Source organism: Pararhizobium sp. LjRoot255, from assembly GCF_964252905.1.
GTDB lineage: Bacteria > Pseudomonadota > Alphaproteobacteria > Rhizobiales > Rhizobiaceae > Pararhizobium.
The window spans coordinates 910,026-966,313 of record NZ_CAXUPQ020000002.1; the positions used below are offsets into that span (position 1 = coordinate 910,026).

A 56,288-nucleotide genomic window follows, 5' to 3' on the forward strand; every position below is an offset into this window, starting at 1 on the left:
GCGCCAGCCGGGCAGCCTCTTCGGCCACCGCGCATTCCACGACAGCCCGCGCCCTCAGCAATTCAAATGGCCCTTCGAAATCCTCCGGCGGCAGGTCAGCCGACGGCACCTTGCGTGCCGTTACATAGATGCCCGAGCCCATGCGGATATCGACAAAGCCCTCCACTTCCAAGACGATAAGCGCTTCCCGGACAGTCGGGCGGGATACGCCGAGCATCTGGGCCAGCTCGCGCTCGGCTGGAAGGCGAGAGCCGGGCGGCAGTTCGCCTCGTTCGATCAGGCTTCGCATCTGGTCCGCTACCTGGCGATAGAGGCGGCGCGATTCCACGGCAGAGAACATCATCTTCCTCGACAGTCCCGACGATGCTGACGCAAGAGGTCAGTTGGCCAGGTGGTCATACCAATATTCAGTACACTACTCGCCATTGAAAATAAGTCAACCGTCTGGCAGTTCGGAGGCGGTCTACCTCGTGCGCCCACAGAGTAATGGGCAGACCCCAGAGCCTTTGGTTTCTCTCGGCCAGGGCAAGTGAAAATCGCTCAGCCGTCCGGGATGGTGAGTTGGGATAATCGCAGTCCGAGCGCTGCGAAGCGCGTTGCAAATCCCAGGATCAGGAAATCAGGCACAACCTCTGCAAGCCCTGCCGCCGTCGCCACGGCCACTGGGAGGGTAGGGGATATCACTGCCGAGGATATGAAGTTTGAACGCCTGCTCGAACAGAAATCTTTGGCTGAAATGTTCGGACCGCTGTCTGTCAGTCCTTGCGCTTACGGCAGTAGAGTTCCAGTCTGTGGCGCACGAGGTCGTAGCCGAGTTCCGCGGCGATCTCCGCTTGCAATTGCTCGATCTTGTCGGAGCGGAATTCGATGACCGCACCCGTATCGATATCGATCAGGTGGTCGTGATGGGGCGCATCCGCGGTTTCGAAGCGGGCAGTGGCGCTCTCGAAGGCATGGCGATGCACGACCCCCTGCTGTTCGAGCGCGGAAAGCGTTCTGTAGACCGTCGAGAGCGAGACGGTAGCATCGATTTCTTTCGCACGGCGGTGCAATTCGCTTGCATCCGGGTGATCTTCGGCGGTGGCGAGAATCTTCAGGATTGCCGCGCGCTGACGTGTCACGCGCACACCACCGTCCCGCAGAACGCCTTCCAGTTCCTCGACACGATTCTTGTTCTGTTTCATGGATTCAACCCTAGCCAAGGGCGACGGCTTTGAAAATAGCTAGTTGCAAATGCTTCGCATGTGCATTGACTTATGCAAAGCATTCGCCTAGTTCTGTCGCCGACAACATCAGGGAGTATGGGATGATCGATCAGACGAGACGCGCGATTCTGGCAGCAGCAACGGCACTGGCAGCTTTCGCGGTCGTTCCTGCTGCCTGGGCGCAGGAGAAATTCAAGGCCGTCACCACCTTCACGGTGATTGCAGACATGGCAAAGAACGTTGCGGGTGACGCTGCAATCGTCGAATCGATCACCAAACCGGGTGCCGAGATCCACAACTATCAGCCGACACCGCGCGACATCCTGAAGGCGCATGATGCCAAGCTGGTCCTGTGGAACGGCCTCAACCTGGAACTCTGGTTTGAAAAGTTCTTCCAAAACTTTGACGATATGCCTGGTGCCGTCGTGTCCGAAGGTGTCGAGCCCATGGGCATTGCCGAAGGACCCTATAGCGGTAAGCCGAACCCCCATGCCTGGATGTCGCCCGCTGCCGCGCTGATTTATGTTGACAATATCCGCGACGCCTTTGTGAAGCATGACCCGGCCAATGCCGAGACCTACAAAGCCAACGCCGAGGCCTACAAGAGGAGGATCGAAGCGACGATCGAGCCTATCCGTGCCGAGATCGGCAAGATCCCCGAGGAAAAGCGCTGGCTGGTATCGAGCGAGGGTGCCTTCAGCTATCTTACGCGCGACTTCGGCCTGAAGGAACTTTATCTTTGGCCGATCAACGCCGACCAGCAGGGCACGCCGCAACAGGTGCGCAAGGTGATCGACGCCGTTCGCGCCAACAATATCCCTGTCGTCTTCTCTGAAAGCACGATCTCTCCCGATCCGGCCCAGCAGGTCGCGCGCGAGACGGGGGCAAAATATGGCGGCGTACTCTATGTCGACTCGCTCAGCGAGGCGGACGGTCCGGTCCCGACCTATATCGATCTTTTGCGCGTCACATCCGAAACCATCGCGAAAGGCCTTTCGCAATGAACCTTCAGGTCAAGGCTCGGCCCAGCAAAGCGCCGGCGTCAGGTGACGCGGGCGGGGGTATCCGTGCCGCCGGCGTCACTGTCACTTATCGCAACGGCCACCGGGCGCTGCACGATGCGTCGTTCGAAATCCCGACGGGGACCATCACGGCGCTGGTCGGCGTCAATGGCAGTGGCAAGTCGACCCTGTTCAAGGCGATCATGGGTTTTGCCCGGCTGGCACGCGGAGAGATTTCCATCCTCGGCCTTTCGGGGCCGGAAGCACTGAAGAAAAACCTCGTCGCCTATGTACCGCAGGCCGAAGAGGTCGACTGGAACTTCCCGGTTCTTGTCGAGGACGTGGTGATGATGGGCCGTTACGGCCACATGAACATGCTGCGTATCCCCAAGAAGGGCGATCATGAGGCTGTCGAAGCCGCGCTTGCCCGTGTCGGCATGAGTGATTTCCGCACCCGGCAGATCGGCGAGCTTTCGGGTGGCCAGAAGAAGCGCGTCTTCCTTGCCCGTGCGCTTGCGCAGGACGGCCGCGTCATCCTGCTCGACGAACCCTTCACCGGCGTCGACGTCAAGACCGAGGACGCGATCATCCGCCTCCTGCTCGGGCTACGCGACGAAGGCCGGGTCATGCTGGTCTCCACCCACAACCTCGGCAGCGTGCCGGAATTCTGCGATCGCACCGTGCTTCTGAAAAACACCGTGCTCGCTTACGGCCTGACCGACACCACCTTCACGCGCGAGAATCTCGAACTCGCCTTCGGTGGCGTCCTTCGCCATTTCGTGCTCGGTGGCGAAAACCTGCACGACGACGCCGATCCGCGCCAGCTTTCCGTCATCAGCGACGACGAGCGGCCGCTGGTCATGTACGGTGCAAAGGGCCACATGGTATCGCAGCCGGCCAAGCCTGAGACCGATCCTGAGGCGGACGGCAAATGATCGCTTCGCTTTGGGAGCCCTTCACCTACGGCTATATGGTGAACGCCATGTGGGTGAGCGCTCTGGTCGGCGCCGTCTGCGCCTTCCTGTCGTCATACCTGATGCTGAAAGGCTGGTCGCTGATCGGCGACGCGCTCTCGCACGCGATCGTTCCGGGCGTCGCTGGCGCCTATATGCTCGGCCTTCCCTTTTCGCTCGGCGCTTTCTTTTCCGGCACGCTCGCTGCCGGCGCGATGCTCTTCCTCAACCAGCGCACCCGACTGAAAGAGGACGCCATCATCGGATTGATCTTTACCTCCTTCTTCGGCCTTGGTCTCTTCATGGTGTCGTTGTCGCCGACTTCGGTGAACATCCAGACCATAGTGCTCGGCAATATCCTCGCCATCACGCCCGCCGACACGCTGCAACTGGCCATCATCGGCATTGTCTCGCTCGTCGTGCTCACGGCCAAATGGAAGGATCTGATGGTCACCTTCTTCGACGAGACCCATGCGCGCTCCATCGGGATCCGAACGTCTTTTCTGAAGGTGCTTTTCTTCACCCTGCTTTCGGCCTGTACCGTCGCAGCTCTCCAGACCGTCGGTGCCTTTCTCGTCATCGCCATGGTCGTCACCCCGGGCGCGACCGCCTATCTGCTTACCGACCGGTTTCCCCGGCTGATCACGATTAGCGTGGCGATCGGTGCGCTGACAAGCTTCTTCGGCGCCTATTTCAGCTATTTCCTTGACGGCGCCACCGGCGGCATCATCATCGTGCTGCAAACACTGATCTTCCTCTTAGCCTTCTTGCTTGCCCCAAAGCACGGCCTGCTTGCCGCCCGCAGGCGCAGTGCCGAAGCGCTGGAGGTCGCCCAATGATCTCGCTCGACATGCTGCTTGCCGTCTTCGAATTCGAGTTCATGCGCAACGCGCTTCTGATCTCCGTGCTGGTGGCGATCCCGACGGCGATGCTCTCCTGCTTTCTCGTGCTGAAGGGCTGGTCGCTGATGGGCGACGCGATCTCGCATGCGGTCTTTCCTGGTATCGTCATCTCCTACATCGTCGGCCTGCCGCTTGCCGTTGGCGCCTTTGCCGCCGGCATGTCCTGCGCGCTCCTGACGGGCTACCTCAAGGAAAACAGCCGCATCAAGCAGGATACGGTGATGGGCGTGGTCTTCTCCGGCATGTTCGGCTTCGGACTGGTGCTCTACACCAAGATCCAGAGCGACGTGCACCTCGATCACATCCTCTTCGGCGACATGCTTGGTATCGGCTGGCCGGATATCATTGAGACCGGCCTGATTGCGTTCCTGGCGGCCGGCATCCTTGCGGTCAAATGGCGCGATTTCCTGCTGCATGCGTTCGATCCCGCCCATGCAAAGGCCGTCGGCCTGCGTGTCAACTGGCTGCACTACGGGCTGCTTGCCATCCTGTCGCTCACGATCGTCGGGGCCTTGAAAGCCGTCGGACTGATTCTCGCCATCGCGATGCTGATCGCGCCCGGCGCCATTGCCTTCCTGATCACCCGCACCATGGGCGGCATGTTGATCGCCGCCGTCCTGGTTGCGGTGGTCGCCGCTTTCTCCGGTGTCTACGTCTCATTCTTCATCGACAGCGCGCCGGCTCCGACGATTGTGCTGCTTATGACTGCGATGTTCGTCGTCGCCTTCGCATGGTCGTCCTGGCGAACGGCACGGATGGAGGCACAGCGGACGATCGTCGAGTGAGCTCCACTCCGACAGCATGCGCAGACATCAGTAACCGACTTTGCGGGCCTGTTGCCCCTATTGCCCGCGCCCGATAGAAATGTGCGGTGCCTAGGCGGCACCACGCATTTTTGCGGTGGCCATGGCATGGCCCGCCGCGTCGAAGCGGTGAACGCGCCCTTCGATCGGCGCGATTTGCAGTCTTTGACCGGGTTGATGCCCCGAGACACCGTTTTCCCGAACGATCACCGGCTCGGACGATCCAACGTCGAGATAGACGTAGCTGTCGGAACCGAGGATTTCCGAATGAACCACCGTTCCAGCCCATAGTCCCTCGTGAGGCATGATGTCGATATGCTCGGCACGGATGCCGATCGTATGGGCACCATAGGGCCGCGAGAAATCACCGGAGAGGAAGTTCATTTTCGGCGACCCGATGAAGCCGGCGACGAAGAGCGAATTGGGGCTCTCGTAGAGTTCCAAAGGCGTGCCGATCTGCTCGACGAGCCCGTCTCTCAGGACGCAGATGCGATCCGCGAGCGTCATCGCCTCGACCTGATCGTGGGTGACGTAGATCATGGTGGTCTTGTGCATGCTGCGATGGAGCTTGGCGATCTCCAGGCGCGTTGCCACGCGCAACGCCGCATCGAGGTTCGACAGCGGCTCGTCGAACAGGAAGACCGTCGGATCGCGCACGATGGCCCGGCCGATCGCCACGCGCTGGCGTTGGCCGCCCGAAAGCTGCCGCGGCAAGCGCTCAAGATAAGGCGTGAGTTGCAGCATCTCGGCGGCTGCATGCACGCGCTGCTTGCATTGCGCCTTGTCTCGGCCGGCGAGCTGCATGCCGAAGGCCATGTTCTCGTAGACCGTCATATGCGGATAAAGCGCATAGGACTGGAACACCATGGCGATGCCGCGCTTGGGAGGCGTGAGTTGATTGACGACCTGTCCGTCGAACAAAAGGGTGCCCGAGGTGATTTCTTCCAGGCCTGAGATGAGCCGAAGCAAGGTGGACTTACCGCAGCCGGAAGGTCCGACGAATACCATGAACTCACCCGACCTGATGTCCATGCTGACGCCCTTGATGACCTCGTAGGCGCCAAAGGACTTGCGGATATCCCGCAGTTGAATCTCTGCCATTTTCTTCTCCTATCCTTTGACGCCGCCGGCGGTGAGGCCGGATATGATCCGCCGCTGAAAGATCAGCACGAGGATCACCAGGGGAACTGTGACGATCACGGACGCCGCCATGATGCTGCCCCAGGGAATTTCAAACTGACTGCCACCCGACAGCAGGGCGATGGCTACGGGGACCGTGCGCTGGGTATCCGATGACGTGAATGTCAGGGCAAATAGGAACTCGTTCCAGGCGGCGATAAAGGCAAGCAGCCCTGTCGTCACGAGTGCCGGCCACATCAGCGGCATGAACACCCGCGTGATAATCACCCAGGGAGAGGCGCCGTCGACGATGGCCGCTTCCTCGATCTCGATCGGCAGGTCCCGCATGAAGGTGGTCAGCACCCACACCGTGAAGGGCAGCGTGAAGATCATGTAGGAGAAGATCAGCGCAAATGGCGTATTGAAGATGCCGATCCAGCGGATCAGCTCGAACAGCCCGGCGAGCACCGCGATATGCGGAAACATCGAGACCGCCAGGATGGTAAGGAGCAGCAGGGATCGCCCACGAAACCGCACACGCGCCAGCGCAAAGGATGCCGTGACTGCGAGCAGCAGCGAAAGAGCCACCACCAGTCCGGCGATCATCAGCGAATTGCCGAGATTCCTCACGAAGCTGCCGCTGGACAGGACGCCGGTATAGTTTGCCAGGGAAAGGGATGTTGGCCAGTAGTCCACCTGGAACAAGGCCGTCCCGGATTTGAAGCTCGTCAGGATCGCGTAGTAGAAGGGGAACACTGCGATGACGATGATCGTGGCGACGAGGGCATAGAACGCCGTGCGCTTTGCAAGTGTGGCAACCATCAACGCTCTCCTCCGTCCAGGTTGACGCGGCCGAACCACATGTAGAGGACCGTGATCGTTGCGATGATCAGGAACAGCATGGTCGAAGCCGCCGCTCCATAGGCGAATTTGTCGAATTCGAAGAGGTTTTCGCGGGCAAGCACCGACATGGTCCGCGTCTGCGCGTTGTTGGGCGTCAGCACATAGATGAGATCGAAGATACGCAGCGAGTCGAGCATGCGGAAGATGACGGCGACCATCAGCGCCGGACGGATCAAGGGCAAGGTCAGGCGCCAGAAAACCCGCACCGGATGGATACCGTCGATTCGTGCAGCCTCATAGATATCGCCGGGAACCATCTGCAGGCCCGCGAGGATCAACAGCGCCATGAATGGCGTGGTCTTCCAGACATCGACAACCAGCACCGCGAACATTGCCGTGTCCGGACTGGCGGTCCAGGCGATCTTCTGGCTGATTAGGCCGAGGCCAAGGAAAATATCGTTCAAGATGCCAAATTGATCATTCAGCATCCAGGCCCACATCTTGGCCGAAACGATGGTGGGAATGGCCCAGGGGATGAGAATGGCGGCGCGGACAAGGCCGCGACCGGGAAACTCTGCATTCAGTACAAGCGCCACCATCAGCCCGAGCGCGGTTTCGATGCTGACCGAGATCAACGTGAACTTCAGGGTATTCCAGACAGAGCGCCACCAGGCCGGATCGGCGAGAAGACCGCTAAAGATGGTGCGGCCGCTCTTCAGTGTTACCCACGACAGGTAGTTCTTGAGGCCGACGAACTCCGCGCCGGACAAATTGGTCAGCGACGCGTCGGTGAAGCTGAAATAGACGGTTCTGACAAGTGGCCAGCCCGCGACGACGGCGAGCACGAACAGGGTCGGCGCCAGGAATACCCATGCCGAGCGGATGCGCTGCGCCTGCAGGTCGGAACCGATCCGGCTGCGTGCCACCTGCACGGCCGGGGACGTTTCAAGGGAAAGTTCGGTCATGATGATTGCCCACCGGTTGTCATCCGGCGAGGGCCGGAAGCATCGATCTTGCGAAGACGGCAGCCGCAAGCGGCTACCGTCCGTGGCTGAATGCGATTACCAGGTGTCGCCCTTGAGTTCGGTCAGCTCGACTTCGAGCAGTTCTAGGTTCTCGGCAGCCGAACCATTTCCGGAAAGTGTGTTGTGCACCGCGCCCCAGAATTTCGAAGAGACCTCGTTGTACTTGACCTTTGCCACCGCCGACGGACGCGGTACGGCATTCTGAAAAATCGGCTTCCAACTCGCCATGAACGGTTGGCTCGCGACTATGTCGGTGTCGTCATAAAGCGCCGAAAGGGTCGGCAGGTTGGAAAGCTCCACCGCGCGCTTCTTTTGCACTTCCTTCGAGGCAAGGAACTTCACCAGCTCGATTGCGACTTCCTGCTCATCGGAATATTTCGAGACGGCAAGATTCCAGCCGCCAAGTGCCGACGATGGCTGATCGCCGTCGGCTGCGACCGGAAGTGGCATGACGTCGAATTTGCCCTTGATCGCGCTGTCGTCTCCGTTGCCGAGCGCATAGGCATAGGGCCAGTTGCGCATGAAGGCCGCCTTGCCGGTTTGCCAGACGCCACGTGCTTCTTCCTCCTGGTAGGCGAGCACGCCTTCCGGCGCAATCGTGCCGATCCAGCCCTTTGCCCGGTCGATGGCGGCGGCTGCCTTTTCATTGTTGACCGAAATCGTTCCGTCCGGCTCGACGATCTGTCCGCCGCCCGACGATTTGATCCATTCGAGCGCATTGCAGGTCAGGCCCTCATAGGCATTGGCCTGAAACACGAAGCCCCAGAAGTCCGACTGCCCGGCGGCGCGTTCCTTTTCCTGGATTTCCTTTGCCGTCGCTTCCAACTCGTTCCACGTCTTGGGCGGCTGCTTGCCGTATTTTTCCAGAAGGTCCTTGCGGTAGAACATGGCGGGCGCGTCGGTGAACATCGGCAAGGCGACAAGCTTGCCGTTGACTGTCTGCGAGGCGATGATCGATGGGAAAAACTCGGCCGTCATATCCTTGGTGGCGTCTGTCAGATCGACAAACTGATCGGCAAGCTGAGGCGCCCAGATGACATCGGTCTGGTAGACATCGACATCCGTGTTTCCGGCTGCGAGCCACAAACGGTATTGCCCGAACTGCTCGCTGCTCGAGGCGGGCATCGTCACGAGATTGACCTTGTTACCCGTCTTTGTCTCGAACTCGACAAGTCGTTCGCGCAGGAATTCCGCATTCTTGCCGGTCGAGTTTGCCGCGATCGACAGGTCTGCGGCAGACGCATCGCCCATGATCGCACCCAGTATTGCAGCGGTCGCAAGAAGTTTCATTGTCATCGGCTCCTCCCAGGCCTCCAAGCGCCCGCTGAAACCGGGATCAGCAAATCGAAAGCGCTTTGGTAGAAGAAAAACTGTCAGAAACGGGAAAGCGAGTCAAGGTCACAACGAATGCCTGCGCCATTAATTCAAGTGTCGGCAATAAGACATGATTATATTCAATAAGATAGCTTGAACCTGGCGGTTTCCATCCGTTTCTCACGCGAGGGGCGAAGCGTTTGATTTGAATAACGATTTGAAAACGTTTTAATTTAATCGATGCTGGAGAACGCGATCTCCCCGCGAGATGGATTGCTGGTAGTGGGGTGGTCGAGCTATAGCTATTAATCAGCATGCGAAACCGCGTCGGACCATATGAAACTCAAAGACTTTGCCAAGCATCTCGACCTCTCGCCGACCACGGTAAGCCGAGCCCTGAGCGGTTATCCGGAAGTGCGCGAAAGCACCCGCAAGCGCGTTACCGACGCGGCGATACGCCTCGGCTACCGGCCGAACATCAACGCTGTTCGCCTCGTAACCGGACGTGTGGGTGCTATCGGCATATTGATGGAGAAGGGGCGGGAAGGTAATTTCGCTGAATTCCTCAGCGGAATGGGCGAGCGCCTTGGGGGCGAGGATATCGACATTCTCGTCAGCCCGATAGTCGAACACGACGCCAAAGATGAGATGCAACTCTTTAGCCGGCTCGTGGGAAGCCGGCGGGTCGACGCCATCATCGTCAATGCGCCGAGACCCCATGACGAGCGCATCGCCCTGCTCCAAAAACTCGGCATGCCGTTTCTGGTTCATGGCCGGTCCGAAACGGATGTACCCTATGCCTGGCTTGATATCGACAACGAAGGCGTGAGCAAGCGCGCCACCGCGCAGCTGCTCGATCTTGGGCACAGGCGGATCGCGATGATCAATGGCCGCCCGGGCGTCACGTTTTCCATGCATCGCGATAAGGGGTATCGTGACGCGCTTGTCGAGCGCGGCGTGCCGTTCGATCCGCGCCTGGTCGCCCACGGGAGTTTTACCGACGAGGTCGGCTTCCGGTTGGCGCGGTCCTTCCTGGAACAATCACCGCGCCCGACAGCTCTCGTCGCAGGCTCGATGATGACCGCGCTCGGCGTCTATCGGGCCGCCCGATCTCTCAACCTTGTCGTCGGCAAGGATATTTCGGTCATCGCCCACGACGACGTCTTCCCTTATCTGAACGCCGACAACATGGCTCCGTCGCTGTCGACGACGCGGTCATCCATGCGCGCTGCCGGTACGCGCTCGGCGGAACTGGTCCTGCAGCTCCTTGCAGGCAAGTCTCTGACGGAAATCCACGAACTTTGGCCCGTTGAATTGATCCTACGGGAGTCGACTGGTCCGGTCACTGCACCTTCCTAAGGCATGACGGCATGGCTGGCATCGGCTACCGAGGGACCCCGATTGACGCGGGTCAAGACACGATTGCCGGATCGTTGCATTGTTGTGGCCATCGAATGCGAGGCAATGATCAACAATGCCGCGTGTGCCGGATGTGCGAACTGTCCATGACAGCGTTCGGATCGCTTGGAGCGTCAGCGAGCAGCATTCTCAATGAGTGATGGCCATCACGAGCCAGTCGTCGTCGCTGAGTGCTGCCAACATCGCGCGCGCATCGTTTAATGCATTGCTTTCGTGGAGCAGGTTCCACGCTGCCAGTGCCGCTTCGTCGGCGTGCGAAGGCGGGCCGAGGGCAAGCCGGTTGAGTCGCGTGCTCAGCGTTCGCGCCGTCCGCCCGGGCGTCCAGCTGCCGGTGTGCCGGAACCCTCCCTGTTCCAGCTGAAGGGCAGAACCGGCATAGCCTTGCAGCATTGCCTCGATCGGCTGCCCGCGGATCAGGACGTCGATCTCATCGGCCGCCCAGCCGAACGCCGGCAGTTGGGTCGCTAGCTGATAGTGGTTCGTATCGCTGCTGGCGCTCAATGTCGGCAGGGGGACGAAGCCCTCGGCGAGCACCACCAAGGCGGCGAGCCCCGGGCTGATGAATTGCGGCTGCAGCCAGGACGGCGCGGCGCCGTCGGGGCCGAGATAAAAGGCGGCATGAATATCTTCGCGCTCCGCCAGTGCCGCATACCGGGCAAGCGCCATGTCCGAAAGCCTTTCCCGGTCACCGGTCTCCCATGCCGCCAACAGGTCTGCAATCTCTCGCTCGAAGGCTGGCGTGACGGCACAGCGAAAGGCGTGGTGAAGCACTGCCATGTCGAATTCTCCCGCGAAAAGCCGCCGGACATGAAGGCCCGGCGGTGAAAGCTATTGCGTCCGTGACTCTAGGGCCTTGTCGAAGAACCGTCTATTGGGCGCGGCAATTGGGCAGTATTCCGTTGATGACGGTAACGCCGGAGTTGACTGTGGTTGCGAGGCTCAGGAACCCGGCGGCAGCCACCCTGCTAGCCGGATTATTGGTGACCGCGTTGGTGATTTCAGGCCTTGCGATGCTCCAATGGCCGGGCGGATTGTTGTCGAACCCGATCATCCAGGGGAAAGGCCTCGGCTGATCGGCTGGGTTGGCGTTGACGGGAATGTTTGCGTTGCCGACAGCGGCCTGGGCCCCCGGTTGCGGATCGACAAGGTCACCGAGGTCGACCTTGACGAAGCATTGAGCCGCCGGCATTGCGGCGCGCGCCGCATCATCGTCTTGATAGTAGAAGAACGACAGGGTGGGCGGGTCGCCGCTGACGCCGAAGTTTGCCGCCGTCCAAACGACTGTTCCCGTCATGGCATCGGCCGTTACCCGGCGATAGACGGAATAGGCATGCGCGGGGCTTATCGCGCCGAGCGACACCAAGACGGTAAGCATCGCCGCAAGGACGCGGCAGCGTAGTTTGGTAATGTGCATAACGGCTTTCCTTTTCGCTATAGGGAGGGACGAACGTTCCCCGCGGCATGCGAGGAGCGCTGACCGGAGGCGCATGCCGCCGGACCTGGTATGGCGGCGGGCGAAATCGCGCCGTCCGCGTGTTCTCTGGAGTGGTTAGGGGCGTGCGCAGATCGCCCCGGCGTTTAGCCGAAAGGCGGGTCGCCGTACGGCGCTGCTGCCTGCTGCAGAATGTTCTCTGGTGTCAACTCGACGCGTTGCGAGGGCGAGTTTGTACTGAAGTCGACGACCTGGATGTTGGTCAGCGCTTCCACGTCGATCGTCTCGCCGGTGCTATAGCTGCCGAAAACAACCCAGCACCGATGGCGATGCGGAATGAATGCGCTCAAGATATTGGCATTGAAACCAACGGTGTAGATCGGCGATTTGCCGATTGCGATGCCAAGGTGAATCGGAAAATCGAAGTTGGCGCTGAGCTGGCGGATGGTCAGCGCGCCCCGCGAACCGCCAGTACGCAGGTTCTGGAATGTCGGCGCTCCGAAGCTGTCTGCGGTGAAGTCGATAAGGTTTTCCCGATCGGGGTCGGCGGCGACATACTGGTAGGCCGTAAAGGACGTCCGTCCCGCAAATACCCCGCGTTCGCCCCAGATGAAGCCGACTTCCGTGGACCATGAGAAGCGCACCTGGGTGCCCGGCGCCGCCGGTCGGGCGAGCCAGGCCAGGCTGGTCAACCCCGACGGCCGTGGCAGCTGAGGGGGGACCTGGTAGAGCGCGAAACTGCCATGCAGGTTTGAGTTGTTGACGCAGGTGAGTTTGTACTCCGGCATTGCCGTCTCCTGTGGTTTTGGGAGAAGGGGGACGGCGGCTGAACCAGCCGCCGTCCGATGACGTTAGGAAACAGTGATCAGGTTATTGAGGCCGAGTGCCGCGGTCCGCGAAGTCAGTGCTCCGCCATAGGTGGCCTCGACTGCTCCGGTCACATCCTCGATGTCGATGACATCACCTGTCTCGAAATTGCCGAACATCACCCAGTAATTGGGATGCGGGGTGAAGACTGCCGTCATGTTCGGAGCCGCCTGGACGGCGAAGGTGCCCGAGCCGGCCATGCCGATGCCGACAGAGGTTCGGCTTGGCACGACGTTGGACAGCTGCTGGATGGTCAGCGAGCCCAGGGCGCCGGTGACGCTCGGACTGGCGAAGGTCGTCGCACCGACGCTGTCCTGCGTGAGCTGGACCAGGTTCTGGCCGTTCGGATCGGCCGGGATTACCTGCGTAGCCGAGAAATTGATGCCTGGCTGAAGCAGTCCCGTCTCCGACCAGACGAAGCTATAGTCGAGGTTCCAGCTGAAGGTGACACGGCTTCCGGGGGCGGCTGGACGGGCAAACCACGCCAGCGAGAACACGTTTCCGGGAACCGTCATCGGCGGAGCCTTCTGGAACACGGCGAAGCTGCCGTGCAGCTGGGAGTTGTTGAGGCATGTCAGAGAGTAGGTCGTCATTTGCTTTGCCTTTCGTTTGGGGATCGTGCCCGGAATTGCAGGGTGGTGGCCGGCACCGCCTCCGGGGCTGAAGCGGTGCCGGCTCGCCCTCGCCGCCCGGTGGGAGGAATAGGAGCGGCGAGGGGAATGCCCGGCCTGGGAAGGCGGATGCCGGGCAAGCGCGTTGGGCGGTCAGCCGCCCTCGACGATCTGGTTCTCCAGACCGACCTTGATCTGCGCGATAGCCGTGGGACTGGCGTTCGTCGCGGTATCCTGTTCGAAAGTGATGGTCGCTGTCTTGCTGACGTCCGATTGATCGGGTTTGGGCAATTGGAAAGGAGTGCCGAAGATCACTGTGACGGTCGGTGACAAGTCGGGCTCGAGGGTCAACGCCGACAGACCGGCCGGGATCGGCACGAGGATGGGGGCAGGCCCGACCACCAGGCCGAGTTGACCACCCCCTGGGACACCAGGTGCGAATGTCACCTCGATGGCATTGGCTGGGCCGCCGGCGGCCGGAGTAACAGTAAACGCACCGTCGAGCCAGGCCACGGCAACCGTATCCCCCAGCGCGACCGGCGTCCTTTTGGCAGCGCCTGGGCTTGCGCCTTCAATAAGCGCAAACAAGGCCAGCGCGCCGCTTCCACCGTTCCACGTCAACGTTGTTGCATCCCCCTGTTTTGTCGGATCTGACACCAAGGCGGTAAGGGTCTGCGATTTTGGCGGAGGGTTTTTCAATGCCGGCGGAAAGACGCTGAAATACTGAACGCCCGGGACGGTCGACTCATTCGTGGCGGTCAGCTCGAAAGGGACTGCAGCTGCCGGTGGTGCGCTGTTCATCGCAGGATCGGAACTTGTCTTTGCCATCTTGGTCGACATCATGCTGTTTCCTTTCGCTGGGCCGGGGCTCTGATGCAGCGTCTGTCTTCTCGAATTTCCCGCTTTATGTGTATTGGACGGTATCTTCATCCCTCCTGGTTGTCCCTGGACGCGCATTCCGAAAACTTGGACGACCGTCCCAAGGAGGGCGCAACCTCAACTCGTCCCGAGTGCGGTTAGCCAGTCGCCGAAGGAAGCGTCATCGGTGGATGGCCGGAACAGGCCGCCCAGTTCTGGGCCGTCCTGCCGGGCGGCAGAGCGAGCGCCCCTGGGGGACACTCCAAAGGCGCGCCGGAACAGCCGGCTGAAGTGCGCCTCGTCGGCGAAGCCCATTTCATAGGCGATGTCACCGATGCGCCGGTCGGCATGGCGGGAATCGCAGAGCGTGAGCAGGCAGCGCCGGAGACGGCGCCGGCGAATGTAGGCTTCAACACCGCCGCTTTTCTCGAATTGCCGGTAGAGCTGACTGCGAGAGACGTGAAGGTCGTGCGTCAGGCGGGAAGGGGTCAAATCGCTGCGATGCAGGTTCTCCTCGATGTGGCGACGCAGGCGCCGTCCGAGGTCGCCCTTGGCCTCCGCTGAAGGTACCGATGCCGCAGGTCCCAGGCACGAGGCGAGCAGATCGGGCACCGACGCCCCGAGCGCGATCACCTCGCCCGGGCTCAGGCGCAGCGCCGCTTCGCCAAGGGCCTCAAGGATTCCCCTGATAAAGATCGCCATGGCGGTATCCTGGGCCAGAATACGACCGGTCACCGGATGCACTGGCGCCATCGAGGCCGGCAGCAGGGTGCGCGGCATGATCAGGTGCATGCCCTCGGCGGCTGACATCGCAAAAGCCATTGGCGCCGATAGGTCGAGCACCGCCACGTCGCCCGGTCGCAGCCGTCGGGTGGCGGGGCTGGTTAGGGCGATGCCGCCGCGCAGGAGACACGAGACAACGATATGGTCGAGATCATTCCAAGCGAGGCGCGCTTCGGTGCGCCGATAACGGCCGCCAACCGCGATACTTCGGCACAGCAGGAATGTGCCGAAGTGATAGACTATGAGATTCGCTTGAAACCCCGTCGATGGAGAAGCTTTCGGGGGAAGGCTGTCGAACAGAACGTTCAGGAGGGAACGCCATGCATCGAAAGGACGTTCGATACCGGCCGTGGCGAAGTGGAAACTAGCGATCGCGCCTTCCCCACCCGCCGGACGCGCCAAATCGTCAGTCAACTCTTCCACATCGAGACACCCCCTATGATTGTATTTGAGGGCATAACGCGACTTTTGCTATACGTCATGAAATGGGAGAGCGGGCGTATTTGTGATAACCTTAACGCTTCCGGAATATGCGCTTTTGCGCATTCCGTATTCCGTTTCAACTTGGGTCATGTGGGGTTTTGCAGCGCGCAATGGCCGTGCGGTGGTCACTGATATGCATTCGAAGAAAGCTCGGTCCGGCGCCGAAACGCATCATCACGGAAAGGCTGGCGTTCGCACTGCGCGTCGAATGCTGGCCGGGACCTGTGGGATGGATCGCCAGACGTTGCGGGAATGGGTGTGGCGCTACAATGCGGAAGGGCTAAACGGTCCAAGAGCTCGCTCAACCAGAACGACGAAAGCGGCGCGGCAGCAAGAGCGCCCCTGCCAGCCTGGATCTTGAACTGGTGGATGACACTATTCTGGAAAATATCACCTATGGTCAGCGCGCTTCGACGGCCGATGCGGCGCATGCCGCCTGGCTTGCCGAGGCGCACGAATTTGTCGAGACTACCTCAGGGCTACGAAACGATCCCCGGCGGCAAGTCTGTCGGCTGGGCAGCGCCAGCGGATAGCGCTGGCAAGAGCCTTGGTGCGGGATCGCGAGATCCTCATTCTCGACGAAGCCACAAGCGCCATGGACGGCCTGTTGGAAGCAGCAATCATCGAGACCTTGAGGGCGGGTCGCCGCACGACTATTGTGATCAGCCACCGCAGCACGATTTCGTTCTGCGACGACGTCATCATCCGCGGTGACGGCCGCGTGACGAACCAGGCTCCGTTTGCCGAAGTCGCCTCCTTGACCATCGACCAGCTCTGCGAGCACGAAATGAACGAGACACGTCTGGCTTCGTGCTAGACCGGCGGATGCAGGAATGCAGGCATTGGTGCGTTCCCGGCGTTTCTGGACAGAAAGAGCCGTGCGGTGTCCAGCGCCTCGCGGATCGTCACATCCATGTCGAGATATCGGTATGTTCCAAGCCGACCGACGAAGGTGACGGAGGTTTCCCGTGCTGCTCGCGCGACATATTGGGCAAGTTGCTCCTTATCCTCTATCAGGCGGATCGGATAGTAGGGAATGTCCTGCGGGCCGCAGGCACGGGAAAACTCGCGATAGCAGACGGAGCCGGTATGGTCTTCCCATGGTGAGAAATGCTTGTGCTCGGTGACGCGCGTATAGGGCGTGGAAACATCCCCGTAGTTCATGACCGCACAACCCTGGTAGTCGCCCTCATAGGTGAAGCGTTCGAAATCCAGCGTGCGATATCCCAAACGGCCATATTCGTAGTCGAAATAGCCGTCGAGCGGACCGGAATAGAACATGTGAGTGAAGTCTTTGCCTTGGCTGCGGTGAACCCGCGTTTCGAGATGGACCGCGATGTTTGCATGATCGAGAATTCGCCCGACCATATCCGTGTAGCCGTTTTGCGGCATGCCCTGGTATCTATGGAAGAAGTAGTTGTCGTCGTAGTTGAAACGCACCGGAAGTCGTTTCAGGATGGAAGCCGGCAGTTCGGTTGGTGAGCAGCCCCATTGTTTCTGCGTATATCCCCTAAAGAAGGCGTCATACAGGTCCTTGCCGACGAAGCGGAGCGCCTGGTCTTCAAAGGTTTTTGGGTCTTCTATGGCTTTGTCGGCCAGATCCTCAATGAAGGCGCGCGCCTCCTCAGGCCTGAAAGCCTTGCCGAAAAACTGGTTGATCGTATGCAGATTGATAGGCAGGGAATATACTTGCCCCTTGCTTGTCGTTTTGACGCGGTTTTTGTAGGGCATGAACGCCTGGAAGCGGTTCACATGCTCCCAGACTTCTCTGTCATCCGTGTGGAAAATATGCGGCCCATAGACATGGACCATGACTCCGGTTTCCTTGTCGCGCTCTGTGTGGCAATTCCCGGCTATATGGCTGCGCGTGTCGAAGATTTCGATCTCATGACCCGCTTCTGCGAGTTCGCGTCCAATGACCGCACCTGAAAGGCCGGCGCCGACCACCGCAATTTTTCCGGTTCCGGCCCTGTTCTTGCTCATCTCTTTGAAGCCGCTGCTTGCGTCCACAAGCGGTTGTCGTTGGGAATCGGCTCATAATCGTTCCATGCCGCCAGCTTTTCCAGATAGCGCTGTCGGTAGGTTCGATCGTCCGAAAACGCCGTATTGTCTTGAACGAGGTCGGCCCCGATTTCGTAATATATGTCGAGATTGCGCAGGTCTGGCACCGGTGTTTCACCGCGCTCGCTTTGTGCCTGCATTTGCCAGAACAACTCTTCGAGGCGTCGGGCAAGAGCCGGAATGTCGCGCAATTCGCTGATTTGCCGTTTGGCCTGCAAGGACTCCCTGACCTTCTTGAGGCTCTGGGGATCCTTCGCAAATCCGGTGGCCGTTTCAATAAGGTGCTCAGGCCCTCTGCAAATCAATTCCGGAACGCCGGCGGCTGCAACAATGCTGTGGCAGAAACGTGCCGCGAAGCTCTTGCCGGGGAATGTAAGGACCGGCAACCCCACGGTCAGAGCATCAGCCGCAGTTGAGTGCGCCCCATACGGGAAAGTGTCAAGGAAGAGATCGGCGAGCGCTATTCGAGCGAGATGCTTTGCATTCGGTGCCTTGGGCGCGAAAATGAGGCGCTCGGGCGCGACACCGGCCTTCTCGGCCGCCTGACGCAGGTGTTGATCCACATTGTCGCTTCCGGTGAGCAGCCAGAGCACGCTGCCGGGCGCCGCGATGAGAATCTGCATCCACTGTGCAAAGGTACTTTCGGTAATCTTCTGCATACCGTTGAAGCATGCAAAAACGAAAGCGCCTTCAGGCAGCCCCGCCTCCGCTCGTGACGGTTTTTCGGCAATCACCCTCTTGCGGTCGACGGGTTGGCTGCATGGAATCCTCAGCACTTTTTCTGAATAATAGATTTCGTTTTCGGGCGGAACGATGCGCGCGTCCGTGATCATATATTGGTGGAACGGGCTGCCCATGGAACCCGGGTAACCGCAAAAATTGACGATGACCGGCGCCGGTCTGTAGGCGAAGATCTTCGTTCTCGCATGTTTGGTGTAACCGTTGACATCGACCAGAATGTCGATGTCATCGCCGGCGATTTGCCTTGCTGCCTCCACGTCGCTGAGTGTGGCGATATCGCGCCAGCAATCGACGGCATTTTTCATCCGTGTCTGCGTTGCGTCGCTCGCTACGGGCTCGCCGCAATAATAAGCGTAGATTTCAACGCTTTCCTTATCGTGCAGTTCCAGCACTTCTCTAAGTGCAAAGCCAACCGCGTGATCACGCAAATCCGAGGAAACATAGCCGACGCGAAGGCGCTCGCCGGTTCCTGACTTCTGCTTCGGCGTTTTGCGCGCAAAGCCGCTGGTGTCGGGACGTCCGACGAAGGATTTATTATAGCGATAGGCTTTGGCCAGCTGAAACAACGGATCGTCCGAATAACAGGCGAGTGTCAGCGGCGACATGGCATCAAGTAAATGTCCCAGGGAGACATGGTCGGAGGGAGCCAATATCGGCCACCTGCACTGGCGCTGCCGCAGAGCGCTCCAATGTTGACCGGCTTCAGTCTTGTCGGGTCGCAATTCGATTGCCTGCCACAAAGCGGTTTCCGCCTCTTCCAACAGACCAGCGTTTTCCATGACGCGGCCGATGTGCTGAAGCACCATCAGGCGATGCATAACCCGGTCAGCCGTGCTCTCCCCGGTTATCTCCACGAAACTGCGCCATTGCTGGATGGCTTGCGTGGCAAGGCCGCTGTCTTCGAAGGCCCGGCCAAGATTGATATGTGCCTGCCCGAACCGCGGATCAAGCTTCAGGCACGCACGCAGCGCGTGGATCGATCCCGCAACGTCTCCCAACTGGCGCAGGGTGACGGAATAATTGAAATACACGAGATGCAAGAAGGGATGGGCCTCGTTGAATGCAATCCAGACCTTGTAAATCTCTGCCGCCTCAGCCCTTTGTCCGGCGGCACTGCGGCCTTCTGCAAACTGAAATAACTCCGCCAAGGACAAGCTGTGAATGCGCGCAACGTCCAACATGCCGGCGAGAGGCGGTACAGGGCTTGAAGCTGATGTATCATCGGTAACCATGGACATCCCACAAATTGCGGCCTGAACAGCCCGCGTTGCAACCGTTTGCGATAGGTTTCCCCCTATTAATTGTGCTAGCTTGCTCTAGGCGTGCCGACGGCTTGGCGTCTGGCTTTTCGCTCGCGGACCGAAAGTCCTTCCTCGCGACAAAGGCGGCAGATGCGGTTGACGCCTGACGGCTCTCTGTGTCGACCTCCAGTCGTTCACGAACCAATTCCATCGGCTGAGGTGGCAAAACATCGTCTTGTCGGTATTGCAGACGCGGGTCGGCATCGAGCAGGAGGTCGCCGAGGGGAGCCTGATTTTCGTGCCATTGCGCGATCCGAAGATCAGCCCGAGCCGTCTAATGCTGCTATCGCGATCCCCCACGGACATGTCGGCCGCCGCGACCGCCTTCGGAACCCTTCAGGCGCGGGGGCTCGATGATCTGCAGCACTGATGTGTTGTGCACCCAACTTAGCTCTACGCAGCTTTTCTCATTTGAAAAGACTCGGAAGCCAGAGCGACAGGGCCGGCACATAGGTGACCAGCATCAGCACCGCGATGCTGGCGCCGAAGAACGGCCAGATCGTGCGCATTGCCTCGCGGATCGAGATGCCTCCCACGGCGCAGCCGACAAATAGCACGGTTCCGACCGGCGGCGTGTTCAGCCCGATGCCGGCATTGAGGACCATGACGACGCCGAAATGGACCGGGTCGATGCCAAAGGCCTTGACCACCGGCAGGAGCACCGGCGTGCTGATGATGACCAGCGGCGCCATGTCCATGAAAGTGCCGAGCAGCAGCAGAATGACATTGATCAGCAGGAGAACGATGATCGGATTATCGGATATTGCGCCGATGGCAAAGACCATGGTCTGCTGCACCTGCAGGAAGGCCATCAGCCATGCGAAGGAGGCTGCCGTGCCGATCACCAGCAGAACCATGGCAGTCGTGCGTACGGCCTGAAGGACGGCGTCTATGAAGCCATGCCAATTGAGCTCGCGATAAACGAAGATCGCGACAAGGAAGGCATAGAAGACGGCGATGCAGGAGCTTTCCGTTGCCGTAAACACACCGGAGCGGACGCCGCCGAAGATGATGCCGATCAGAAGCAGACCCGGCGTCGAAGCGAGCAGATAGTAGCCCAGCCGTCGGAAACCTGGGAAGGGTTCCGACGGATAGCCACGCCGGCGCGCGACGACGTAGGCAGTGACCATGAGCGCGGCGGCGAGCAGCAGGCCCGGCAGGATACCGGCGGTGAAGAGATCGGCGACGGAGACGTTGCCGCCGGCTGCGATCGAATAGAGGATCATGTTGTGCGACGGCGGGATCATCAGCGCGATGATCGCAGCGTTCACAGTGACGTTGACGGCGTAGCTGCGGTCATAGCCGCGCGCCGCCATCTGCGGGATCATCAGTCCACCAACAGCCGAAGCATCGGCGACCGCCGAGCCGGAAATGCCACCGAACAGCGTCGAGGCAACGATGTTGACCTGGCCGAGGCCACCGCGCAGGTGTCCGACCACGCCGGCAGCAAAGCGGATAAGCCGATCGGCGATGCCGCCGCGAACCATGAGATCGCCGGCAAAAATGAAGAACGGGATCGCCATCATGGCGAATACGCTCATGCCGGAATTCATCTGCTGGAACACGACAATTGCCGGCAGGCCGATATAGGCGACGGTGGCGAGCGAGGCGATGCCGAGGCAAAAGGCGATCGGCATGCCGATAAACATCAGCAGCGTGAAGACGCCAAAGAGGATTGTGTAAGCCATTATGCGGCCTCCTGCAGGACCACATCGGCTGCGATCTCGGCGCCAATGAGGACGTCGACGAAACGCTCGGCGGCAAACAGCGCGATCAACACGCCGCCCGCGATCATCGGGAAGAAATCGACGCCGCCCGGCCAGCCAAGCACGGGGATGGTCGCGGCCCAGGTGCCGGCGGCGAGCAGGGTGGAATAGACGGTCATGGCAAGCCCGAACAGCACGATAAGGCCGAGGCTCAGGAGGTCCATCGCCCGCTGGACAATAGGTGGCGCGGAATGGCGGACGAAATCGAGGCCGAGGTGCACGCTCTCGCGCACGCCAACGGCGGCGCCGAGAATGATGAACCAGGACATCAAATGGAGCGACAGCGGCTCGGACCAGCTGGGCGTATCATTGAGCACATAGCGGGCAAAGACTTGCCAGCCGACGAGGAGCGTCATCGTCACCAGACCCAGCCCCGAAATATAGAGCGATACCCGGCTCAGCCAGGTCAGCATAGGTCGCAGGACCTGCATGAAACGCCACATTGCCTTTTCCTCCATAGGCTCCGGACGCCGTCCAATCGAGGTCCGGGAATAGAAGGCCAGCCCGTCGAGGCGACGGGACTGGCCGAAGACATCAGTTGATGGCGCGGATCCGCTCCAGCAGGTCCTTCATCTGGGGATCGGTGACGAAGCGATCATAAACCGGCTTCATCGCAGCGGAAAATTCCGCCTTGTCGACGGTGATGACATTCACTCCTGCAGCCCGGATCTTTTCCTCCGAAGTCTTTTCTCGTGCGGTCCACAGTTCGCGCATCTTGGTGACGGATTCTTTCGCTGCATCCTTGAGGACCTTCTGGTCATCGGCGGAAAGTTTGTCCCAGCTCATCTTGGAAATGACGAGGATTTCCGGATTGAGCGAGTGCTCCGTCAGCGTGTAGTTCTTTGCAACTTCGAAATGGCGCGAGGACTCATAGGACGGCCAGTTGTTCTCCGCTGCATCCACCACGCCCGTCTCGAGCGACGAGTAGACTTCGCCGAACGGCATCGGCGTTGCATTGGCGCCGAACGCGTCCATCATCGCGATCCACAGGTCGGACTGCTGCACGCGAACCTTCATGCCCTTGAGGTCATCCAGCTTCTGGATCGGCTTCTTGGTCGAGTAGAAGGAGCGCGCACCGGAATCGTAGAACGCAAGACCGACGAGGCCATGCGGTTCGAAGGCCGCAAGCACCTCGTCGCCGATCGGACCGTCGACGGTCTTGTGCATGTGTTCGGTCGAGCGGAACAGGAAGGGCAAGCCAAGCACCACCGTTTGTGGCACGAGATTGTTGAAGGGCGCTGCGTTGACGCGGTTCATGTCGATGACGCCGAAGCGGGTCTGCTCGATCGTATCCTTCTCGGTGCCAAGTGCCGCGTTGTTGGTGACTTCGATCTTGATACGGCCATTGGTCCGCTGCGAGACGAGTTCGCCCATGTACTTCACCGCGTCGACCGTCGGATAGCCGTCGGGGTGGATATCGGCCGAGCGGAGTGTGATTTCCTGGGCATGCAAGGTGCCGGCGCCAAGGGTCAAACCCAGGGCCAGGCAAAGCGATTTGGCTATGTTCATGTCTTTCTCCTCCTTTGAAATCCTCGCCTGGAGCCTCCTCGCCCCGACGCATGCATCAGTCAGCTGCCTCCGCCACCAAAGCGCGGAAGGCCGTAAAGGCTTTCGGGGTTGTCGACGAGCGCCAGCTGCCGCGCGGCATCGTCGGGCAGCCAGCCAAGTACCGTGTCGGTCAGATCGGCGTCATCGGGATAGGCCTCGCGGGTCTTCGCCAGATTGTGCGGCCAGTTGCTGCCCCAGACGATGCGCTCGGGCGCGTGCGCTGCAATGCTGCGCGAAAAGGCGGCGACGTCGGCATAATCGGGGCTGCCACTCTTTGAGGACTCGTAGACGCCGGCGAACTTGAACCAGCAGTTTCCCCGGTCGATCAGCCGCTTTACGGCCGCGATCTCGGGTCCGTCGGGTGTTGCGCCAGAAAAGAATTTGCCATGGTGATCGAAGACCCAGCGTGATTTCAGTCTTTTCAGGCGCGTTTCGTGGTCAAGGATGTGGCTGCCGTCGAATTGGACCGCGATCATCCAGCCGCGCGCGGCGGCGCGATCGTCGATCGCTTCCAGCTCGCTCAGGCGGACAGCGCCACCCGGCAGGTCCATGATGCGCGCGCCGACGATGCCGGCCGCGGAGAAGGCGTCGAGTTCGCTATCCGATATGTCGCTACCGAAAGCTGCGACGCCGCGGGCGACCCGGCCCATGGCGGCTAAGCAGGCAATCAGATTGGCGTTGTCGCGCTGGTGCGCATTGCCCTGGGTGATGATCACCCGGTCGATGCCGAGCCAATCCATCACCCGCCGATATTGAGGTGCATCGGGCAGAGTGCCGGCTGGCAGTTCCGGTCCGCCGAGCCTTGCCGGGAAGCCGGGCAGATACATGTGCATCTGTGTGTCCACCGTGCCTTTCGGCAAGGGTGTCTGTAGCGGACGGCCGGAAAGTGGACGCACGAGCATCTCAGTCGTCCTTCATCTGGAACTCGGCAAGCGCATCGCGGTTGATGTCGATGCCGAGGCCCGGCCCATCGGGGATTTTGACCACCCCACGCACATGCTCGATCGGTGTCTTGACGACGGCCTGGCGGAACGGGTTTTCCGTGCGGTCGAATTCGAGGATTGGCTCGATCGGGTTGACGCGCATCGGGCTCGGGACCATCGCCGCCATGAACTGAAGTGCGGCCGCGATATGGACCGCCGTGCCCCAGACGTGCGGGACGACACGGATTCCATGCAGTGCCGCCATGTCAGCCACACGCTTTGCCTCGGTGAACCCGCCGACACCGGCAAGATCGGGTTGGATGATATCGATTGCGCGCGTCTCGATCGGTTCACGCATGCCCCAGCGACTGTGCCAGGTCTCACCGCCCGCAACAGGGATGGGCTGATTTGCGCGCACCTCGCGGTAGGCGCCGAGCTGTTCCGGCACCACCGGCTCCTCGAACCAATCGATGTCGAAATCGGCAGCCCTGCGCCCGAGTTCGATCGCTTCCATCGGGTCATAGCCGTGATTGGCATCGACCATCAGCCGCATATCAGGCCCAACGGCCTCGCGCACAGCGCGAATGACGGCCAGATCTTCGTTCACGCCGAAGCCGATTTTCATCTTGCTCGCGTGGAAGCCCTCGGCGTGATAGCGCGCCGCGTCCGCCGCATTGTCGGCGACCCGGTCGACGCCATCGCGCTTGAAGCTGCCGGTCGCATAGGCCCTGACCTCTTCGCGGAAACGTCCGCCGAGCAGCGTCGAGACCGGGGCGCCGAAGTATTTGCCCTTGATGTCCCAAAGCGCGATATCGATACCCGACAGCGCCGTCACGGCGAGGCCACGCTGCCCCTGGTCACGCAACGCATTGTAGAGACGAGCCCAGATTTTTTCGGTCTCAAGCGGATTAGCGCCGATGAGCCACGGCTTGTAAGCGGCCACGACCGCAGCATTCGGACGGGCTGGGCCGAGGCATTCACCCCAGCCGATGGTGCCGTCATCGCAGACGATCTCGACCAGCACATGCGCGCGGCGGTCGAAGCGCATCGAGGCGCTTTCGAAGGGCACGGGTAGCCGGTATTCGAGCAGATGCGTATGGACGGCCGCGATCTTCATCCTAGCGCTTCCAGGGTGCGATGAGTTTTTCGAGCATGGCTTCTTCTTCCGCCGTCAGATCGTCGAGGGGAGGGCGGACCTTGCCGGCGTCAAAGCCCTGGAGGCGCACGCCAGCCTTCACGGCGGCGACCGCATAGCCCTTGCGCCGACTGCGGATCGCCATGAAGGGGTAGAAGAAGTCCCTCAGGATTTCTTCGCAGCGCGTCCGGTCGCCGCCGCGCAGAGCCTGGTAGAAGTCGACGGCAAGCGCCGGCACGAAGTTGAAGACAGCCGAGGAATAGGTGGTAAATCCTGCCCCGAGATAGGCTTCCGCGAAAAGCTCGGCCGTCGGCATGCCGCCAAGGTAGGTGAGGCGGTCGCCCATGGTGGCGGTAATCTGGCGGATAAGCCCGATATCACCCGTGCCGTCCTTGAAGCCTACCAGATTGGGGCATTCGTCGCAGAGACGCTTCAGAGTATCGACGCCGAGGATCGAATTGTCGCGGTTATAGACCATGACGCCGATGCCAACGGACTGGCAGATGCGCTTGACATGGGCATAGAGGCCTTCCTGCGGCGCATCGATCAGATAGTGCGGCAGAAGCAGAATGCCGTCGGCACCTGCCTTCTCGACGGAGCGCGCAAGTTCGACGGCGACCTCGGTGCCATAGCCGCAACCGGAGACGATCGCGGTCTTACCGGAGGCTTCCTTTGCCGCCCTGACCACATTTGGAACCTCTTGAGGAGACAGCGAGAAGAACTCGCCGGTCCCGCCGGCCGCAAAGAGGACCGGCGCGTCGTAGCTCGAGAGCCATTCGACGTGGCGCTGGTAGCTTTTGGCCTGGAATTTTCCCTCCGCGTCGAAATGCGTCACGGGAAAGGACAACAGCCCCGCGCCAAGCGTGGCTTTGATCTCTTGCGGCGTCATACTGGATTTCCTCTGTCTGCCTCCACCGGCACACTTGTCGTACATGTATGACAAGATGGAGTCAATAACTTATCGTACAGGTTTGCGCTGCTCGCGCAAAAGCGCCCTGTAGCGTGCCTGACTGCCGCGCAGATGGCGGCGCATGGCGTCGCGCGCCCCTTCCTCGTCGCCGTTGGAGATGGCGACAACGATATCATTATGCTCGTTATCGAGCATGGTGATGTAGGCTCGCTGGTCGACTTCGGTATCGTCCTTGCGCAAGGCCGCGCGCGGAATAACGTTTTGCCCGATCATTGCCAGGAATTCGCGAAAGCGCGGGTTGTTGGTCGCCTCGGCGATGGCAAGGTGCAGGGCGAAATCAGCCTCAGCGCTCGAAACTCCGGCATTCAGGCAAGCGCGCACGGCATAGTGACGCTCGATGATGACTTCCTCCTGCGCCGGCGATCGCCGCAGGGCGGCAAGCCCTGCGGCTTCGACCTCGACAGCGGTCCTGAGCTCCAGCAATTCAATCGTCGAGGAAACGCGTGCGGGATCGATATCCTGCAGCGAAAGCAGCGCGGAGGGGGGTGTGGGCGATGTCTCCAGGACGAAGACGCCGGCGCCCTGGCGGGCTTCGACCAGCCGGTCGGCGCGAAGGGCGGCGATCGCCTCGCGCACCACAGTGCGGCTGACGCCATGGGTCTCTGACAACCGCGCTTCGCTTGGCAATTTGCTTCCTGGGGGAAACTGTCCGGCGGCGATTGCTCGTCTCAGTGTATCGCCAAGCCGTGCCGTCAATGTGCCCGTTACCGGCTCGGATCTTACCTGAACGCTCATCGGAGCTCCTTCCTTCGCGCTCTGCGCCACGCCGCTAAGAGAATGCCTGGAAACTTGTCTGTCAAGTTGACGGAAATCCTCGCAATATATGCGCCCTGTTGACCGTTGTTTGTCAACATGTATGATGACTTTTGAGGCGAATCTAGCCCAATAGCGGATTTCATGCCGTGGGGCCTGCAGAAACCATGGTGGAGGGTACGGATTTGAAGCGACTGCTGATCACGGGGGCTGCCGGTGGGCTGGGCAGCGCGATGCGGGCAAGAATGGCGAAGTTCGCCGACGTGGTGCGCGTTTCGGATATCGCCGATCTCGGCGCTGCAGCGCCGCATGAGGAACTGGTGATCTGCGACCTCGGTGATGCCGCGGCCGTGCACAGCCTCGTCGAGGGCTGCGATGGTATCCTTCATCTCGGCGGCATCTCGGTCGAGGACAAGTTCTCGAAGATCATGAATGCCAACCTTTTGGGGCTCTACAATCTCTACGAAGCGGCCCGCGCTCATGGCCATCCCCGTATATTCTTTGCGAGCTCCAACCATACAGTCGGCTTCTATCGGCAGGACACGCAAATCGACGCGACCGCGCCGATGCGACCGGATGGGCTCTACGGCGTATCGAAATGCTTCGGCGAGGCGCTGGCGCGCATGTATTTCGAAAAATTCGGGCAGGAGACGGCGCTTGTGCGGATCGGCAGTTGCATGGAAAGGCCGACAAACCACCGCATGCTGTCGACATGGATGTCCTACGACGACTTCGAAGCGTTGATAGCTTGTGTCTTCCGCGCGCCCATGCTCGGTTGCCCTATCATCTGGGGCGTCTCGGACAACGACAGCCGTTGGTGGGACAATGCGCATGCCGCTTATCTCGGCTGGCGTCCCCTTGACAATGCGGAGCACTTCCGCGCCGAACTCGAGGCGAAAGTGCCGCGCCCGGCGCCGTCCGAGCCGCTGGCGCACTATCAGGGCGGTCAGTTTACGCAGGATCCGATTTTCACGGAGGAGTGAGCGGGTCACGCATAAAAAGCGGGGTGACTGAACCGGCAGCAGCACCATTGCGCACGAAAGCAGTCATCCAGTTGGTTGAGACCAAAAGAGGCTATTGAAGCGGTTGGCGTGGTTGGTCTTGAGTTTCGAGTGTGCTAGGATGTACACAAGTTGACACGATGGAACATTGCAATGGCCGGCAGCACTACTATGACGATCCGTGTTTCTACCGAGGTTAAGGCAAAGCTCGAGCGGCTTGCTGTTGATACCAGGCGCAGCAAATCTTTCCTCGCTGGCGAGGCCGTTTCGGCTTATGTCGAGCGAGAGCTTGGCATAATCGAAGGTATCCAGCGTGGCATGGCTGATGTTGAGAGCGGGCGCGTCGTAGCGCATGATGATGCCATGGCTGAAATCTATGCCGCGATCGATGACGTGAAGGCCGGCCGGGCTTGATACGACCTGTTCAATGGTCCCGTCACGCGCTGGATGATCTGAAGGCCCGGATCGTTCATATTGCCGCTGAAAACTCTCTCGCGGCGAAAAGGGTCGCCGATCGTGCCGGGGATACTGCAAACGCCATTGGCGAGATGGCGACCGGTAGGCCTGGCCGGGTATCCGGCACCTATGAAAAAATCGTCGTCGGCTTGCCTTACATCATTGCCTATTCGATCACCGTCGAAGGCGGACGGGAGACGATCTCCGTCCTGCGCGTGATTCACACATCGCGCGATTGGCCGGATGAGGAGTGGCCGGGATCAATTTAGCTGCCTGCGTTTCGCGTAAAGTCGTCCAACGCTTCCGCATTGGACATGCCAGTGTCGAATGGCCTAATTTATGGGGCGCAGATCACAATTCCCGTTAAGTTTTGCAATCCAAAAAGTTGTACAAAACGAGCGCCCGCCGAAACTGACACGGGCGCTCGAATTCGCAGCGGCATCCGGAGAGGCTACGCGTCAGGGAGCCTAGAGATTAGCGAGCAACTCGTTGATCCGGGTTTCGGCATCGGCAAGGGCTGCGTCGGTGTCCTTTTGGCCGGAGGTTGCAGCCGCCAGTTCCTCGCCGATGATATCCTGGATGGCGAACTGGCGCTGCACTTCTGACGGCAGCGATCGACCAAGATCTGCGACGGCGGAAATCGTGTCGCGGTGCGGCAGCGCCTTGAATTGGTCCGAGGCAATTATCGATTTGACGGCAGGCAGATGGCCGGTGCGCGACCAATCGAAGTTGTTGTCGGCGAAGAATTTTAGGAACTTGCCGATGGCAGCGGTTTGCTCAGCCGTACGATCTTCCTTGGCCGAAACCGCCCAGGTGTGGCCGTCGGCATATTGCGCATGCGCGCCATCGAAAAGCTGCGGATAGGGATAGACGGCATAGCCGCCCTTGTTGAGCGCAGTGCCATTGGTTTCGGACTGTGCGTTGTAATCACCGACGACCCAGGTGCCGTTCAGCTGCACGCCACCCTCACCGGCGAGGAAGGCATTGATCGCGCCGCCGTAATCGAGATCCTTGGTGGTGTAATCCTTGGCGAAGATCGTCTTGTACATTTCGACGACTTTCTTGGCTTCTGGCGTATTGAGCTTCACGTGCTTCGGATCGGCGAAGAAGTCCGAACCCTGCTGGAAAAGATAGGTATAGAGGTTGCGCGTAAAGAGCGCGGTCTCGTTGGCAAGGTTCTGGACGAAATAAGGCTTGCCGGTTTTCTGCTTGAACTGTTCGGCCTGGGCCAGGAGTTCATCGACCGATTTGGGCAGGATCGGCGTGCCGTCGGGGTTCACGAGATCGGCCTGTTTGAACAGGTCCATGTTGATATGGTAAAGCATGGTCCAGCTGTCGATCGGCAGGCCATAGATTTTGCCGTCCTTGGTGGCGCCGTTGCGGGCGGCATCCGTAAATGCATCCGGGGTCACGCCGACAGACTTCAGCACGGCGTCGAGCGGCATCAGCAGGCCCTTGGACTGATAGTCCGAAAGCACGGATTCGTGGATTGTAACGATGTCGGGCGCATCGCCGGAGGCGAACTGGGCGGTCAACTGATCATAGCCCGGCCATTCTACGGTCGTGACGCTGACGTGGACATCGGGATTGTCGGCGTTGAACTTGTTGATCAGCGACGTGATGATCCCGCATTCGCCGACAGCGTCGGTGACATCGGTGTTGGTGCCAAAGTCCGCATCGCAGGCGCCGAAGAAGCGCTGTACCGTCAGTTCGGTTGCCGCGAAAGACGGGCTGGCGAGCATTATCGCGCCTGCCGAGACTGCCGCAAAAAGTAGTTTCTTAAGATGCATATCAGTTCCTCCTACTGAGTTCCGCCACTCCACGCTGGAGCGGCTTCATGCTTGCATCGCTGCGGCGGTTTTCCTCCCGCATGCAATTCTCGTCATCGGACCGCAGCGCCAGAGACGGCGGTGACGATGTATTTCTGGAAAAACAGGTAGATGATCAGGATCGGCGCGCCGGCGAACACTGCCTGCGCCATCAGGAAGCCGATGCCCTCCGACTGGGCGAAATTTGTCTGTGTCGATGCCATCCCGACCGTCAGCGTCAACATGTCCTTCTTGGTCGCCGAGATCAGCGGCCAGAAGTAATCATTCCATGAGCCGAGGAAGGTGAAGATGCCAAGGGTTGCCTGAGCCGGCACGGTGAGCGGCAGAAGCACTTTCCAGAAAATCCTGAGGCGCCCGGCATTGTCCAGCATGGCGGCTTCGTCCAGCTCCTTCGGGATGGCCCGGAAATACTGGGTCATCAGGAAGACGCCGAACGAAGCCGACAGGCCGGGGAGAACGAGGCCGTGATAGGTGTTGTGGAACTTCAGCATGCTGAAGATCTGATGGCGGGCGACCAGCACGGCCTGCTCCGGAACTGCCAGGCCGAAGAGTACGATGACGAAGAGGATGTTGCGACCGGGGAAGTTCAGCCGCGCAAAGCCGTAGCCGGCGAGCGACGACAGGATCAACGTACCGAGTGTCAGGCTGCCCGAGACGATGATACTGTTGAGCACCCAGCGGAACACCGACGATGTGCCGATGGTATTGATGTAGTTCTTCAAGGTATAAGGCCCGTGGAATACCGAATTCGGATTGGCCATCAGCTCGGCGTTTTCCTTGAGCGACAGTCCGATGACCCAGAGAACCGGCGCGATCATGATGATCGACAGCAGGATGACGAGGGCCAAAAGCACGCGGTCGCCGAATGCCCGTCCCTTGATGGAAGTGGCTGGAGCGCTCATGCCTGGTCTCCCTTGTTGCGCGTGACGAGGTACTGGGCCATGGCCGCAATCAGGATGAGGACGAAAAGGATTTCCGAGGCCGCGGCACCCATGCCGAGATCCCAGCGACGGAACGCAGTGTCATAGATGTAGAGCACGATCGGCTTGGTGAGATTGTTCGGGCCACCGCGCGTCATCAGCCAGGCCTGGCCGAACAGCTGGAATTGCAGCACGATCTGGATGATGATCACCAAGATAAACGTGCGTTTGATCGAGGGCAGGGTTATCGAACGCAGCGTCTGCCAGCGGTTGGCGTTGTCGAGCGCCGCAGCCTCGTAGATATCCTGCGGGATCTGCTGCAGGGCCGAAAGAAACAGCATCATCGGCAAGCCGATGCACCACCAGATCGTGGCGATGGCGATGCCGATCATTGCGAGACTGGGGTCGGAGATGAATGCCGGTGCGGTTGCGCCGAACCATCCATAGATCGTCGACAGCAGGCCGACATTCGGAATGTAGACGATCCGCCAGATCAATGTGACGATGGTGACCGACAGCACCGACGAGGAGAAAAACAGAGTCCGCAGCACGGCGGCAGTGCGCGTGCGGCGATTGAGGCAAAGCGCGAGAAAAAGGCCGATAAGCGCCAGCGTCGGCACCGTTAGCAGTACGAAATAGAAGGTGTTCCAGACCGATTGCAGGAAGACCTTGTCGTGAAAGAGCCTGACATAGTTATCAAGGCCGACGAACCTGCCGGTCGAGAAAGTGTCGGCCTTGTGGAAGCTCAGCCACATGCCCCAGAAAAGCGGAAAGAGGAGCAGCGTCGCGAAGAAGAACAGGAACGGTGCGACGAAAACGAAGTTTCGCCATTGCGGCGCGTAGATATTGGCGCTTGGGACCCTGACGCCGGCGGCCGGCGCTGCGGTCTCTCGGATCGTCAGCTGGTCAGCCATATCAGGCCCCCCTCGCATGCCAGGCGCGCCCGGTTTCATTGAAGAGATGCGATTTCCTGCCATCAAAGACGAGGCCGACCGTGTCGCCGACAGCAACGCGGCTGTTGCCGACGTCGGAGGCGACGATGATCTGGCCATTGCTGAGGCGGGCATAGACCAACGTGCGTTCGCCAAGACGCTCCAGCACATCGACCTTGCCGTTGACATCGCCCTGGCCAGTCGGCGCGATGCGCACATCTTCCGAACGGAGGCCAAACGTGTGAACGCCATCGACGACCTGGTTTATGGCGATATCGGTGGCGATAGCCGTGCCGTCGGCGAATTTCACCGTAGCGACGTCGCCGGATTTATCGATCGTGACATCGACGAAATTCATCGCCGGCGCGCCGACGAAGCCTGCAACGAACTTGGTTGCTGGGCGCTCATAGATCTCCATCGGCGAACCGATCTGCTCGATCTTGCGATTGTTCATAACGACGATACGGTCGGCGAGCGTCATCGCCTCCACCTGATCGTGGGTGACGAAGATCATCGTCGATTGCAGGCGTTGGTGAAGCTGGGCGAGTTCTATGCGCGTGCGGGTGCGCAGGGCCGCATCGAGATTGGAGAGCGGCTCGTCGAAGAGGAAGGCTTTTGGCTCCTTGACGATGGCGCGGCCGATGGCGACGCGCTGACGCTGGCCGCCGGAAAGCTGTCCGGGTTTGCGCGCGAGCAGGTGCGGCATTTCCAGGATACGAGCCGCCTCGGCAATGCGCGCATCGATCACGTCACGCGCCACGCCGATATTGTCGAGGCCGAAGGCCATGTTGTCCCGCACGGTCATGTGCGGATAAAGAGCATAGGACTGGAACACCATGGCAATGCCGCGCCTGCCGGGGGGCAGGTGGTCGATGCGCTCGCCGTTGATGGCGATCTCGCCCCTGTCAACGGTTTCAAGCCCGGCAATCATGCGCAGAAGGGTCGATTTCCCACAACCCGACGGTCCAAGGAACACGATGAATTCGCGCGCCTTGATGGAGAGCGACAGGTCATCCAGCACCGTCATGGCACCGAACTGCTTGCTTACATTCCTGATTTCGATATTCGCGGTCACGTCGACGCTCCTCCTCAGCGCATACACCGTCTCGATGGTTCGTCTGAAATCAAAGCTTCAGGCGGATCATCTGATAGGAATAGGCCGGCAGAGACAGGCTGAGCTTGCCGTCAGTCATCTTGGCGCCGGTCCCCTTTTTGGGGGCGACATTGAAAGGATTTTCGGACGAATTGACAGCTTTTAGGTCCGCATGCGTCATCACCTGATGGTCAACGATGTCAGCCGCGCCGAAGCCGGTCAGGTCGATCACTGTTTCAATAGCATCAGTCGCATGCCGGTTGATTGCAAAGAAGGTCACATGGCTGGTTTGTGTGTCATGCACCCCAGTGACGTCGACATAGGCAACGTCGCCTGCAACGGTGGAGGTGTAGGTCGGGCTTTCGACCTTGAGGTCCAGCGCATTGCCGCGGCCGTAGATCGAGGCATAAAAATAGGGGTAGAAGGTCGTCTGGCGCCATGCCGGGCCGTTCGGGACGGTCATGATCGGGGCGATGACATTGACCAGCTGCGCGAGGCAGGCGATCTTGACGACATCGGCACGGCGGATGAAGGTGTTGAGGATCAGGCCGACCTGCAGCACATCCTCGAAATTGTAGATGTCTTCGAGCAGCGGCGGGGCGAAGGGCCAGCCGTCATTGCCGCCGAGGATTTTCTTGTCCTGCTCCTTGGAATGATACCAGACATTCCATTCGTCGAACGAGATATAGACCTGCTTGTTGGAGCGCTTCTTGGCCTTGATGTAGTCGATGACGCCTGCGACCGAGACGATATAAGCATCGAGCTTCTCGCTCATGGCGAGATAATTCGGCGTGTCGTTGCTCTCGTTGTCGAAATACATGTGCAGGGAGATATAATCGACTTCGTTGTAGGTGTGGTCGAGAACGGTCGCCTCCCATTCGGGATAGGTCGGCATCTTGGCGTTGGAGGAGCCGCAAACGACGAGTTCGAGCGACTTGTCGAAGGCGCGCATAGCTTTCGCGGTCTCATGGGCCAGGCGGCCATATTCGTCGGCTGTCTTGTGGCCGATCTGCCAGGGTCCGTCCATCTCGTTGCCGAGGCACCAGAGCTTGACGTGGTAGGGTTCCTTGCGGCCGTTGGCGATGCGCTTGTCGCTCCACTCGCTGCCGCCGGGATGATTGGTGTATTCGAGGAAGTTGCGGGCTTCGTCGAGGCCGCGCGAGCCGAGATTGACGGCGAGCATCATTTCGGTGTTGGCGGACACGCACCAGTCGGCGAATTCGTGCAGGCCGACTTCGTTGCTTTCCGACGTGTGCCAAGCCAGATCGAGGCGCACCGGACGTTCTTCCTTGGGGCCGACGCCGTCTTCCCAGTTGTAGGCCGAGACGAAGTTGCCGCCGGGATAGCGGACGATCGGAACGTTGAGTTCCTTGACGAGGTCGATGACGTCCTGGCGCATACCGTTGGCGTCCGCCGTCGGGTGAGCGGGCTCATAGATGCCGGAGTAAACTGCGCGTCCCAGATGCTCGATAAACGATCCGTAGAGTCTCGGGTCGATTTCCGAGACAACATAGCGCGGATGTGCCGTAATGGCCGCCTTCATTATAGACCTCCCAATCCGTATCATAAATGATGATGTAAATCATCTTACTTGATATTAAGGCTAGGATTTGGGCTAAGGTCAAGGTGCCGGGAGAAAAAAGTATGATAATTTAGGCGGAAAAGCGCTCGATATTCACCTATAACACTGTGTTTGCTCATTTATTTTTAATATCAAAAAGTCGGATATTAAGCTGTCTTCAACCGCAACAGGATGTCCTGATCATAGTTGCCAAACCCCTTGCCGAAAATGTTAATGCCGCCCGGATGGGCCGCATTCTCGTAGACGCCGATGCGCACCCGAATCGAATGGTGGTTGACGAGATCGAGTTCTGTAATTGTCACATCGGAAATCCTGACGCCATCGACATACGTGCCGTCCCTGGCGATGCGCCAGTTCTTCAGCTTGCCGTATTGCGAGCCCTTGAGTTTCCACCAAACAGGGGTAAAGACGCCGCGCTTGTCGCCGAAATCGCCCGGAGACATCCAGACGCCGACATCCTTGCCGTTGATCGACAGGGTTATATCGGAAGGCCAGTCGGCGCTGGTGCCGGGCACCTCCGAGCTCAGCTCCATGACGACCTCGATTTCCTGGATCTCCATATTGGAAAGCTTGGCATTGTTGGGAAATTGATACTCGACGAAACCACGGGTAAACCATAGCAAACCGGCCTTCATCCGGTCCGGATCGAGAAAGGCGTTGGGCACATCGAGGAGACCAATAATGCCCTCGGGAGAACAGAGGCCGCATGGCGCAGTCACCTCGAAACCAGTGTAGAGGCCGATCGGCATGGACACCTCGATCGTGTCCTTGCGCATCTCACGATACTCGCTTCTGAAGACGACCAGCACTTCCTCCGCGGTGGGGTGGCAGATCTTCTGGTTGCCCTTCTTGGCTTTCTGATTTTCAGTGCGGATCAATCCGCAATCTTCTAGCACCTGAATGTTGGTGGAGACCGTCGATTGCGGCAGCAACAGGACATTCGCGATGTCATTGACATTCATCGGGCCCTTTTCATGCAGCAGCTTGAGCATCTGGACGCGGACGGAGGAGGCCAGGCCCTTGAGAACAGCTAATCCTTCTTCAGGCTCAATGACGAGGAAATTTCTGCTCATGCGGGAGACCTGCGCTAAAACGGGCAATTTTAGAAGTTTCATATCAGATATTTCGATATATACAATCGTAGCAACTTCAGAAGTGAGCTGCTTTTTTTGATTTCCAGTGGGTGCAATTGCGGGCCCCTGGCATGCGCCACGAGGCTCGAAGCGCCCACTGTCGCGATGGGTGACATCGCCAGCGCCGTCGTTTATCGCCCGGCGACTTCGGCGGCCGGCGGTATGTATTCGCCAAGCATTTTCGGCAAGGGTTTCGGGATTTGCGACCAGGACGTCGTTATGTCGATCGTCTTTTGAGGAAACGGCTGTGCCAGGCGATATTGACCGCTTCTAACCGCGCCGGACTCCGCGGTTCTCGATCCACTGCTATAAATCAACTTGCGTGCGCCTTAACTCCCGATCTGGGGGTCACGCGTGCGCAAGCTTTTCGGCCTCAGCAGCCGCAGCGATTTGCCGGCCGGATCGCTTTGAAGCTGCAGCTCGCGTGTGAAGAAACGATTGCCCGGCTCCGTCCGGCCGATATTGATAATTGCCGCATTGCCAAGCTCCTGCTCCAGGAATGTCAGAACGGAATGGTGTGCGTCGCTGTCCAATGTATCGAGCGCCTCGTCGATGATGATCCAGCGTGGTTTGTGCAGGCCAAGTCGTGCAATGGCCAGAAGTCGCAGTTCAAGCTCGTTGAGTTTCAGTTTTGTGCGCATGTCCTGATCGAGGCGGCCGCTCAACTTGCCGAGACCGACCTTGGACAAAACGGCTGCGAGATCGGCTTTCCGAAAACTCTCCGGGCTTCTCGGATAGATGAGAACCTCTTCCAGTGTACCTGGCGGGAAATACGGTGTTCGGGGCACGAAGGCAATGTCATCTCCTTCGGGAAGCGAGATCCGTCCTTGTCCCCAAGGCCACAAGCCGGCGACGGAACGGAAAAACGGCGCCTTTTCCACGTCCGGATCGCCGGTCACGAGAACGCGATCGCCGGGGTTGATTTCCACATGCGGCTCCGCAACCTTGATGCATCCGGAAGGTACCGCAATCTCAAGGCGATCGATCGTCAATCGATGGCCGTCTGATTTGGCAAAATCGATGCGTTTGTCGGTCTCATGACGCGCGTCGGTCATCAACACTGCGGAACGGAAGGCGGCAACCCTGAGGAGGGTCGCCCGCCAATCGGCGATAGTGTCGATATTGTCGACGAACCACCGCAGCGATACATGCACCTGGTTGAACGCGCCGACGGCCATCATCAGTCCGCCGAAGCTGAGATCGCCGGCGAAATAGACCGGCGCCGCGATCACGATCGGCGCAATAACGGTAACCCAGCCGTAGCCGGACGTGACCCATGTCAGCCGAGTCAGCGCAAGCATCAAGCTGTGGCTGATTTCCAGTACCGATGAAAGGTCGCGTTGGAGCCGGCGCTTCTCGTTCGCTTCGCCGGCTGAAAGCGAGACCGCCTCGATGTGTTCGTTGACACGCATCAGTGAGAAGCGCAGGACGGCTTCCCGGGCGTAATGTTCGCCATTGAGCTTGACCAGCGGGCGTCCGACGAACCAGCTCAAAGTCGCTGCCGTGCCGGCATAAAGGAAGGCGGCCCAGACCATGTAGCCTGGAATATTGATGTCATAACCGGCGATATGAAAAATGAAGCCGGCCGAAAGCGACCAGAGCACGCCGACGAAGCTGACGAGGAGAACGCCCGACTGAAACAGGCCGACGGAGAGGCCTGCCGTCATGTCGGCAAGATGACGGGCATCCTCGTGCACCCGTTGGTCGGGATTGATCCCGATGGCGCCTGCATTGGCGAGACGAAAGGCGCGCGCAGGTTTCATCCACTCGTTGATCAGGTCGAGCGTCAGGCCCTCCCTCAGCTTGATCCTGACCCACTGGTTGAGCCAGGTTTGCACCACATTGAGGATCAAAAGCCCGCCGGCAATCTCCGCGAAGACGATCAGTTGCAGCAGGAAGGCCGAAAGATCGCGCCGCTCCAGCGTGTCGTAGAATGCCTTGTACCATCTGTTGAGCAAAATTTGGCCGAACGCGGTTGCCAAGATCAGAGCCGCGATTCCAATTGCGAGCCATGTAATCACGTTGCGCACCGGCGAGGCGATGAACGCCCGCTGCATCATGCGCAACTGATTGCGAAACGACTGTTCGTCGTCGGCATCCTTCCCTCTGTTGACCTTACCGTTTTTTTGTTGTGGCATCAGCGAGGTTCTCCAGCATGGTCTTGCGTCCCAGGCCTAGTCTGCCTTAAGCGCTTGTTCTAAGCGTACCAGAAAATGATGGGGCGAAACTGGTCATTGGATCCCCATTTCGGCCACCCGATCCATCATGAAAATGGCTTCGGCCTGGTCTTTGATCCGTTTCATGGGGCGCTTTTGTGGAATGGGCGTGAAATCCTGCGACTTTGGATGCATTCTTGTTGCCGGTTCGGTGCTTGTGCTCAAGGACTAGGTTTGTTCGGATAAGCCGGCAGGATACGTCCGATGGCGCGATGCGAGCAACCTGCTGGAGCCGCAGCCTCTCGCTTGAATCCCGTAGATTCCCGGGACTATCTCAATCTGAAAACTGCGACAGTTTGGCGAGGCTTTCCATTGTCTTGCGCTCCCAGTTTGCAGCGCCCTGGTTGCGCGCAAACGCGATGGCCTCCTGAAACGAACCTTCGATATCATCTGCCGACGGATTGGTGCGCCGCAGCACTTCTGCCTTGAGCCTCAACAGCTCGGCGGTAAAATAATGTTCGCCCGTGTGGCTGACGAGAGTGAGCGCCTGGTTGAGCGTGGAGGCGGCGTTCTCGATATCGCCTGTTTCGAGATAGCAGTCGGCGAGCAGTCCAAGATAACAGGATTTGTCGATTTCCTGCTCGCCGAGATTGTCACATGTCTTGCGCATCTTCTCCAAACCACGCACATCGCCATCTGTTCGGGCCATGATAAACCCCTGGAAGAACGAGGCCATGTTCAGCCACATGCGAAATCCGTTCTCTTCCGCAAGCGGGATCAATTCGCCGATCATCTCCCGAAGCGGGCTGACGTCGTTGCGAAGAGCCATGAGAATGCAGCCATTGCCGAGGCAAGCTGCAAGCCTATAGGCGGAATGCTGGCGCGCGTTGATTTCGGCGGCGCGATACATTTGCAGCGCGGCCTCGTCGGAGCCGGCCAACTGCAGTGTCCAGGAGAGATAGAGCATCGTCATGCTCGGGAAATCGCTGCCGATCTCGCTTGCTCGAGCCTCGTATTGAAGAGATTGTTCGAGGTAGTCGCGCGCTTGCCTGATATGCCCCTGGGCGAAGAGACTCATGCCCTTGAATTGCAGTCCCAGTACTAGTGCCTTGAGATTATTGCGGTTTCTGCCGATTTCGAGCAGTTGATCGCTCGCCCATTCCGCGTCCGAGAAGTGAGCAGAGTTGAAAGCCGTTCCGAAAAGCCCGTCAAGAGCGCGGATCGGCGCATCGGAATCGTCTAATTTTTCGCTGAGCCGCATGACATTGCGGTACGCGGCGCTCCCTTCCTTGGTGACATAGCCGAAGGTCGCATAGAGAACATCTCCTCGCTCCAGCTCGAGCCGCAATTCCTTCCGGTCGCGTTCGGCAGACGCCGGTAGTTTGGCAAGGCATGCCAGTCCATTCGCGAACATGTTCGCGGCCTCCACCTTAGCCCACGTCTTTCCAATATTGAGCCCGGCGGTTAGCCAGCAGTCGGCGGCCTGTTCGAACAATTCGGCCTCGGCGAAGTGCTGGGCGAGCACTTCAGGGTGCTCCGCCGCCAACTTCGGATGGATACGTTCGAGGGCTTCAGCGACTTTCTTGTGGAGTTCCCGGCATCTCTCGTGCAGCAGCGTGTCGTGCGCGGCTTCCTGTAACAGCGCGTGCGTGAATGTGTAATATTGTCCGCTCGTCGCCAATTGCGGTGAAATCAGTCCCGACGATGTAAGATGCCGCAATGTCGAATTGAGAGCGGCGGGCGAAAGGTCGCAAAGGTGAGCAAGCAGGTTAAAATCGAATTCGCGTCCGATTACAGAGGCAATTTGGGCTATGGTCTTGCCGGATCCAAGCTTGTCCAGCCGCGAGAGCAGGGAGGATTGCAGCGAACTTGGAACCCCGACTGCGGGCCTTTGCGAACCTGATTCGACACGGTCGAAGGAAAGGCCCGTCTCCAAAGCGGCGCGCGCCAGTTCCTCGACATAGAGCGGCACACCTTCAGCCCTGCTCAGAACCGAGATGCTGGTTTCATCCGGCAGGTTTTGGCCTTTGGCAACGTTGGAAACGAGCGTCTGCGCCTCGGCGTCGTTCAGCCGCTCCAACCTTATTCGATGCAGCTTCTCCGGCTCCGGATGCGTCCGCAGTGATTTTTCGCGCGTCGTGACCAGGATGAGCATTGGGAAGGAGGTGGCTTCTCCGATAAGCGTTTCCAGAACGGCGCCCGACGAGGGATCGATCCATTGTTCGTCCTCGATCGACAGCAGGACCGGATTGATCCGCGAGACGGAATGCAGCCAGTCGATCAGGATTCTATGTGAAACATCCCGTTGCCGTGTGGATGTCAGCTCGGACGGCGGGCAGCGCGTCTGGTCGATGGACAGCAATCCAGCAAATATCGACACTGATTCGGACAGGGGAACATCGCTCAGTGCGAGCACCGCTTCCAGTTTTTCCAGACTTACATGGGCCGGATCGTCGGCGTGAATGCCGGCATAGCGCTTGAGAAGCGTGAGGAAGGGGAACAGGGCGGTGTTGGAATAGGCGCTCGAGCACTGAAGCGTCAAATAGGTGCATCGCGGGATGCGGCGCTGGACTTCGAAAATCAGACGCGACTTTCCGATCCCGGGTTCGCCGGAGATCAAGGCTGTCTCGCCGCGATGATCCGCAGCCACCCTGTGCCAAAGTTCGAGCAAACGGGTCATTTCCCGGCGACGGCCGACCAGTTCGGTCAAGCGCGTCCGCTTTGCAAATCGGTTTTCGAGGGCGCGCGGCTTTTCGACCCGCCAAACCTGCACCTGGTCGGAAAAACCCTTCAGTGATTGCGGGCCGAGATCGGTAAAGACGAATGCGCCGGCTGCGGTCTCGTAGGTCTTTTGGTCCGTCAGGATCGTTTGCGGATCGGCGAGCGTCTGGAGCCGCTGCGCCAGGTTGGGAATGGACCCCAACGCGACCGTGGAAACGCCGGCTGGCGCACCGAGAAAATCTCCGACAACGACCAAGCCGCTGGCCACTCCAATGCGAACCTGCAGGGGCGGCCCATCCGGCACCGGTATGCGAGGCACGAGGTTGAGAATGTCGAATGCGAGCTCAAGCGCCCGTTCCGCGTCGTCCTCCTCCGCTATCGGGTAACCGAACAGGGCCTGGAGAGCATCGCCGATATAGTTTGCGACAATGCCGTTGTGGCTTTTCACTGCGCTGGTGCATCGTGCGAGATAGGTGCGCGTCAACTTGCTGAAGTCTTCCGGATCCATCCGAACCGCATATTCGGTTGAACCGACCAGATCGCAAAACAGGATTGTCAGCTGACGGCGCTCGACCGTTGTCGGGGGCAATCGGCTGCCATCCTCTTCGTTGAGCAGCTTTATGCCGGCGAGAATTTTCCTGCGTGGCCCCAAGGGGATCCGCATCTCCTGCAGATCCTGGTCCGACAGGAGACGGAGGCTGTCGAAGTCAATCTGGCATTCGGCGAATGTATCGGCGAGGTGGTCGAGCCTCAGTTGACCCAGCCATTTCCTGACGTTGTCCATCGAGACCCCCAGTGGAGCAGCTATGCCCTCGATCACTCTGCTTTCGGGTATCTTTTAGCGAACGATAACATGCCAGGGCGTTGTTGGCGAAGCCGTTGATTGGCCTCCCACGGCGTCGAAGAGGACCGAGTTTCAATCGCATCGTATGTCGGCGTATAGGAGCTGCCCTTTTTCCGCATATGCCGTGTCGCTTTGATCGAAGCAGAGCCTCTTTGGAAGAAGACGGACAAGGTATCGCCTGCCGCATTGGGCTGGCAGGTCTATCCTGAACTCGCGCAAAACAGTCGAGGGTGTCGGTTCGGTAAACTTTGCGTGCCCGAAATAGGAGGCGTTCCGGATAAGCATGGCGGTGCCGGAAGTGCCAGTTTCGCCGTCGACAGTCGTGAAATTCTCTCCTCTGGCTTCATCAAGCCCCGGATAGTCGCTTGCAAGCGGCGCCCGCCCGGATTGCGGGATGGCCGCCGTCTTCACCGCCATATTGAAACGAACATCGTCCCGTTGCGGGACAGCACCATAGCTGTTGAGATAACGCCAGCTCACGCGAAGCAGTCGTTCGGCACCGATCTCGCCGGCCGGCAATGGAAGCACGGCGGTGGAGACATTGGCAGGCCCGGAACCGTCGCCCTGCGCTACCGATCCGGGGGCGGGGCAGGCGGTATAAAGGGGACGATAGCCGCATTCGGCGGCCCCCGCTCCCCAAAGGCAATTGCTCAGCTTCCGCCAATCAGCGGAACTGATTTCCGGTGCCGCGGACGACAGATCGTTACCATGGTAGGGCAACATCCAAGGATGGATCTTGCCCGCCCCCGAGCGCAATGCCCAGTTCGTCCGATGAGAGTTGATCTCCTTCAATTTCATCCGTTCCGCCCGCACTTGCAGAAGTTGGGCCCAGGTCGGGTCCGCGATAAACGGCTCCTGTGCGACCGCATCCGGCGCGAGGCGCTGCCCTGTGACCTGCGTCGTCAACGTGTGGCATTCTGTGCAATTCCCCGTAGGGTCACGGACGGTCCTCGCCTGACGCAACTCGGCACCGTACGTGCTGGTATAGCCGGAGCCGATGACGCGGAACGGTCGTTGCTCATTGCGTGACGTTTCGGGAAGGTAGTTGCCGAGGCTGAAAGCGGCCGCTTCCTGACCTTGAGATCCGGCGCGATAACCTACCCGTGCCAGCCCGATATGGGGCGCGACGACAGAGGCGTTCTTGTTGTCGTGACAGGCCGAGCACTGAACCTGGAATGTCGGATCGTAAAGTGCCTCTGCGCGCGCGCGGCCGTTGTGATCGGAGTAGGAGTTGCCGCCAGGCGGTACAAATCGTTGCGACCAGTCGAATTCGGCCCGGTCCTTGCGTCCGTCGAAGAACACGATCTCGCCGGTCTCCCGGTTGAAGCCGATTGTTCCCAGCCGGGCGAACTTCGGGTTTGATTTCCGCCAGTAGGGTTCAGGCTCGATCCCTGGATGCGACGTCGATTTGCGGCAGAAGGTCAGCCATTCCACATTGCCTTTTACCAGGCGGTTCAGGCGCGAGTTCATGCCGCAATAGGTCACGTTGCCGGCAAGCGAAGGCTTGTCGCATTGCGCAAGGGTCCGCGTCCACTTGACGAGAGTGCCGTCCGCATTACGGTGTTCGAATTCCAGCGGGCTACCCGCCTTGCCGGGATTGGGCTTCAGGTCCACGATATTGCCCTCGACCTCCAGAGGGATCGTCTTCGCCGTATCGCCAGCGCAGTCCCCTTCCGGGATCGGGCCGAACACCGCGCGCGCCTCGTCGCCGAACTGCGTCACAGCGTTGCTGCTGGCAGTCGCCGGTGCCCAGAGGAAGTCGCCGTTCCAGCGCTGCACGATCTCGGCAAAGATGCGCTCTTCGGGCCGGAACGCGCCCGCGCTGGCACGCCTGATATCGGTGTCCGTCGTGTTTGCGGCCGACTGAACCAATCGGCGGCACAGTCGGAAGGCCCGCAGATCACGGGCGTAAAGACGGTGTTTCTCGTCGTCCGGGAGAGCCTCGGCAATTGGCCCTGCCGGCGGCGACGGCGCGATGCAGCCGGTCAACCGGTCGCAGCGATCGTTACCGCGGCACGCCGATCTGCCGCTGGTCCGCATGGCCGCGGCAGCCATACGCGAGCCAAGCCGATGGATTTCCGCCGTGTCGCCGCGCCCCGGCAATGGCCAAGTAGAGCCGATCAACCCGATCGCCGCGATCGGGATCAGGATAAAACCGATACTTTTCAAGGCCATCTCCAAGCTTCGCAAGGAAAATGCCGGGGGTGGTCGCTCAACGCGCTCTCAACACAACTTCGGCTCCGTCGGTGATGAGCTTCATCGTCGCGAATTTCCAAAGGCCGCCGTCCCTCCGGAAGGTCGTCTCAAAGGTTGCAGTATAGTCGAGGATCGGCATTTCGATTGCTGCGAATTGCAGCGTAACCAGCAGGGCTGTCTTCCCCTGCACTGTGTTTTCGTCAACGGCATGAAGAAGCGTGTTGCTTTCAATGTGCCGGGTTCTAAATTCGACGCGCCCGCTTTCGGTGTCGATGGCGCGAAGATAAGCAGTCAGTTCGTCCCTGCTGGTCTTCTTCTGGAGTTGATCAAGCGCACCGTTGCACAACTCGTAGGCAACGTTGTCGATCAGCATGTCATCCACCCCAACGAACTTTCGCTCGTCCAATGCCCAGAGGTAGCGATGAATGAGATCCATGATCAATTGCCTGTCGGCGGGAGCAGGGTTTGTCACCGTCAAGAGATAATCGCCAGAAGAGGCGCATTTCGGGGTAATCACGGGTTGGGCGATGGCCGAACCTGCGAAGGCTAGGAGAAAGCCAAACCCGAGCAATGTTATTCTCGGTTGAACGCGACTTGCATTTTTTTCGCTGATGGATGTCATGCCGTCCTCCTGGCGTTAGTGAATTGCAGTAGGCATGTTGTTGATCCGATACGCCGGCAGTTGCTCAAGGTTCTGCGCTGCACATCACGGCGTCAGTTCAGTGTGCGGACCGCTGCAAGCGCCGCCGCACGATCCGCACTGGAACAGGCGCCTGCGCAACCACAAGCCTTTCACGTCCCGGATGATCATATGCGTCCTGTCTTCGGGCCTGCCGGCGTCCTTGGATATCTTTATGTCGTGCTCTCCGGGATCGACCTGCCCATTGGCAAAAAGTTCGGCGACGAATGCCGCCGCCGCTACTTCCGGGCCGGCCGGTTCCACCGACTTGCCGCCCGGCGTGCCGCTGCGGGCAAGAAAGCGCTGCGTTTGAGCGCCCGTTTCGACAAGCAGCGGTTCACCCAAGCCGTATGACGAGGCGGGAACGGCGACCGTGACTGGCTCGGATGGCGGCTCGTCAGGCTCTACCGCTCTGGCTTCCGTTTGAAGCGACCGGATGGCCACGGCGGTTTCATCGGAGAGAATCAAGCGGCGAACGAATATGTCCTGAAGGATTGCCGGATAGGCAGGGTCGATCGACGCACTTTCCAGCACCATCCGGTAAGCAACTTCGGCAAAGTAGCCTATCACGACCTCCGAGTGGAGGACGCCCTTCGCCATGATGTCTCTCATCTGCTTGCTGACGTCGCACAGTTCATCCGGCGTCGGCGCGCTGCTATCAGCTGCATGATGGGCGAGAAAGGCGCAAAGTGCTTCGAACAAGGCTCCGGTAAATATCCGCGAAAACGAATGCGGCCTCGAAGAGAGGTGTGTCGTAAGCGCTGCTGGCGGAAGGCTCGTAGGGTCGCAGTACGTGAAACCGTTCCAAGCGTTGCGAAGACAATCGGGATCGGCCAGTTGGGCGTCTTCAGCGTGAAGAGTTTCGCCAAATTGTTCCGCCACCCGCGAAAGCCGGGAATTGCAATAAAGCTGGCTCCCCGTAGTGCCCAGGAGGGACGCGCGCAATGATGGTACCTGCAGGGCTGACAGAATGGCGCTCATATCCCCGAAAGATTCGTGGAAGGCCGAGATCTCCGGAACACCCCTGTCCCATAGCTCCGGTTTGATTGCGTCGAGGATCGCATGTCCCAATTCGTGGCAGAGCGAATCCGGGCTTGCACCCGTGTAAATTGTTTCGGTGGGCAAGGTCCAGTGATAGAAATTCAATGATCTTCGATCGTACTCGGCTTGCAAATTCTCCCGCCTGTCGAGGAACACTTCAAGGATGGTGCCGCGCTGCCAGCATTGTGCCGGGACCTGTGGTGCCCAAAAATCGGCCCCCCTTCGCAGCGCTTCGGCAGCGGTCCAATACCTGAAGGCGGCCGAGCCCGTTTGATCGCTGGGCGGCGGCGCGGGCGTGTCAAACAGATAGCCGAAAGGCTGTCTGGCAAGGTCAGGCAAAGGGGCAACGGTGGTTGTGTCGCTGGCCGGATCGTCCTCCCACACGGTGATGGCGGCCGTGGCCGCGAAGTCATTGGTCTCCTCTGGCATGCTCCCTCCTGATCGCTCCTGCCAACTGGCAAAATCTAATCGTGAACATTGAGCTGTCATGCGCGTTGAGAACGCGGAGAAACCCGCAGGCTGTATGAGTGAAAGCCGGACATGTTTGATCGCCGTCGGCTTCCCGATGTCCCCCGATCAGACGCGACAATATGCATCGCGTTATTTCGTGAATGACTTTATTACATATTCTGAAGAAACGCCATCTTTCATCCATCTGCGGTTGTTCCCACAATGGCACACGACGCAGCATACCTTCACAAGGGGATGTGTTTGCTTTAGAAGCCTCCCGAAATCCGGTCGCAGCCCACCCGGTCAAAACAAGGGATATCACGTTATGAAAACCATCGTCATCTGCTCCGGCGGATTGGACTCCGTTTCGCTTGCCCATAAGGTTGCCGCGGAACATCAGCTTGTCAGCCTTCTCTCCTTCGACTACGGACAGCGGCATCGCAAGGAACTGGACTTCGCTGCCGCCTGTGCAAAGCGGCTTGGCGTCGCCCATCAGGTCATCGACATCCGGAATATCGGCAGCCATCTCACTGGGTCGGCGCTGACCGACGATGTCGACGTTCCGGACGGGCACTATGCCGAGGAGACGATGAAGGCCACCGTCGTTCCGAACCGCAACGCCATCATGCTCGCTATCGCCTTCGGTCTTGCCGCCGCGCAGAAGGCTGATGCGGTCGCCGTCGCCGTGCATGGCGGCGACCATTTCATCTATCCCGACTGCCGGCCGGGCTTCATCGATGCGTTTCAAGCGATGCAAAACCAGGCGCTCGATGGCTATGCAAGTGTTTCGCTTTATGCGCCCTACGTCACCACCTCCAAAGCAGACATCGTGGCCGATGGCGCAAAGAACGGCACGCCGTTTGCCGAGACCTGGTCATGCTACAAGGGTGGAGCGCGCCATTGCGGCCGTTGCGGGACCTGCGTCGAACGGCGCGAGGCTTTTCATCTCGCAGGCGTCGATGATCCAACCGACTACGATGATCCGCATTTCTGGGAGATTGCGACTGCCGGCTTCAATGCCGAGGAGGTGAAATAATGTTCCGCATCACCAAGGAATTTCACTTCTCGGCCTCGCATCAGCTGATTCATCTTCCGGCCGACCATCAATGCGCCCGGCTGCACGGGCACAATTATATCGTCGAGGTGGAGCTTTCGGCCGCCGAACTCGATGAAAACGGTTTCGTCAGGGACTATCATGAACTCGCGCCGCTCAAAAGCTACATCGATGACAGTTTCGACCATCGGCATCTGAACGACGTTCTCGGCCATGACCGGGTCACGTCGGAATGTCTGGCGAAACATTTCTATGACTGGTGCAAGGAGCGTTTGCAGGAAACCTCGGCCGTGCGCGTCAGCGAAACGCCGAAGACGTGGGCGGAATACCGGCCATGACCACCGCCCGCGAGACGCAGATCCGCGTCAGCGAAATCTTTGGGCCGACGATCCAGGGGGAGGGCATCTTGATCGGCCTGCCGACCGTCTTTGTCAGGACCGGCGGCTGCGATTACCGCTGTTCGTGGTGTGATACGCTGCATGCGGTTGATAGTGACTACCGCGATCAATGGCGCCCGATGTCGGCCGACGAGATCTGGGAAGAAGTCAGCAGGCTTTCCGGCAACAGACCGCTCACGGTTTCCCTATCCGGTGGCAACCCGGCGATCCAGCCACTCGGTTCGCTCATCAAGCGCGGACATCGCGACGGTTATCGTTTTGCGCTCGAAACGCAGGGCAGCATTGCAAAGGACTGGTTTGCCGATCTCGATGTTCTCGTGCTCAGCCCGAAACCACCGTCAAGCGGCATGGAAACGGATTGGGATGCGTTCGACACCTGTCTGCGAATGGCAGGCGAAAAACCGCAGATCGCGCTGAAGGTCGTTGTCTTCGACGATCGTGACTATCTTTATGCGCAAGCAGCCGCAGCGCGCTATCCCGATCTGCCGGTTTATCTGCAACCTGGCAATCACACGCCGCCGCCGCCAAATGACGACGACGCAAGGGTCGATATTGATGGCATCATGGACCGAATGCTCTGGCTGGTCGACAAGGTGACGCAGGACCGCTGGTTCGAGGCACGCGTGTTGCCGCAACTGCACGTGCTGCTCTGGGGCAACAAACGCGGCGTCTGAGGTTTTCCTTCGACCGGGCCTTTGCGAAGGAGAAAATCGCTAGGTCCGCGGCATTCCGGCCGGCCTCAGATGTTTGCGCAGCGCGGCGATGCGGAAGATCGCGTTTGCCGCGCCATAACCGCGATAGCCTTTACGTTCGACGATTTCGAAGAAAAAACCTTCGCCGAAGGTCGGGCTGTAGAGCTGGAAATATTCGCCATGCGCGTCCCGGTCGTACAGGATATTGTGCGTCCTCAGCTGCTCGCTCATCTGCGGATTAAGCCCGAATCGCGCTTCGAGATCGTCGTAGTAATTCGGCGAAATCGCCAGGGAAACAAAGCCGTTCGCCGAGAGTGCTGCCGCCGTCGCGAAGATATCGTCGGTCCTGAAGGCCAGGTGCTGGATGCCGGAGCCGAAAGTCTCGGCGATGAAGCGGCCGGCAAGGGTATTGCGGTTTTCAGCGCCGTTCATGGTGATGCGCAACGATCCTGCGGAATTTTCCACGACCTGGCTGCGGACGATACCCGATGGATCGATGATGTCGACAACCGGCGTCTTGTGTGCGTCCAGCAGGGATGTGTAGAAGAGCAGCCACGTCAGCAGTTCGTCATATTGCATGGTCTGGGCAACGTGGTCGATCACCTTCAGGCCCGCCGGAGACAGCATTGACGTATTCTCTATAGCCTCGAATTCCACATCCCATATGCGCGCAAGCGCGCTTTTACGATCGAGGAAATAGACGATGCCACCGCCCACGCCGCGCACGGCCGGCATTTCGATCTCGCCAGGATCGAGCGGCTGCGCGAAGGATTCGGCGCCAAGCGCCACGGCACGGCTGTGCGCAGCTTTCGCGTCGTCGACGCGCAGGCCTATGGCATAGGCGGACGTGCCATGCACGAGATAGGACGAGGCGGCGAAGCCGCGGCTTTCCGTGTTTACTACGAGATTTATGTCACCCTGGCGGAAGACTGCGACATCCTTGGTCTTGTGCTTCGCTGCCTTACGGAACCCGAGTGTCCCAATCAGCGCCTCAAGCTGCGGCGCTTCCGCTTCATCGATCGCAAACTCGATGAAGGCGACACCCTCAACGGTAGCCCGCGCCGGCATATCCGGCACGGCGAGGAGGCTTTCGGGCTCAGCACGCCGCACCTGGTCGCCGAGATAGAGCAGCGAGCGATAGCCATCGAGGGCGATCGCCTTGGGGGATCCGCCGCGGAACTGGTCGTTGAAGATTTCCAGCGACAGGTAGCCGTCATAACCGGTGGCCGCCACGGCGCGCATGAAGTCGAGCACAGGCAGGTCGCCTTCACCCGGCATGTTGCGGAAATGCCGGCTCCAGTAAAGCAGATCCATGTCGATCAGCGGCGCATCGGCAAGCTGAATGATGAAGATCTTTTCCTTCGGGATCGAGCGGATCGAGTTGACGTCGATCTTGCGCGACAGCGTATGGAAGCTGTCGAGGATCAGGCCGATGTTCGGATGGTCGGCACGGCGGACGATTTCCCAGGCATCGCGATGGTCGTGGATGTGACGGCCCCAGGCCAGCGCCTCGTAGCCGACGCGCAGTCCGCGTTTCGCGGCCCGGTCGCCGAGCTCATGAAAGTCCGCCGCGGCCCGATCCAGACCGCCGATCGCCGCCGACGAGACATTGGAGCAGACGAGCACCAGGTCGGTGCCCATTTCCTGCATCAGGTCGAATTTCCGCTCGGCCCGGTCGAAGGTTCGGCTGCGCAACGGTTCCGGCATGCCTTCGAAATCGCGGAACGGCTGGAACAGGGTGATCTCCAGCCCGTAGTCGCGCACCATGCGACCGACATCGCGTGGACTTTCATCAAAGACCAGGAAATCGTTCTCGAAGATCTCGACGCCGTCGAAGCCGGCCTTCGCGATGGCGTCCAGCTTGTCGCGCAGATCTCCACTGAGAGAGACGGTTGCGATCGAAGTCTTCATCTCGGTCTCCTCGGCTGCGGCTCAGGCGGTCAAAGCCTTGAAATGGGCGAGCATGCGGGCGGCATCGGGCTCGCGTCCCGTGAAGAGGCGAAAGGCGCCCACGGCCTGGAAAACAGCCATGCCGCCGCCGTCGAGCGTGTTGCAGCCGCGCCGCCTTGCCTCAGCGAGAAGCTCGGTCTCCAGGGGGAAGTAAACGACCTCGGCGACCCAATGGCGGGGCTCCAGCATTTCGGCGGGAAGGGGCATCCCGGGGTATTTCTCCATGCCCGTTGGTGTCGCGTGGATCAGGCCGGTGGCGGCTTTCATCGCGGAAGCGAGATCGCCTCCAGCACGGACGTCCGCATCCGGAAAAAGGGCGGACATGCTTGTGGCCAGCGTTTCGGCGCGGTCGGTCTCCCGGTCGAAAACGATCAGCGACCTGAGACCGAGCGAGAGGATCGCATAGGCAGTGGCGACACCGGCACCGCCGGCACCAAGCTGTACGGCGGACGAAAGGTCGGCATTGGGTAGGCCGCGGCGAAAGCTCTCGGCAAAACCCCACCAGTCGGTGTTGTGGCCGTGGCGGCGGCCACCCTTCAGCACAACCGTGTTTACCGCGCCGAGATCGCGGGCTTCGTCCGACAGCTCATCGAGGAAAGGGATGATCAGCTGCTTGCAGGGATGGGTGACGTTCAGGCCGGAAAGGCCTTTGAGCTCCGCCTCCCGCAAGAGTTGCGGCAAGTCCGCGGGCGTCGCGCCACGCTGGTTGAGATCGATCAGCTCATAAGCATAGGACAGGCCCTGTGCTGCACCTTCGCGCATATGCATTGCAGGCGTGAGTGAGGCCTGGATGCCGGCGCCGATCAATCCGGCCTTCAGCGGTTTGAGGAGTGTCTCGGTCATCTCAACTGGTTCCATTGATCGGGGGACGCCGGCCCGCCGTTTACGCAGGCCGGCGCCAAGCTTACTGTCCGCGCACGGCGCCCAGTTCCTTGTACAGGGCGGCGACGGTATCGGCCCCGATTTCGGCGCTGAACTTGTCGATCACCGGCTTGACCGCTTCGCGCAGCTTCTGCGTTTCTTCGGCCGAGAGTTCGCTGACTTCCATGCCGGTCGCCTTGATCTCAGCGATCGCCTTTGCGTCGAGTTCGCGCGAAACCTTGCGCTGATAGTCGCGGGCTTCCGTGGCGGCCGACTGGAAGACGGCCCTTTCCTCGTCGTTGAGGCCGTCCCAGAACTTCTTGCTGATCAGCACGATCTGCGGGTTGTACTGGTGACGGGTCACCGTCATGTACTTCTGCACTTCATAGAACTTGGCGTTGAGGATATTGGCCGCCGGGTTTTCCTGACCATCCACCGTGCCGGTCTCCAGCGCGGTGTAGAGCTCGGTGTAGGGCAGCGGCACGGCATTGGCGCCGAGGGTGTTGAACAGCTCGATCGGGATCGGCGACTGGATCGTGCGGATCTTCAGGCCCTTGATATCCTCAAGCTTGGTGACCGGATGACGGTTGTTGGTGAGATTGCGGAAGCCGAGCTCCCAATAGGCAAGGCCGACGAGGCCGGTGTCTGGCAGGCGCTCCATTAGGCTCGTGCCGAAAGCACCGTCCATCACCTTGTCGGCTTCCTCGCCATTGTTGAAGAGGAAGGGCAGATCGACGGCGCCGAACTCCTTGACGTTGCCCGCGAGAATGCCGGCGTTCAGCACCGTCATCTCGATCACGCCGCCCTGAAGCGCCGAAACGGTCTGCACGTCGCCGCCGAGGACGCCGCCGGGAAAGAGCTTGACCTCTATCTTGCCGACGCTCTTTGCCGAGACCAGTTCGGCAAATTTCTCCATGCCGGTTACCTGCGGGTGGCCTTTATTGTTGGCGGCCGCGAATTTGAGCTGGTGCTCGCGGATTTCGGCAAGCGCCGGACCGGCGGTGAGCAATGCGAAGGGCACGGCAAGGCCAAGTGCCAGTTTCATCAGTCTATTCAACATGTCTTCCTCCCGAATTTGGCCGGGTTCTCCCATCGGCCGTTGAATTTCATTCGCAGTTACAGGCGCTATCGTCCGAGCCAGGCGACCGGGACGGTCACCAGTTGCGGAAACACCACGAGCAGCAGAAGGACGATCACTTCGGCGATCAGGAAGGGCAACACACCCTTCATCAACTCCTCCATGTTCAGTTTGGAAACGCCGCAGATCACGTTCAAAACCGTGCCGACCGGCGGCGTGATCAGGCCGATCGCGTTGTTGATGATGAACAGAACACCGAAATAGACTGGATCGATGCCCGCCTGTTTGATGATCGGCATCAGGACGGGTGTCATGACGAGGATGGTCGGCGTCATGTCCATCGCAGTGCCGACGAGGATGACCAGGCCCATGATTGCGAGAAGGAGGAGGGTCTGGTTGTCCATCAGAGGCTCAACGAGCCTTGCCAGATCGCCGGGGACGTCCGCGACGGTGATCAGCCAGGCCGAAACGGCGGCGCAGGCGACCAGGAACATCACGACCGAGGTAATCTTCGCCGCTGCCACGAAGACGTGGAACAGCTTGGCGGGCGGTAGTTCGCGGTAGATCACCATCGACACGAAAAGCGAGTAGACCGCCGCGACGACGCCGGCTTCCGTCGGCGTGAACACCCCGAACTTCAGCCCGACAATGATGATCAGCGGTAGCATGAGCGCCCAGATGCTGTCGAGGAATGCCTTCAGCCGCACCGCGCCGCTTTGTTTTTCGGGCAATGCAAACTGCTCCTTGCGGGCAACGATCATCCAGGTGACGCAGAGGGCCGCCGCAATCATCAAGCCGGGAAAAATGCCCGCGAGGAAGAGCTTGGTGATCGAAACGCCGCCGACCACGCCATAGAGGATGAAGCCGATCGATGGCGGGATAATCGGGCCGATAACCGAGGCCGATGCGAGCAAGCCGCCCGTGCGCGCTGGATCATGGCCTGATTTTAGCATCATCGGGAAAAGCAAAGCGCCAAGTGCCGCCGCATCCGCCACGGCCGAGCCGGAGAGGCTGGAAAGAATGCAGGCCGCAAAGATCGCCACGAAACCGAGCCCGCCGCGAATATGGCCGACCATCGCCATGGCGAGATCGACAATGCGGCGAGACAGGCCGCCTGTATTCATGACTTCACCCGCCAGAAGGAAGAACGGCACAGCCATCAGCGGAAAACTGTCGGCGCCGTTCAAGACGTTCTGCGCGATGATCTGGGCGTCGAACAGGCCGAGATACATCATCAGCGCGACACCGGTGATGATCAGCGCGAAGGCAATCGGCACGCCGAGTGCCATGGGACCAAGCAGCGCGCCGAGAAAGATCGTGATGGTCATGGCGCGCTCCTCAAGATTTCACGATTGGCTGGGCAAGAGCCGGCGCGGCATGATCGTCCAGCGCGATCTGATCTTCGCTGTCGCGCACGAACTCTGCCGTTGCTACATCGATGCGGCCAGTGGCGACGGCAAAAGCGTCCCAGAGGATGATCGGGAATGCGGGAATGCCGAAGGCGAGGCCAGCGCTATAAAAGACAGCCATGGAAATGCCGGTGGCTGGTGCTGCGACATGCAAATTGATCGCCGCCTGTGCCCAGCTTCCGCTGATCATCAGCCATGTTGCCCACAACATCAGCGCGTGGCCCGCGAGGACAGCGGCTTGCGCGCCGCGCGGCGGCAGCCGCCTGAGCAGGGAATCGACCCCGAGATGCGCATGCTCCCGCATGGCGACGACGGCGCCAAGGAAGGTCAGCCAGACGAAGAAGATGCGCGACAGCTCTTCGGAATAGGTGATGCCGGTGTTCAAGGCGTAGCGCAGGACGACGTTTCCGAAGACGAGCACGACCATGCCCGCAAGAAGCAGCGCGATCGCGGCTTTCAGCACCAGAAAACAGAATTCGATTACCCGGACCATTTGCTCCTCCAAGCGGTTCGCCGCGTCTCGCGTTGTCTTGACGTCATCGGTCACGACAGTGGGCCTATACGGCGGAAGCTACGGCCACTCCTCCAAGCTTTCGTAGCATGACTCTAAAATGTACTAACTAGTTCGGATGTCAAGTGCTATAACTTGAAAGACGTGCACAAGCTCAATAAGACTATGTCCGCGGAGCGGGGCCGTCGTAAGGCGCTGGCATTTTTGCCTTTCGCGTTGAAATCAGGAATCCAGCGGGGGAGTAGCGGCAAGGGATGGCGGTGCGATCAGAAAACGGACGCAAAAACGATCCACAGCGAACGAAGGAAGATATCCTGATCGTTGCCACGGAGGAGTTCGCCACCCATGGCCTCGCCGGCGCACGCGTGGATTCCATCGCCGAGAAGACCCGCACGTCCAAGCGGATGATCTACTATTATTTCGACAGCAAGGAGGCGCTCTATCTCGCCGTCCTTGAGCGTTCGTACCGGAAGATCCGCACGCTCGAAGAGGATCTGAAACTTTCGAGCCTGGAGCCGGAGGAGGCACTGAGAACGCTGGTATCCACCACGTTCGACCACGACGAGGCCAACCCCGATTTCGTGCGTCTTGTCAGCATTGAAAACATCCATCATGCCGCGCATATGCTGCGCTCCGAAGCAATTCGCGATCTCAACGTCTCCGTCATTGAAACCATCGCCGGGATTCTTGATCGCGGTGTCACGCAGGGCGTATTCCGCCGCAATGCTGACCCGATCGACATTCACATGCTCATCAGCGCCTTCTGCTTCTTCCGGGTATCCAACCGCTACACCTTCGGGACGATCTTCCGCCGTGACCTGTCCGAGCCCGAAACGGCAAAGCGGCACAAGGCACTGATCGCCGATGCCGTCATAAGCTATTTGAAGGGCTGAGCTGGCAGTCAGTTTGGGGCACGGATGAAGCAGCAGGGTACAGAGGACTAACCCGAAGCGTTACGCAACCGATCGCGCAGAAGCGCCAATCCGATCAGCGCGAGAAGTGAGAAAGCGGCGCCGACCAGGAACGTGCCCTGCGGACCCACCATGTCCCACAGGAGGCCGGCGATGATGCTTGCGAGCAGCAATGCCAGACCGGTGACGAGATTGAACATGCCGAAGCCCGTACCGCGGAGTTCCGGCGGCACGGCGTCGGCAATCAGGGTTGCGAACAAGCCCTGCGTGAACCCCATGTGCAATCCCCAGAGCACGACGCCGGCAATGAGGCCGGTTATGCCGGGCACAAGCGCGAGCAGCATGTCCGCCGCAATGAGCAGGAGAAGGCCGATTGCCAGCACCGCGACCCGGTTCCTGCGGTCGGATAATGCACCCGCGGGATAGGCCGACAGCGCATAGGCGATGTTCATCACGACGAGGATGGCTGGAATGAGCATGAACGGCAGGCCGTCCGACTGAGCACGCAGCACAAGGAAAGCCTCGCTGAAGCGCGCCAGGGTAAACACGGTGGCGATAACGACGACCCACCAATAGGTCGCGCCAAGGCGACCGAGTTCGTCGCGGTGCAACGGCATGCGGACGCGGCGCAATCCCTCCGCTCGCTTCGGCTCCTTCACCGCAACGATAAGCAGTACAACGGCCAGAAACGCCGGGATGACGGCGACCCAGAATACCGCCTGGAAGTGATCTGCCGTCAGCCACATCAGGCCGATGGCGAGAAGCGGTCCGAGAAAAGCGCCGATCGTGTCGAGCGATTGGCGAAGGCCGAAACTCGAACCGCGCAGATGCGGGGGAGCGATGTCGGCGACAAGAGCGTCGCGTGGGGCGCCGCGAATGCCCTTTCCGACGCGATCGATGAAACGGGCGGCAACGAGCCATCCAACCGTTGGCGCGAGCGGAAAGATCGGCTTGGTGAGGGCGGCGAGACCGTAGCCGATGACAGCGAGGACTTTGCGCTTGCCGAGCCAGTCGCTGAGCGCCCCGGAAAATACCTTGGTGATCGAAGCGGTCGCCTCCGCGACCCCCTCAATGATGCCCACAGCGAGCGCCGACGTTCCAAGCACCGTCACCATATAAACCGGTAGCAGGGCGTGGATCATCTCCGAAGAGATATCCATCAGCATCGATACGAAGCCGAGCGCCCAGATCCCCGCGGGAATGGACCGCACGCCATCCTGCGGTTGCGAGATGTTAGTCGTCACTCGATTGCCTCCGGGCGTCAGTCATCTGTTTTCGTCGTGGGTATCGAGGACCCGACGGGCTTAGGCATCGAGCAGTTTTCGCAAGCCGCAACCGCGCCATAGCGTCCTCAGCCAGGGCGACTCCGTAGAAGTCGGGCTTGCGGAGTACTGTAACGGCCGTAACATTTCAATTGCAATGACTGGCTAGTTTGGGTCCGCGGTCCGTGAGACGTGCGGCTTCGCTGTCGCTCGTATACTGTAGGGGGTATAGTATGAGTCACACACAGACCAACAAGGGCCAACTCGTCGCCAGGGTCTGGCGCATCGCCGGCCAGGTGGCCGCATATGGACT

The 56,288-nt window shown here is 59.8% G+C and carries 53 protein-coding genes and 1 pseudogene (2 of these 54 cut by a window edge); 15 read left to right on the forward strand and 39 right to left on the reverse strand.

Features of this window, described 5'->3' with window-relative positions:
* Positions 1-340, reverse strand: partial view of a FadR/GntR family transcriptional regulator gene (locus ACSQ2W_RS23370; protein WP_436088987.1) — the start only. 404 nt of this gene lie to the left of the window's left edge; only the first 340 of its 744 coding nucleotides appear in the window; its start codon is at positions 338-340; its stop codon lies off the left edge, out of view.
* 415 nt (positions 341-755) lie between these two features.
* On the reverse strand, positions 756-1,184 hold the full coding sequence (locus ACSQ2W_RS23375) for a Fur family transcriptional regulator (RefSeq protein ID WP_065774062.1): 429 nt from the start codon (positions 1,182-1,184) through the stop codon (positions 756-758).
* A 122-nt stretch (positions 1,185-1,306) separates the two neighbouring features.
* On the opposite strand from ACSQ2W_RS23375, the gene ACSQ2W_RS23380 reads away from it, so the two are divergent.
* The 4 genes from ACSQ2W_RS23380 to ACSQ2W_RS23395 are packed head-to-tail and all read left to right on the forward strand — an operon-like array spanning position 1,307 to position 4,846.
* Positions 1,307-2,209, forward strand: coding sequence for a metal ABC transporter substrate-binding protein (locus tag ACSQ2W_RS23380; RefSeq protein WP_436088530.1), 903 nt, complete (start codon positions 1,307-1,309; stop codon positions 2,207-2,209).
* A complete protein-coding gene (locus ACSQ2W_RS23385; RefSeq protein ID WP_436088531.1) occupies positions 2,206-3,141 on the forward strand; it encodes a manganese/iron ABC transporter ATP-binding protein in 936 nt (311 codons plus the stop codon). The genes ACSQ2W_RS23380 and ACSQ2W_RS23385 overlap by 4 nt, the downstream gene beginning before the upstream one ends.
* Positions 3,138-3,998 carry a metal ABC transporter permease gene (locus ACSQ2W_RS23390; RefSeq protein ID WP_436088532.1) on the forward strand — a complete coding sequence of 287 codons (861 nt, stop codon included), beginning with the start codon at positions 3,138-3,140 and terminating at the stop codon, positions 3,996-3,998. Before ACSQ2W_RS23385 ends, ACSQ2W_RS23390 begins: the two co-directional genes overlap by 4 nt.
* Positions 3,995-4,846 carry a metal ABC transporter permease gene (locus ACSQ2W_RS23395; protein WP_436088533.1) on the forward strand — a complete coding sequence of 284 codons (852 nt, stop codon included), beginning with the start codon at positions 3,995-3,997 and terminating at the stop codon, positions 4,844-4,846. Before ACSQ2W_RS23390 ends, ACSQ2W_RS23395 begins: the two co-directional genes overlap by 4 nt.
* 90 nt (positions 4,847-4,936) lie before the next feature.
* On the opposite strand, the gene ACSQ2W_RS23400 is transcribed toward ACSQ2W_RS23395, so the two are convergent.
* The 5 genes from ACSQ2W_RS23400 to ACSQ2W_RS23420 all read right to left on the reverse strand — a co-directional run bounded on the left by ACSQ2W_RS23400 (position 4,937) and on the right by ACSQ2W_RS23420 (position 9,481).
* Positions 4,937-5,965, reverse strand: a complete 1,029-nt coding sequence (locus ACSQ2W_RS23400) for an ABC transporter ATP-binding protein (protein ID WP_436088534.1) — start codon at positions 5,963-5,965, stop codon at positions 4,937-4,939.
* A gap of 9 nt (positions 5,966-5,974) precedes the next feature.
* Positions 5,975-6,805 (reverse strand): carbohydrate ABC transporter permease, encoded by an 831-nt coding sequence (locus ACSQ2W_RS23405; protein WP_436088535.1) that lies wholly within the window; start codon positions 6,803-6,805, stop codon positions 5,975-5,977.
* Positions 6,805-7,791: a carbohydrate ABC transporter permease gene (locus ACSQ2W_RS23410; RefSeq protein ID WP_436088536.1), complete on the reverse strand. Its 987-nt coding sequence runs from the start codon at positions 7,789-7,791 to the stop codon at positions 6,805-6,807. Before ACSQ2W_RS23410 ends, ACSQ2W_RS23405 begins: the two co-directional genes overlap by 1 nt.
* A gap of 96 nt (positions 7,792-7,887) precedes the next feature.
* On the reverse strand, positions 7,888-9,147 hold the full coding sequence (locus ACSQ2W_RS23415) for an ABC transporter substrate-binding protein (protein ID WP_436088537.1): 1,260 nt from the start codon (positions 9,145-9,147) through the stop codon (positions 7,888-7,890).
* A 40-nt stretch (positions 9,148-9,187) separates the two neighbouring features.
* A complete protein-coding gene (locus tag ACSQ2W_RS23420; RefSeq protein ID WP_436088538.1) occupies positions 9,188-9,481 on the reverse strand; it encodes a hypothetical protein in 294 nt (97 codons plus the stop codon).
* A gap of 20 nt (positions 9,482-9,501) precedes the next feature.
* On the opposite strand from ACSQ2W_RS23420, the gene ACSQ2W_RS23425 reads away from it, so the two are divergent.
* The gene (locus tag ACSQ2W_RS23425; protein ID WP_436088539.1) at positions 9,502-10,524 is read left to right on the forward strand and encodes a LacI family DNA-binding transcriptional regulator; all 1,023 of its coding nucleotides are present in this window, start codon (positions 9,502-9,504) and stop codon (positions 10,522-10,524) included.
* Positions 10,525-10,713: 189 nt separating this feature from the next.
* Here ACSQ2W_RS23425 and ACSQ2W_RS23430 read toward each other — a convergent pair whose 3' ends face one another.
* The 6 genes from ACSQ2W_RS23430 to ACSQ2W_RS23455 form a co-directional block, all read right to left on the reverse strand.
* Complete coding sequence (locus tag ACSQ2W_RS23430; RefSeq protein ID WP_436088540.1) at positions 10,714-11,361, reverse strand: hypothetical protein; 648 nt, start codon at positions 11,359-11,361, stop codon at positions 10,714-10,716.
* A gap of 91 nt (positions 11,362-11,452) precedes the next feature.
* Positions 11,453-11,998, reverse strand: a complete 546-nt coding sequence (locus tag ACSQ2W_RS23435) for a hypothetical protein (RefSeq protein WP_436088541.1) — start codon at positions 11,996-11,998, stop codon at positions 11,453-11,455.
* A gap of 164 nt (positions 11,999-12,162) precedes the next feature.
* Positions 12,163-12,804: a hypothetical protein gene (locus ACSQ2W_RS23440; protein WP_436088542.1), complete on the reverse strand. Its 642-nt coding sequence runs from the start codon at positions 12,802-12,804 to the stop codon at positions 12,163-12,165.
* A gap of 63 nt (positions 12,805-12,867) precedes the next feature.
* Complete coding sequence (locus ACSQ2W_RS23445; protein ID WP_436088543.1) at positions 12,868-13,476, reverse strand: protein rhiA; 609 nt, start codon at positions 13,474-13,476, stop codon at positions 12,868-12,870.
* 171 nt (positions 13,477-13,647) lie between these two features.
* Complete coding sequence (locus ACSQ2W_RS23450) at positions 13,648-14,337, reverse strand: hypothetical protein (protein ID WP_436088544.1); 690 nt, start codon at positions 14,335-14,337, stop codon at positions 13,648-13,650.
* Positions 14,338-14,490: 153 nt separating this feature from the next.
* Positions 14,491-15,558 carry a helix-turn-helix domain-containing protein gene (locus ACSQ2W_RS23455; protein WP_436088545.1) on the reverse strand — a complete coding sequence of 356 codons (1,068 nt, stop codon included), beginning with the start codon at positions 15,556-15,558 and terminating at the stop codon, positions 14,491-14,493.
* A 398-nt stretch (positions 15,559-15,956) separates the two neighbouring features.
* Between ACSQ2W_RS23455 and ACSQ2W_RS23460 the strand changes: the two are divergent.
* A pseudogene (locus tag ACSQ2W_RS23460) lies at positions 15,957-16,435 on the forward strand (ATP-binding cassette domain-containing protein); the annotation flags it as partial.
* Here ACSQ2W_RS23460 and ACSQ2W_RS23465 read toward each other — a convergent pair.
* Together ACSQ2W_RS23465 and ACSQ2W_RS23470 are read right to left on the reverse strand one after the other, a co-directional pair.
* The gene (locus tag ACSQ2W_RS23465; protein ID WP_436088546.1) at positions 16,432-17,601 is read right to left on the reverse strand and encodes a UDP-galactopyranose/dTDP-fucopyranose mutase family protein; all 1,170 of its coding nucleotides are present in this window, start codon (positions 17,599-17,601) and stop codon (positions 16,432-16,434) included. The pseudogene ACSQ2W_RS23460 and the gene ACSQ2W_RS23465 overlap by 4 nt on opposite strands.
* Positions 17,598-19,652, reverse strand: a complete 2,055-nt coding sequence (locus ACSQ2W_RS23470) for an O-linked N-acetylglucosamine transferase family protein (protein ID WP_436088547.1) — start codon at positions 19,650-19,652, stop codon at positions 17,598-17,600. The genes ACSQ2W_RS23465 and ACSQ2W_RS23470 overlap by 4 nt, the downstream gene beginning before the upstream one ends.
* 244 nt (positions 19,653-19,896) lie before the next feature.
* On the opposite strand from ACSQ2W_RS23470, the gene ACSQ2W_RS23475 reads away from it, so the two are divergent.
* Positions 19,897-20,091, forward strand: coding sequence for a hypothetical protein (locus ACSQ2W_RS23475; protein WP_436088548.1), 195 nt, complete (start codon positions 19,897-19,899; stop codon positions 20,089-20,091).
* A 37-nt stretch (positions 20,092-20,128) separates the two neighbouring features.
* On the opposite strand, the gene ACSQ2W_RS23480 is transcribed toward ACSQ2W_RS23475, so the two are convergent.
* The 7 genes from ACSQ2W_RS23480 to ACSQ2W_RS23510 form a co-directional block, all read right to left on the reverse strand.
* Complete coding sequence (locus ACSQ2W_RS23480; RefSeq protein WP_436088549.1) at positions 20,129-21,409, reverse strand: TRAP transporter large permease; 1,281 nt, start codon at positions 21,407-21,409, stop codon at positions 20,129-20,131.
* Positions 21,409-21,930 (reverse strand): TRAP transporter small permease, encoded by a 522-nt coding sequence (locus ACSQ2W_RS23485; protein ID WP_436088550.1) that lies wholly within the window; start codon positions 21,928-21,930, stop codon positions 21,409-21,411. Before ACSQ2W_RS23485 ends, ACSQ2W_RS23480 begins: the two co-directional genes overlap by 1 nt.
* Positions 21,931-22,021: 91 nt before the next feature.
* Positions 22,022-22,996 (reverse strand): TRAP transporter substrate-binding protein, encoded by a 975-nt coding sequence (locus ACSQ2W_RS23490; protein ID WP_436088551.1) that lies wholly within the window; start codon positions 22,994-22,996, stop codon positions 22,022-22,024.
* Between the two features lie 59 nt (positions 22,997-23,055).
* Positions 23,056-23,937, reverse strand: coding sequence for an amidohydrolase family protein (locus ACSQ2W_RS23495; protein WP_436088552.1), 882 nt, complete (start codon positions 23,935-23,937; stop codon positions 23,056-23,058).
* Between the two features lies 1 nt (position 23,938).
* Positions 23,939-25,075, reverse strand: a complete 1,137-nt coding sequence (locus tag ACSQ2W_RS23500) for a mandelate racemase/muconate lactonizing enzyme family protein (RefSeq protein WP_436088553.1) — start codon at positions 25,073-25,075, stop codon at positions 23,939-23,941.
* Between the two features lies 1 nt (position 25,076).
* Entirely contained in the window at positions 25,077-25,982 is a 906-nt protein-coding gene (gene kdgD, locus ACSQ2W_RS23505) for a 5-dehydro-4-deoxyglucarate dehydratase (protein WP_436088554.1), read from the reverse strand.
* 69 nt (positions 25,983-26,051) lie between these two features.
* Positions 26,052-26,798: a FadR/GntR family transcriptional regulator gene (locus ACSQ2W_RS23510; protein ID WP_436088555.1), complete on the reverse strand. Its 747-nt coding sequence runs from the start codon at positions 26,796-26,798 to the stop codon at positions 26,052-26,054.
* Positions 26,799-27,001: 203 nt separating this feature from the next.
* Between ACSQ2W_RS23510 and ACSQ2W_RS23515 the strand changes: the two genes are divergently transcribed.
* The 3 genes from ACSQ2W_RS23515 (at position 27,002) to ACSQ2W_RS23525 (ending at position 28,542) form a co-directional block, all read left to right on the forward strand.
* Entirely contained in the window at positions 27,002-27,799 is a 798-nt protein-coding gene (locus ACSQ2W_RS23515; RefSeq protein ID WP_436088988.1) for an NAD-dependent epimerase/dehydratase family protein, read from the forward strand.
* 171 nt (positions 27,800-27,970) lie between these two features.
* Entirely contained in the window at positions 27,971-28,231 is a 261-nt protein-coding gene (locus ACSQ2W_RS23520; protein WP_436088556.1) for a CopG family ribbon-helix-helix protein, read from the forward strand.
* Positions 28,231-28,542, forward strand: coding sequence for a type II toxin-antitoxin system RelE/ParE family toxin (locus ACSQ2W_RS23525; protein ID WP_436088989.1), 312 nt, complete (start codon positions 28,231-28,233; stop codon positions 28,540-28,542). Before ACSQ2W_RS23520 ends, ACSQ2W_RS23525 begins: the two co-directional genes overlap by 1 nt.
* A gap of 198 nt (positions 28,543-28,740) precedes the next feature.
* Here ACSQ2W_RS23525 and ACSQ2W_RS23530 read toward each other — a convergent pair whose 3' ends face one another.
* The 11 genes from ACSQ2W_RS23530 to ACSQ2W_RS23580 all read right to left on the reverse strand — a co-directional run bounded on the left by ACSQ2W_RS23530 (position 28,741) and on the right by ACSQ2W_RS23580 (position 45,828).
* The gene (locus tag ACSQ2W_RS23530) at positions 28,741-30,063 is read right to left on the reverse strand and encodes an extracellular solute-binding protein (RefSeq protein WP_436088557.1); all 1,323 of its coding nucleotides are present in this window, start codon (positions 30,061-30,063) and stop codon (positions 28,741-28,743) included.
* Positions 30,064-30,155: 92 nt separating this feature from the next.
* On the reverse strand, positions 30,156-31,004 hold the full coding sequence (locus tag ACSQ2W_RS23535) for a carbohydrate ABC transporter permease (RefSeq protein ID WP_436088558.1): 849 nt from the start codon (positions 31,002-31,004) through the stop codon (positions 30,156-30,158).
* The gene (locus tag ACSQ2W_RS23540) at positions 31,001-31,936 is read right to left on the reverse strand and encodes a carbohydrate ABC transporter permease (RefSeq protein ID WP_436088559.1); all 936 of its coding nucleotides are present in this window, start codon (positions 31,934-31,936) and stop codon (positions 31,001-31,003) included. The genes ACSQ2W_RS23535 and ACSQ2W_RS23540 overlap by 4 nt, the downstream gene beginning before the upstream one ends.
* A 1-nt stretch (position 31,937) precedes the next feature.
* Positions 31,938-33,029: an ABC transporter ATP-binding protein gene (locus tag ACSQ2W_RS23545; RefSeq protein ID WP_436088560.1), complete on the reverse strand. Its 1,092-nt coding sequence runs from the start codon at positions 33,027-33,029 to the stop codon at positions 31,938-31,940.
* 49 nt (positions 33,030-33,078) lie between these two features.
* Positions 33,079-34,590: an arabinosylfuranosidase ArfA gene (gene arfA / locus ACSQ2W_RS23550; protein WP_436088561.1), complete on the reverse strand. Its 1,512-nt coding sequence runs from the start codon at positions 34,588-34,590 to the stop codon at positions 33,079-33,081.
* Between the two features lie 185 nt (positions 34,591-34,775).
* Positions 34,776-35,702: an ArsR/SmtB family transcription factor gene (locus ACSQ2W_RS23555; RefSeq protein ID WP_436088562.1), complete on the reverse strand. Its 927-nt coding sequence runs from the start codon at positions 35,700-35,702 to the stop codon at positions 34,776-34,778.
* A gap of 389 nt (positions 35,703-36,091) precedes the next feature.
* Complete coding sequence (locus tag ACSQ2W_RS23560; protein ID WP_436088563.1) at positions 36,092-37,900, reverse strand: ABC transporter ATP-binding protein/permease; 1,809 nt, start codon at positions 37,898-37,900, stop codon at positions 36,092-36,094.
* 352 nt (positions 37,901-38,252) lie between these two features.
* Complete coding sequence (locus ACSQ2W_RS23565; RefSeq protein WP_436088564.1) at positions 38,253-41,423, reverse strand: ATP-binding protein; 3,171 nt, start codon at positions 41,421-41,423, stop codon at positions 38,253-38,255.
* 132 nt (positions 41,424-41,555) lie between these two features.
* On the reverse strand, positions 41,556-43,658 hold the full coding sequence (locus tag ACSQ2W_RS23570; RefSeq protein WP_436088565.1) for a hypothetical protein: 2,103 nt from the start codon (positions 43,656-43,658) through the stop codon (positions 41,556-41,558).
* A 37-nt stretch (positions 43,659-43,695) separates the two neighbouring features.
* On the reverse strand, positions 43,696-44,301 hold the full coding sequence (locus tag ACSQ2W_RS23575) for a nuclear transport factor 2 family protein (protein ID WP_436088566.1): 606 nt from the start codon (positions 44,299-44,301) through the stop codon (positions 43,696-43,698).
* Between the two features lie 84 nt (positions 44,302-44,385).
* Positions 44,386-45,828 carry a hypothetical protein gene (locus ACSQ2W_RS23580; RefSeq protein WP_436088567.1) on the reverse strand — a complete coding sequence of 481 codons (1,443 nt, stop codon included), beginning with the start codon at positions 45,826-45,828 and terminating at the stop codon, positions 44,386-44,388.
* A gap of 346 nt (positions 45,829-46,174) precedes the next feature.
* Between ACSQ2W_RS23580 and queC the strand changes: the two genes are divergently transcribed.
* From queC to queE, 3 genes are read left to right on the forward strand one after another with little or no spacing between them, the layout of a single operon-like run.
* Complete coding sequence (queC, locus tag ACSQ2W_RS23585) at positions 46,175-46,885, forward strand: 7-cyano-7-deazaguanine synthase QueC (protein WP_436088568.1); 711 nt, start codon at positions 46,175-46,177, stop codon at positions 46,883-46,885.
* On the forward strand, positions 46,885-47,241 hold the full coding sequence (gene queD, locus ACSQ2W_RS23590; RefSeq protein ID WP_436083210.1) for a 6-carboxytetrahydropterin synthase QueD: 357 nt from the start codon (positions 46,885-46,887) through the stop codon (positions 47,239-47,241). Before queC ends, queD begins: the two co-directional genes overlap by 1 nt.
* Positions 47,238-47,975, forward strand: coding sequence for a 7-carboxy-7-deazaguanine synthase QueE (gene queE / locus ACSQ2W_RS23595; RefSeq protein ID WP_436088569.1), 738 nt, complete (start codon positions 47,238-47,240; stop codon positions 47,973-47,975). The genes queD and queE overlap by 4 nt, the downstream gene beginning before the upstream one ends.
* A 39-nt stretch (positions 47,976-48,014) precedes the next feature.
* On the opposite strand, the gene ACSQ2W_RS23600 is transcribed toward queE, so the two are convergent.
* The 5 genes from ACSQ2W_RS23600 to ACSQ2W_RS23620 all read right to left on the reverse strand — a co-directional run bounded on the left by ACSQ2W_RS23600 (position 48,015) and on the right by ACSQ2W_RS23620 (position 53,784).
* Positions 48,015-49,904 carry a bifunctional sugar phosphate isomerase/epimerase/4-hydroxyphenylpyruvate dioxygenase family protein gene (locus tag ACSQ2W_RS23600; RefSeq protein WP_436088570.1) on the reverse strand — a complete coding sequence of 630 codons (1,890 nt, stop codon included), beginning with the start codon at positions 49,902-49,904 and terminating at the stop codon, positions 48,015-48,017.
* A gap of 21 nt (positions 49,905-49,925) precedes the next feature.
* Positions 49,926-50,786 carry a shikimate dehydrogenase gene (locus ACSQ2W_RS23605; RefSeq protein ID WP_436088571.1) on the reverse strand — a complete coding sequence of 287 codons (861 nt, stop codon included), beginning with the start codon at positions 50,784-50,786 and terminating at the stop codon, positions 49,926-49,928.
* A gap of 61 nt (positions 50,787-50,847) precedes the next feature.
* The gene (locus ACSQ2W_RS23610) at positions 50,848-51,864 is read right to left on the reverse strand and encodes a TRAP transporter substrate-binding protein (RefSeq protein ID WP_436088572.1); all 1,017 of its coding nucleotides are present in this window, start codon (positions 51,862-51,864) and stop codon (positions 50,848-50,850) included.
* Positions 51,865-51,929: 65 nt separating this feature from the next.
* Entirely contained in the window at positions 51,930-53,210 is a 1,281-nt protein-coding gene (locus ACSQ2W_RS23615; RefSeq protein ID WP_436088573.1) for a TRAP transporter large permease, read from the reverse strand.
* Positions 53,211-53,220: 10 nt separating this feature from the next.
* Positions 53,221-53,784: a TRAP transporter small permease gene (locus ACSQ2W_RS23620; protein ID WP_436088574.1), complete on the reverse strand. Its 564-nt coding sequence runs from the start codon at positions 53,782-53,784 to the stop codon at positions 53,221-53,223.
* 272 nt (positions 53,785-54,056) lie between these two features.
* Here ACSQ2W_RS23620 and ACSQ2W_RS23625 point away from each other — a divergent pair, with 272 nt between their 5' ends.
* Positions 54,057-54,695 carry a TetR/AcrR family transcriptional regulator gene (locus tag ACSQ2W_RS23625; protein ID WP_436088575.1) on the forward strand — a complete coding sequence of 213 codons (639 nt, stop codon included), beginning with the start codon at positions 54,057-54,059 and terminating at the stop codon, positions 54,693-54,695.
* A 47-nt stretch (positions 54,696-54,742) separates the two neighbouring features.
* On the opposite strand, the gene ACSQ2W_RS23630 is transcribed toward ACSQ2W_RS23625, so the two are convergent.
* Positions 54,743-55,879, reverse strand: a complete 1,137-nt coding sequence (locus tag ACSQ2W_RS23630; protein WP_436088990.1) for an MFS transporter — start codon at positions 55,877-55,879, stop codon at positions 54,743-54,745.
* 402 nt (positions 55,880-56,281) lie between these two features.
* Here ACSQ2W_RS23630 and ACSQ2W_RS23635 point away from each other — a divergent pair, with 402 nt between their 5' ends.
* On the forward strand, positions 56,282-56,288 hold the beginning of the coding sequence (locus tag ACSQ2W_RS23635; RefSeq protein WP_436088576.1) for a hypothetical protein. 326 nt of this gene lie beyond the right edge of the window; 7 of the gene's 333 nt are visible here — the first part of the coding sequence; its start codon is at positions 56,282-56,284; the stop codon falls past the right edge of the window.

Coding starts and splice junctions, on each gene's coding strand:
- ACSQ2W_RS23375 (WP_065774062.1), bottom strand. CDS start 1,184: ATGAAACAGAACAAGAATCGTGTCGAGGAACTGGAAGGCGTTCTGCGG.
- ACSQ2W_RS23380 (WP_436088530.1), top strand. CDS start 1,307: ATGATCGATCAGACGAGACGCGCGATTCTGGCAGCAGCAACGGCACTG.
- ACSQ2W_RS23385 (WP_436088531.1), top strand. CDS start 2,206: ATGAACCTTCAGGTCAAGGCTCGGCCCAGCAAAGCGCCGGCGTCAGGT.
- ACSQ2W_RS23390 (WP_436088532.1), top strand. CDS start 3,138: ATGATCGCTTCGCTTTGGGAGCCCTTCACCTACGGCTATATGGTGAAC.
- ACSQ2W_RS23395 (WP_436088533.1), top strand. CDS start 3,995: ATGATCTCGCTCGACATGCTGCTTGCCGTCTTCGAATTCGAGTTCATG.
- ACSQ2W_RS23400 (WP_436088534.1), bottom strand. CDS start 5,965: ATGGCAGAGATTCAACTGCGGGATATCCGCAAGTCCTTTGGCGCCTAC.
- ACSQ2W_RS23405 (WP_436088535.1), bottom strand. CDS start 6,805: ATGGTTGCCACACTTGCAAAGCGCACGGCGTTCTATGCCCTCGTCGCC.
- ACSQ2W_RS23410 (WP_436088536.1), bottom strand. CDS start 7,791: ATGACCGAACTTTCCCTTGAAACGTCCCCGGCCGTGCAGGTGGCACGC.
- ACSQ2W_RS23415 (WP_436088537.1), bottom strand. CDS start 9,147: ATGACAATGAAACTTCTTGCGACCGCTGCAATACTGGGTGCGATCATG.
- ACSQ2W_RS23420 (WP_436088538.1), bottom strand. CDS start 9,481: ATGCTGATTAATAGCTATAGCTCGACCACCCCACTACCAGCAATCCAT.
- ACSQ2W_RS23425 (WP_436088539.1), top strand. CDS start 9,502: ATGAAACTCAAAGACTTTGCCAAGCATCTCGACCTCTCGCCGACCACG.
- ACSQ2W_RS23430 (WP_436088540.1), bottom strand. CDS start 11,361: ATGGCAGTGCTTCACCACGCCTTTCGCTGTGCCGTCACGCCAGCCTTC.
- ACSQ2W_RS23435 (WP_436088541.1), bottom strand. CDS start 11,998: ATGCACATTACCAAACTACGCTGCCGCGTCCTTGCGGCGATGCTTACC.
- ACSQ2W_RS23440 (WP_436088542.1), bottom strand. CDS start 12,804: ATGCCGGAGTACAAACTCACCTGCGTCAACAACTCAAACCTGCATGGC.
- ACSQ2W_RS23445 (WP_436088543.1), bottom strand. CDS start 13,476: ATGACGACCTACTCTCTGACATGCCTCAACAACTCCCAGCTGCACGGC.
- ACSQ2W_RS23450 (WP_436088544.1), bottom strand. CDS start 14,337: ATGATGTCGACCAAGATGGCAAAGACAAGTTCCGATCCTGCGATGAAC.
- ACSQ2W_RS23465 (WP_436088546.1), bottom strand. CDS start 17,601: ATGAGCAAGAACAGGGCCGGAACCGGAAAAATTGCGGTGGTCGGCGCC.
- ACSQ2W_RS23470 (WP_436088547.1), bottom strand. CDS start 19,652: ATGGTTACCGATGATACATCAGCTTCAAGCCCTGTACCGCCTCTCGCC.
- ACSQ2W_RS23480 (WP_436088549.1), bottom strand. CDS start 21,409: ATGGCTTACACAATCCTCTTTGGCGTCTTCACGCTGCTGATGTTTATC.
- ACSQ2W_RS23485 (WP_436088550.1), bottom strand. CDS start 21,930: ATGTGGCGTTTCATGCAGGTCCTGCGACCTATGCTGACCTGGCTGAGC.
- ACSQ2W_RS23490 (WP_436088551.1), bottom strand. CDS start 22,996: ATGAACATAGCCAAATCGCTTTGCCTGGCCCTGGGTTTGACCCTTGGC.
- ACSQ2W_RS23495 (WP_436088552.1), bottom strand. CDS start 23,937: ATGCTCGTGCGTCCACTTTCCGGCCGTCCGCTACAGACACCCTTGCCG.
- ACSQ2W_RS23500 (WP_436088553.1), bottom strand. CDS start 25,075: ATGAAGATCGCGGCCGTCCATACGCATCTGCTCGAATACCGGCTACCC.
- kdgD (WP_436088554.1), bottom strand. CDS start 25,982: ATGACGCCGCAAGAGATCAAAGCCACGCTTGGCGCGGGGCTGTTGTCC.
- ACSQ2W_RS23510 (WP_436088555.1), bottom strand. CDS start 26,798: ATGAGCGTTCAGGTAAGATCCGAGCCGGTAACGGGCACATTGACGGCA.
- ACSQ2W_RS23520 (WP_436088556.1), top strand. CDS start 27,971: ATGGCCGGCAGCACTACTATGACGATCCGTGTTTCTACCGAGGTTAAG.
- ACSQ2W_RS23530 (WP_436088557.1), bottom strand. CDS start 30,063: ATGCATCTTAAGAAACTACTTTTTGCGGCAGTCTCGGCAGGCGCGATA.
- ACSQ2W_RS23535 (WP_436088558.1), bottom strand. CDS start 31,004: ATGAGCGCTCCAGCCACTTCCATCAAGGGACGGGCATTCGGCGACCGC.
- ACSQ2W_RS23540 (WP_436088559.1), bottom strand. CDS start 31,936: ATGGCTGACCAGCTGACGATCCGAGAGACCGCAGCGCCGGCCGCCGGC.
- arfA (WP_436088561.1), bottom strand. CDS start 34,590: ATGAAGGCGGCCATTACGGCACATCCGCGCTATGTTGTCTCGGAAATC.
- ACSQ2W_RS23555 (WP_436088562.1), bottom strand. CDS start 35,702: ATGAGCAGAAATTTCCTCGTCATTGAGCCTGAAGAAGGATTAGCTGTT.
- ACSQ2W_RS23560 (WP_436088563.1), bottom strand. CDS start 37,900: ATGCCACAACAAAAAAACGGTAAGGTCAACAGAGGGAAGGATGCCGAC.
- ACSQ2W_RS23565 (WP_436088564.1), bottom strand. CDS start 41,423: ATGGACAACGTCAGGAAATGGCTGGGTCAACTGAGGCTCGACCACCTC.
- ACSQ2W_RS23570 (WP_436088565.1), bottom strand. CDS start 43,658: ATGGCCTTGAAAAGTATCGGTTTTATCCTGATCCCGATCGCGGCGATC.
- ACSQ2W_RS23575 (WP_436088566.1), bottom strand. CDS start 44,301: ATGACATCCATCAGCGAAAAAAATGCAAGTCGCGTTCAACCGAGAATA.
- ACSQ2W_RS23580 (WP_436088567.1), bottom strand. CDS start 45,828: ATGCCAGAGGAGACCAATGACTTCGCGGCCACGGCCGCCATCACCGTG.
- queC (WP_436088568.1), top strand. CDS start 46,175: ATGAAAACCATCGTCATCTGCTCCGGCGGATTGGACTCCGTTTCGCTT.
- queD (WP_436083210.1), top strand. CDS start 46,885: ATGTTCCGCATCACCAAGGAATTTCACTTCTCGGCCTCGCATCAGCTG.
- queE (WP_436088569.1), top strand. CDS start 47,238: ATGACCACCGCCCGCGAGACGCAGATCCGCGTCAGCGAAATCTTTGGG.
- ACSQ2W_RS23600 (WP_436088570.1), bottom strand. CDS start 49,904: ATGAAGACTTCGATCGCAACCGTCTCTCTCAGTGGAGATCTGCGCGAC.
- ACSQ2W_RS23605 (WP_436088571.1), bottom strand. CDS start 50,786: ATGACCGAGACACTCCTCAAACCGCTGAAGGCCGGATTGATCGGCGCC.
- ACSQ2W_RS23610 (WP_436088572.1), bottom strand. CDS start 51,864: ATGTTGAATAGACTGATGAAACTGGCACTTGGCCTTGCCGTGCCCTTC.
- ACSQ2W_RS23615 (WP_436088573.1), bottom strand. CDS start 53,210: ATGACCATCACGATCTTTCTCGGCGCGCTGCTTGGTCCCATGGCACTC.
- ACSQ2W_RS23620 (WP_436088574.1), bottom strand. CDS start 53,784: ATGGTCCGGGTAATCGAATTCTGTTTTCTGGTGCTGAAAGCCGCGATC.
- ACSQ2W_RS23625 (WP_436088575.1), top strand. CDS start 54,057: ATGGCGGTGCGATCAGAAAACGGACGCAAAAACGATCCACAGCGAACG.
- ACSQ2W_RS23630 (WP_436088990.1), bottom strand. CDS start 55,879: ATGCTGATGGATATCTCTTCGGAGATGATCCACGCCCTGCTACCGGTT.